Source organism: Ruegeria sp. BF6, from assembly GCF_056538665.1.
Genome location: NZ_JBQFTN010000006.1, coordinates 1 through 55,802 on the forward strand (window position 1 = coordinate 1; position 55,802 = coordinate 55,802).

The window sequence follows — 55,802 nt, forward strand, 5'->3', positions numbered from 1 at the left end:
CGCGATGGAAGACGGCCTGCGTTTCGCCATCCGCGAAGGCGGCCGCACCGTCGGCGCCGGCGTCGTGTCGAAAATCATCGAGTAAGACGCGTAAGCGAGTACTCTAAGAAAGGGCGTCCCTCGGGACGCCCTTTTTCAATGCGCGACCCTGCGGATTAATCCTGTCTTCATCATTTGGAAAAGAAGCGACCCCATTTATGCCTTGAGGCAAAGAGCGCGGGATCTGAACCACGCCATTTGTTCTCGTGTTGCAATCACATCCGCTTGAACGCATCAAGAACCCGACTGCGCTCGGGTTGATACGCCAAGGGGTCAGAAGATGGGGATAACCATGTTTGGGCTTCAGTTCGTACATTACGGCACACGCATCCTGCACAGCAAAGATCTGGATGACATGCAGACGGCTATATTGGATGAAGAGGGTGTCGAAGGCGGTGCAGGCGGATTACGTCCAGGCAAAAGGGTTAAGCTGACAGCCTGCTATTCAGAGCATTCGAACAAGCATGCACCCCAGCGGCGTTTGTATTCCAAGTAGACCTTCGCTTTTTCCGATACTTGACGCCCGGTTCGGGAGTTGCACAGAAACCTTCCATACCGGGAAACGGCGTGTCTAAACTCACCATGCTCCCTTAACAGCGTACCGCACTATGCGGTGCGCAAATTAGACGAGGCACGGTATGGTGGGTTTGGACCTGTTGGTGAATGCGGCGAATGTCTTTTACCTAATTTCCTATTCGGTCCGAGACATTTTCTGGTTGCGGGTGCTGACGGTGATCGGGGCGCTGATCCTGTTGCCGTACTACTATTTGCAAAGCACGCCGCTTTGGGCTCCGATCGGGTGGAACCTGTTCTTCACGGGCATCAACATCTTTTGGATCATACGCCTGTTGTTGGAACGTCGACCGGTGCCATTTACAGATACAGAACGGCACCTGTACGAAACCGCGTTGCGCAATTTCAGCGAACGTGACGCGTACAATCTGCTTAAGTCGGGCGTCTGGAAAACCGTCCCGGCCGGGACAAAGCTATTGACACAGGGCGCGCCCGTTCCGAGCCTGTCGCTGATCGTAGACGGAGAAGTCGGCGTCGAAGTGAATGGCAATCATGTCGACACGCTGGGTGAGGGGCGCTTCCTCGGCGGGACGGCGTTTCTGAGCGGAGATCAGGATTTTACGGCGCCGGTGACCGTGACGGCGCTTGGGCCGTCACGTGTCATAGATTGGGACATGCCCGATCTGAACGCTGAACTTCGGAAACAGCCAGACCTGGCGATTTCCATAGAAGCGAGCCTCGGGCTTGAAATCTCGCGCTTTCTGCAAACGGCGAGAGTGCAGATCCCTTAGAGCGCGGATTCAGCCGCGGCCCGAACGGCGCGGATGTTTTCACCGTAAACTTCGGGATTGGACACCGACCCGCCTTTGAAAACGGCCGACCCGGCGACCAGAACATCTGCACCTGCGGTCGCCACCAGAGGTGCGGTCTGCGGATCAACGCCGCCGTCGATCTCGATATGCACCGGGCGGTCGCCGATCATCTGGCGCAGCTTGCGCACCTTGTTAGTCATGTCGATGAACTTCTGGCCGCCGAAACCGGGGTTCACGGTCATGACGCAGACAAGGTCGGTCAGGTCCAGCAAATCCTCGACTGCCTCGGCCGGGGTGCCGGGGTTCAGCGCGACACCGGCCTTCATACCAGCGGCGCGGATGGCCTGCAGGGTGCGGTGGGTGTGCGGTCCGGCTTCGACATGGGCGGTCAGGATATCCGCACCCGCGTCCGCATATGCCTGAATATAGGGATCGACAGGCGTGATCATCAGGTGCACGTCCATCACTGTTTTCACATGCGGGCGGAACGCTTTAACAGCGGGCGGGCCGAAGGTCAGGTTGGGGACGAAATGGCCGTCCATCACGTCGACATGGACCCAATCGGCGCCTTGGGCTTCGATGGCCTGAATCTCTTGCCCGAAATTGGCGAAATCGGCGGACAGGATTGACGGGGCGATCTTGATGTTGCGGTCAAAGCTCATGGCGGCCTCGTAAAAGCTGGAGAGTCGCGGTCGCGTATACCTGTGCCGCGCTGCAAAGGGTAGCCCCCGCGACCTGCGCACAGTTACAAAACTTTCACCACTCTGACACACAGCCGTTGAATGGCTTCTGTAGCTGACCGCCAACACGAATTGGGGGTAGCACGTGCTGCGGATCGAGAAACTGACCAAACGGTTCGGCGACAATACTGCCGTGGATGCGGCGACGCTGGATGTGGACAAGCCTTGCATGATTGGGATCATCGGCCGGTCGGGTGCGGGCAAGTCCACCCTCTTGAGGATGATCAATCGCCTGACGGATTCCAGCGGAGGTCAGATCCTGTTCGAAGGGCGTGATATCACCCAATTGAAAGGTCGTGAAAAACGCGCCTGGCAGGCCGACTGCGCGATGATCTTCCAGCAGTTCAATCTTGTACCGCGTCTGGATGTGGTCTCGAACGTGCTGCACGGCACGCTGAACCGCCACTCGACGCTGGCGACCATGTTCAACCTTTTCCCGATGGATGAGATTCACTGCGCCATCGACATTCTGGACCGTCTGGGCATTGCCGAGCACGCCCCCAAGCGTGCTGAGGCGCTGTCAGGCGGTCAGCAGCAGCGTGTCGCCATTGCACGCGCCCTGATGCAGGACCCCAAGATCATTCTGGCGGATGAACCCATCGCCTCGCTGGACCCGATGAACGCGCAGGTAGTGATGCAGGCGCTGCGTCGCATCCACGAAGAGGACGGCCGCACCGTCATCGCCAACCTGCACACGCTGGACACCGCGCGCCGCTATTGCGACCGCGTGGTCGGCATGCGCGACGGGCGCATCGTCTTTGACGGTCTGCCCGAACAGCTGACCACCGGTGTTGCACGCGAGATTTATGGTGCCGATGCCAGCTTCTCGGAAGAGGCGACATCGACCGAGATCGAGACCCTGGACGCTACCCAGAAGGCCCTGATGGAAGCCGAAGCCACCATCTGAACCGCCCCCCTTTCATCAACCGGCCAGATGAAAGGCCGGCATATCAAACTGGAGAGAGACAGATGAAAAAACTCATTGCTGCCCTTGTTGCGACCACTGCATTGGCCGCGCCGTCCATGGCTCAGGAGATCAGTGAATTCCGCATCGGAATTCTGGGTGGCGAGAACGCCCAGGATCGACTGAACAACAACGAGTGTTTGCGCGTATACACCGAAGAAGCGCTGGGCGTTCCGGCCAAACTGTTCGCACCTGCCGACTATAACGGTGTGATCCAGGGCCTGCTGGGCGGTACCATCGACGTGGCCTGGCTGGGCGCGTCGGGTTACGCCAAAACCTACCTGTCTGACCCCGAAGCCGTTGAGCCGGTTCTGGTCAAGGTAAACACCGATGGCGGCTTTGGCTATTACTCGGTTGGGTTTGCCCGCAAGGATAGCGGCATCACCTCGCTGGAAGACATGAAGGGCAAGGCTTTTGGGTTTGGTGATCCGAACTCGACCTCGGGCTATCTGATCCCGTCGATCGAAATTCCTGCTGCAATTGATGCAACCATGGAATCGGGCGACTACTTCGGCGACGTGAAGTTCACCGGCGGTCACGAGCAGACCATCGTTGCGGTCAACAACGGCGACGTTGATGGCGGCGTGACCTGGGCCGACGGACTGGGAGAATGGGAAGACGGCTACCAGTCGGGCGCCCTGCGCCGTGCTGTGGATGCCGGTCTGGTCGATATGAACGACATGGTCGAGATCTGGAAATCCAAGCCGATCCCGGAAGGTCCTGTTGTGGTTCGCAAGGCACTGCCGGAAGATGTCAAAGCCAAGGTGACCGCACTGTGGGACACGCTGAGCGAGAAAGACCAGGATTGCTTCTACGGTGTGGCTGCAGGTGAGGCCAAGAGCTTTGATCCGATCACGCATGACGCCTACGAAGTCATCATCGAAGCACGCAAGCTGAAGTCCAACTAATCTTGCATATCCAATGATCGGGGTCCGGTGAAAAACCGGTCCCCGTTTCCACTCAGGAGCATTCCATGACAGACCTGACTGTTGGGTCCTCGACCGTCAATCAGATCCGCGACGACTACACCGCGATGGCGCGACGCAAGAGGGTCTATGGTGGTATCCTTCTGATCCTGTTCGTGGCCATGATGGCTGCTGGATTCCGCACGGCTGATGACCGCAACGCAGGCGGGTTCATCGACGGCTGGCATCGCATTCTGGACTATCCGGCCGAGGTTTTGTCGGAGGCATGGGAAATGATCGCGGAAATGCCATCGCATCTGGTCACGTTCTTCCCGGCGTTGGTCGAGACGCTCAATATCGCTGCCGCGGCGACATTGGTCGGAACGATTCTGGGAACGATTTTATCGCTGATGTCCACTCGGAGCATGGCCTATTGGCCGTCGCTGATCCCGCTGTTCCGCCGAATTTCAGATGTCTTTCGGGCAATCCCGGAAATCGTCATCGCGCTGGTCCTGATCTTCATCCTGGGCGGAGGTCCGGTGCCTGCGGTGATCGCAATTGCGATCCACACGGCGGGCGCCCTGGGTAAGCTGTTTTCCGAGGTTAACGAAAACGCTTCCCTGAAACCCGTTGAGGGGCTGCAATCGGTTGGCGCCAACTGGTCGCAGCGCATGTATCTGGGCGTGATCCCGCAGGTCGGGCCGAACTATGTCAGCTATGCCCTGTTGCGGTTCGAGATCAACATCCGCGCCTCGGCCATTCTGGGATTTGTCGGTGCCGGAGGTCTGGGTTATGAGCTTCGCAATGCGATGTCCTGGGGGCAGGGGCGCTATGACGAAGCGGCCGCCATTTTCATCCTTCTGTTCGTCACAATCGTCGTCGTGGATCAAATATCGGGCTATCTGCGCGACCGTCTGGCCCATGGGTCGGAAAAAGGAGCCACGGCATGAGCACCATCGCAACCAACCTGACCGTTGATGAGCTCAAGGCCGAGGCGGGTTGCATTTTCAACCGCAAACGGCTGGTGAATTTCGGCCTGCCTGCGCTGGTTCTGGCCTATCTGGTTTACGTATTCATTGTTTTTGACGTGCCGGGGCTGGCTGCGCGGGCGGATTGGGAAAACGGCAAGACGCTGGTGGCGGACAGCTACAGTTACAAAACTCATGTCGAACGAGACAACCGCTCCGGTGAAGTGTTTGCCGCCATCGAGGGCGAGCGCAAGGGCGCTTACCCCGAGGGGCAGGCCCCGGACTGGGTGACGTTGGGCGAGACAACTGTGATTGATCTGGAAAACGGTCACGTCGTGCGTTTTGGTCCCGAAACGGTCGAGTTTGACATTACCGGCTATGGCACCGTTCGGGCAACGCCTTCGCGCTCGGCAGGGGTGCAGGCGGAAATGCCCGCGGGTGACGTGCCAGAGTGGATCAGCGTGTCCAAGAACCGCTTGGCGGTAACCACGGATGCGGGCCGCCTGACCGTAACCCGAAACCGGTCCGAAGTGTTCCGCTATTTCACCGGGTGGGAGCTGTTTTGGTTCACGCTCGACAGTCCGTATTACGGCAAGCCCTTCCCTGAATTGGCTGGACGGGCCATGAACGGTGAATCCGGTGCCATTCTGAACGATTTCTGGACCAACAAGATGTGGCGGCATCAGGACGTGGCCTGGGCTATCTTTGAAACCATCCTGATGGCGTTTCTAGGCACCTTCGGTGCGGCCATGGTCGCCCTGCCGCTGGCCTTTCTGGCGACACGCAACTTCAATCCTGTGAAAGCCGTGCGTTTTACGACCCGCCGGGCGTTCGACTTTGTCCGTGGCGTGGATGCCCTGATCTGGACCGTGGTTCTGGCTCGCGCCTTCGGCCCCGGGCCGCTGACCGGAGCTTTGGCCATTCTCGTTACTGATACCGGCACCTTCGGTAAGATTTTCTCGGAAGCGCTGGAGAACGTGGATAACAAACAAATCGAAGGTGTGCAGTCCACCGGGGCCAACGCACCACAGCGCTATCGGTTTGGCGTCATCCCGCAAGTCACGCCGGTGCTGCTGAGCCAGCTGCTCTATTTCCTCGAATCCAACACCCGCAGCGCCACCGTTATCGGCGCGATCACCGGCGGTGGGATCGGTCTGCTGTTGACGCAGGCAATCATCACCCAGAAGGACTGGGAAGAGGTGGCTTATTACATCGTCCTGATCATTTTGATGGTGATGATGATGGACTGGTTCTCGGGCTGGCTGCGTCGACGTCTGATCCAGGGCGAGACGGAAAAAAAGCGCAAGCCGCGTGGCGTGAAAACAAAGCCACAGCGGTTGGCTTGACCCGCAACCAAGGACCACGACAATGCCGCGCCTGCGCCCGGACCAGCCGTTCATTCACCCCGAATGCCAGATAACGAACAGCAGCTTTGGAGAATATGTAGAGGTCGGCGCAGGCAGCCGCGTCGCGAACTCGGTCTTGGGGGATTACTCCTATTGCGACCGAACCTGCGATATTGCCAATGCCGAGATTGGAAAGTTCGCAAATATTGCCAGTTTCACGCGGATCGGAGCAACGGATCACCCGATGGAGAGGGCGTCTCAGCACCATTTCCTGTACCGGTCCGCAGATTACTGGGACGATGCCGAGAACGATCAGGACTGGCTCGCCTATCGTGCCAGCCGCCAGGCCGTGATCGGTCATGACACATGGATCGGCCACGCAGCGATCATCAAGCCGGAAGTGACAATCGGTCATGGCGCTGTGGTGGCGTCAGGCGCTGTGGTGACCAAGGATGTTCGTCCGTACACCATTGTCGGTGGTGTGACGGCCAAACCGATCCGCCGCCGGTTCCCAGAGGGTATTATCGACCGGATGCTGGCTTTGGCCTGGTGGGACTGGGACAATCAACTCCTGCGAACCGCATTGCTGGATTTCCGGTCACTTAGCGCTGAAGCCTTTTTTGAAAAATACGAATAAGCCTGTTGTGCCAGGGAACGGAATCGCACCCGTACCCGCAGGCGCATCGGCTGCGCCGATCCCCCTTGGCGGCTTTGGGCCCGGCGCCGCGCAAAACGCGGCGCTACGCCCAACGGGATGAGGCCTCCGCACGGAGGCCGAGGACGGGCGGGAGGGCTTCGTTTTCTAGTCGTCGTTCAACGTCAGTGTCACCCGTTCACCGGCAAAAGCAGTGCGCCCGTACTCAACGGGCACTCCTGATAAATCGGCATTCACTCCGGTCGAAAACAGCACCGGTGCGCCTTCGGGCAATTGCAGATGCAGGGCTTGCGTTGCTGTTGCCGCTCGCGCCGTCAGGCGGGTTGAAACGCGGGTGTAATCCGAGACTCCGCAGCGTTGAAGCGCTTTGGTCACGGATTGTGAATCTAGCAACGCCTCCAGAATGTCGGGTAAGCGGTCAGCTGGAAAGATGCTCTGAAACAGGGCAATGGGTTGACCGTCGGCCAGCGACAACCCGTCATACACATGCACTTTATCGCCCGCTTTCAGCTGCAACGCTTCGGCTTCGGTGTTATCCGCCGCTCGTGTCGTCAGTGAAAGGATCGTCTTGCCGGGTATCTTGCCGCTGGCCGAGACGCTCTTGTGGTATCTGACCCGTTTGCCAATCGGGTAATCGGTCGGGCGCGCCGCAATAAATACGCCTGCGCCGCGCCTTGGGTGCACCAGGCCTTGTTCTGCCATATCCGCCAACGCGCGTCGCACCGTGTGCCGGTTTACCCCGTGCTGCGCAGCCAGTTGCGCCTCGGTCGGCAGGCGGTCTCCGGTGTTGTAGCGCCCCTCGGCGATGTCCGAGGTCAGGCTCAACGCGATGCTTTTCCAGACCGGTGTTCTGCTCATGTCACCAAACTTTCACAGTATTGCGGATTGCGAGACTCACTTTCGGGATGTAATATTTGTCTAGTTGTATAGTTCAATTAGACAACCCGGCCAAGAGGATTCGATGGCGGAATACCAAGAAAAAGCGATTGCCGCGCGCAAGGACTGGATGGGCTTGCTGGCCCGTGCCCCCGAGCAAGCGTTGATGGAGTTGTGGGGTGAGGTTGGCACGCCTCCCAGCTTTGACTGGCTTCGCACCCCCGAGGTCGGCGGCGTCATGGTTCGAGGTCGGACGGGCGGCACGGGCGTACCGTTCAACCTTGGTGAAATGACTGTCACGCGGTGTTCGCTGGCGCTGAAAGACGGAACGGTTGGGCACGGCTATGTTCAGGGCCGGTCGAAGCGCAAGGTCGAGGTTGCAGCGCTGATCGACGCAATGATGCAGACCGGTGCAGCCGAGGATATTCGCGCCCGAGTGATCACACCACTTAGCCAACAGATGCAGGCCGCCAAGACCGCCCGGGCCGCGAAAGCGGCGGCGACGAAGGTCGAGTTCTTTACGCTGGTACGGGGAGAGGATTGATGAGCGCGCAGACCCAGTTCTCGGGCGGGTTCGAAAACGCACCGATCGATGCAGCCCACGCATTTCGTGCTGCGATGACAGTATTGGCGCGGCCGGGTGAGATCCGCTGGATTTCGGGTGCTAAGCCGCCAGCGCCTCTGTCCGCAGCGGCGGGGACTTTGCTGCTGACTTTATGCGACCCGGATACCCGGGTACATCTGGCGGGCGACTTGGACACGGACGCTGTGCGCCAATGGCTGACCTTCCACACCGGCGCGCCGGTTGCAGAGACGTCCGAGGCGGATTTCGCCGTTGGAACATGGCAGGCACTTGGAACACTGACCCAATATCGCATCGGAACACCAGATTATCCTGACAGGTCCGCAACACTGATCGTCGAATGTGACGACCTGCAACAGGAAGGCGCTGTACTGACCGGTCCGGGTATACGGGATACAGCGCAGCTGTCCTTACCGGGCGTGCCCGTGCTTCAGGCCAACGCAGCGCTTTATCCCTTGGGCTGCGACTTTTTCTTCACCTGCGATAACAGGCTTGCGGCTCTACCTCGCAGCACACAGATCAGGGCAGAGGATTAGGCGATGTACGTAGCAGTCAAAGGTGGTGAAAAGGCCATCGACAACGCTCATGCCTGGTTGGCCGAAGAGCGTCGCGGCTCGACCGACATTGCCGAACTGAGCGTCGCCCAAATCCGCGAACAATTGTCGCTTGCGGTGAACCGGGTGATGGCTGAGGGGTCTTTGTACGACCCAGACTTGGCAGCGCTCGCGATCAAACAGGCACGTGGTGATTTGATCGAGGCGATCTTTTTGATCCGTGCCTACCGCACTACCTTGCCCCGGTTCGGCTATTCCGACCCGGTGGAAACCGGAGAGATGAACTGCGACCGCCGCATCTCGGCCACGTTCAAGGATGCGCCGGGCGGGCAGATATTGGGGCCGACCTTCGACTACACGCACCGATTGCTGGATTTCAAACTGGCGGCCGAGGGTGAGGTTCCTGCCGCATCCGAAGCACAGCCGCGTGTGGAGCCGACGCCGCATATCACCGAGTTTCTCAAGGGTGAGGACATCATTCAGGATGAGCCGGTCAGCAGCGAAACCCCGGGCGATCTGACCCGCGAGCCGATGGAGTTTCCGGCTGGTCGCCCGCTGCGCCTGCAATCGCTGACCCGAGGGGACGAAGGGTTCGTGCTGGGTATGGCCTATTCAACCCAACGCGGCTACGCCCGCAACCACGCCTTTGTCGGTGAGCTGCGCATCGGCAAGGTCGCGGTCGAGATGGAAATCCCCGAACTGGGCTTCGCCATCGAGATCGGCGAGGTCGAGTTGACCGAATGCGAAACCGTCAACCAGTTCAAGGGCTCAAAAACCGAACCGCCCCAATTCACCCGTGGCTACGGGCTGGTCTTTGGCCAGTCGGAACGCAAATCCATCGCCATGGCTCTGGTTGACCGTGCGCTGCGCTGGGAAGAACTGGGCGAGGACAATGTGGGCGCCCCCGCGCAAGACGAGGAGTTTGTCCTGAGCCACGCCGACAACATTCAGGCCACCGGATTCCTCGAACATATCAAATTGCCGCACTATGTGGATTTCCAGTCCGAACTGGAGTTGGTCCGCAAGCTGCGCCGCGAGGCTGAGGAACGGATCACGCCGAGGGAGGCTGCAGAATGATGTCAGGGACCAGATCGTTCAACGCTGGTGTTTTCCGGAATTACACTTGCTTCCGCTTTTCGGGATCGGGCGCTGTTGCGATTGGAACACAGATGCGATGCGCCAACCGAACTCCAGATCCCTTTTCGGTCTCTCTGCTGCGCGCGGTGGCGATGTTTGGCGTGGCGATTATGTCTGAAGATATACGTCAATATGACCAGAGAGAGCGCGACAATAACAATTACGTCCATAAAAACACCAATTAAAAAGCGAAGTACAAAAATGAATGACTACAATTTCGCATATTTGGACGAGCAAACCAAGCGAATGATCCGCCGCGCCATCCTGAAAGGGTTGGCCGTGCCAGGATATCAGGTGCCCTTTGCCAGTCGCGAGATGCCGATGCCCTATGGTTGGGGCACCGGAGGGGTGCAGGTCATGGCCGCGACGCTGACGCCGGATGACAGGTTCAAGGTGATCGATCAGGGCGCGGATGACACCACCAACGCCGTCTCGATCCGCAAGTTCTTTGAGAACACCGCCGGGGTTGAAACGACTGAGGAAACCGAAAAGGCCACAGTCATCCAAACCCGTCACCGTATCCCCGAAGCAAAGTTGACCGAGGATCAGATTCTTGTCTACCAAGTACCGATTCCGGAACCGCTACGGTTTCTGGAGCCGCGCGAGACCGAGACGCGCAAGATGCACAGCCTGGAGGAATACGGGCTAATGCATGTGAAGCTGTACGAAGACATCAGCCAGCACGGGGCGATCTCGACCGCCTACGCTTATCCGGTGAAGGTCTCGGGGCGCTATGTGATGGACCCGTCGCCAATTCCGAAATTCGATAACCCCAAGCTTGAGATGGATGCGATCCAACTGTTTGGGGCCGGGCGCGAGCAGCGGATCTACGCGGTGCCGCCTCATACCAAAGTTGTCAGCCTCGATTTCGAGGATTACCCGTTCGAGGCAACCAAGGCCGATCACCCTTGCGACCTGTGCGGCGCCGAGGACAGCTATCTTGACGAGGTGATCATGGATGACGCGGGTAACCGGATGTTTGTCTGTTCCGACACGGATTACTGCCGGTCCCGCCGCGCGCAGGGCCACGAAGGCCGCTTGAGCAAGGAGAGCGCAGCATGACTCCGTTGTTGCAGGTCAAAGGCATCCAAAAACACTATGGCGCGCGGATCGGCTGCGCTGACGTCAGCTTCGACCTTTACCCCGGTGAGGTGATGGGCATCGTCGGCGAAAGCGGTTCGGGCAAATCGACCTTGCTGAACTGCCTTGCGGGACATCTGGAGCCTGACGCGGGGCAGGTAGTTTTTGATACGCGTACCGATGGCCCCGTGGATACTGTGACCATGTCGGAACCTGAACGCCGTATGCTGGGCCGTACCGACTGGGCCTTTGTTCACCAGAACGCTCGCGACGGGCTGCGTATGTCTGTGAGCGCTGGTGGCAATATCGGTGAGCGGCTGATGGCCGTTGGCGACCGTCACTATGGCCAGATCCGCGACCGCGCGATTGACTGGCTGGGAAGGGTCGAGATCGACGGCGCCCGCGTGGATGACCGCCCAACGGCGTTTTCCGGTGGGATGCAGCAACGTCTGCAAATTGCGCGTAACTTGGTGACGGGGCCTCGACTGGTGTTCATGGATGAACCGACGGGCGGGCTGGATGTCTCGGTTCAGGCGCGACTGTTGGACCTGCTGCGCGGGCTGGTGCGTGAAATGGGACTGAGCGCCATTATTGTCACGCATGATCTGGCTGTGGTGCGCCTGTTGGCGGACCGGCTGATGGTGATGAAGGATGGTCACGTGGTCGAGGCCGGTTTGACCGATCAGGTGCTGGACGATCCGCGACACGCCTATACGCAGCTGCTTGTGTCCAGCGTTCTGCAGGTTTGAAGGTGATGGCGATGATCGAACTTAAGGATGTCAGCAAGAGCTTCACTCTGCACAATCAGGGTGGTGCGGTGATCCCGGTGATGAAGAGGGCCTCGCTGAAGGTCGCGCCCGGTGAATGTGTGGCGCTGACCGGGGCGTCAGGGGCGGGCAAGTCCACCCTGATGCGGGTGATCTATGGGAATTATCTGGCCGGGTCCGGACAGGTTCTGGTCGATGGCCTGGATGTGGCTCAGGCCGAGCCACGTGAGGTTCTGGCGCTACGCCGCGAGACGCTGGGCTATGTCAGTCAGTTCCTGCGGGTGGTGCCACGGGTCCCGACGCTGGAGGTGGTGGCGGAACCTCTGTTGACCATTGGGTGTGACCGGCAGGCGGCGCTGGACAGGGCGGCAGCTTTGCTGGCTCGGTTGAACATTCCTGAGCGTCTTTGGGCGCTGAGCCCCACCACTTTTTCCGGTGGCGAACAACAGCGAGTGAATATCGCCCGGGGATTTGCGCATGACTATCCGGCGATGTTGCTGGACGAACCTACGGCCTCGCTGGATGTGCAGAACCGGGAAACGGTGTTGTCCTTGATCGAAGAAGCCAAGGCGCGTGGCGCTGCGATCGTGGGCATCTTCCATGATGTCGGCGCGCGCGACCGGGTCTGTGATCGTGAGATCAACGTCTCGGATTTCGAACCCAGTGTGGCTGCATGAGCCTTGCGCCTGTCATAGCGTTTGTCGGACCCTCCGGCGTTGGCAAAGACAGCGTGATGGAGGCGCTGGAGGCGCGCGTGCCGGGCATCGGCCGGGCCCGCCGGGTGATCACCCGCCCCGAAGGCGAAGAGGGGGAAGATTTCGACCGGGTGTCAGTTGAGGCCTTTCAGCAGATGGTGGCTGAAGGTGCGTTTGCGCTGCACTGGCCCGCGCATGGGTTGTTTTACGGGGTGCCCAAGGGAATTGATAATCTGAGGAATCACACGGACGCGGTGCTGGTGAACATGTCCCGCTCGGTGTTGCTGCAAGCGCAGGAGGTGTTTGGCGATCTGATCGTAATCTCACTGACCGCTGATCCCGAAGTTCTTGTGCAACGCCTGTCCTCGCGGGGCCGTGAATGCGCCGAGGAACAGGTGCGGCGGCTGGAACGGGCCAGCACCCGATTGCCGGATGGGTTGGTGCACGTCATCGAGATCGACAATTCAGGCCCGCTGGAGGCAACGATTGCCGCCATACTGCCCCAGCTTCAACCGGAAAGGGCGTAGCGATGGATCAGGTGAAAGCACCCGTCTTCGGCCTCGCCTACAAGGGCCAGTTCAGTGATCTGGAACGGTGCGGGCAGCAGGGGCGCAAGCTGCGATTGCAGTGCCTCCTGAACCGTTGTCAGCATAGGTTTGCTCAGTTTACCGCTGAGGGTAATGTGAAAGCGGAACGCTTCCATCACGTAAGGGTAACCCCATTGCACCAGATTGGCGTCCTGCTCAGGCGACAGTCCAGCCGCGCGGCGGCGCTCCAACTCGGCTTCGGACGCGGCTGCGCGAAAGTTGTCCAGATCTCGCACGCAGGCGGCGGCGAGTGTATTCAGCGCGCCCTCATCCCCCAACGGGCGCAGGGCCAGAAACCGGCCGAGGCGGGTGATTTTCAGCCCGTCCAGCGTGACCGGAGGTTGCGCCTGCGCAAGCCGTGCGCAAGCGTCATTCAGAGCCTCCACCGACTGCCCGTCATGCAGGCAGAAGGGTGGTTTCATCGTCGCGTGCAGACCGTATTTGCGCGGCACCTCGGTGACGGTGGCGACGTCCACGCCATCAATCACGGGATGCGCGATGGATTTGCCGGTTTCCATGTCCCATCCCAGCCAGTTAGTGGCGAAATTCGCCCATTCAGCCTCGGCTGGCGGCGCAAAGTAGATAGCGTATCGCGTGAATGTCACAGTGGCCTCCTATGCGTGGCCTTCCCAATAGCTCAGAACGTGTGAAGTTCAGATGACAGAAGAAATGATCCTTGCCAATGCCACGCTTGTTCTTCCGGATGAGACCGTTACGGGCAGCGTGCGGATCGTGGGTGACATCATTGCCGATGTTGCCACGGGTCGCGCCGTTCCAGCGGGGGCGGTCGATTGCGGCGGCGATTTTGTCAGCCCCGGACTGGTCGAGCTGCATACGGACAATCTTGAGCGTCACATCCAGCCGCGCCCCAGGGTCGACTGGCCTCATGCGGCGGCGATTCTGGCTCATGACGCCGAATTGGCCAGCACCGGGATCACGACGGTCTTCGATGCGATGCGCATCGGTTCAATCCCCAGCGGCAACCGTTACAGGAAATACGCCCGCGATCTATCCCGCGAGCTTTGGCAGCTGCGCGAACAGGACGCGCTGAAGATCAGCCACTTTCTGCATCTGCGGGCCGAAGTCTGTTCTGAAACATTGGTGGCTGAGCTGGACGAATTTGGCCCCGAAGATCGTGTGGGGCTGGTGTCACTGATGGACCACACGCCGGGGCAGCGGCAGTTTCGGAATATGTCGCAGCTTGAGGCCTATATGAAGGGCAAGCACGGCATGACAGACGACGATTTCCTGCAGCATGTCGCACAGCTCAAGGCACTGCGCGACCGGTATGGCGACCGGCACGAGGTTGAAACCGTCAAGGCAGCACAGCGTTTCGGCGCGATGCTGGCCAGCCATGACGACACCACGCAGGAACAAGTGGCGGTGTCCGCCAGTCACGGTATTCGTCTGGCCGAGTTCCCCACCACGGTCGAAGCTGCCCGTGCCTGCCACGATCACGGCATCAAGGTGATGATGGGAGCCCCCAACGTGATCCGGGGCGGATCGCATTCTGGTAATGTGGCCGCGCATGAGTTGGCCGATCTGGGTCATCTCGATATTCTATCGTCGGACTACGTTCCGGCAGCTCTGCTGTTGTCGGCGGCACGTCTGGGCGAGAGGTGGGGCGATATGGCGCGCGGTCTGCGGACCGTGACCAAGACCCCGGCGCGCGTTGTCGGGCTGGAAGACCGCGGAGAGTTGCGTCAAGGCGCGCGGGCAGACGTCATCCGCTTCCGTATGCGCGAAGGCGCGCCCGCGTTGAACGGTGTCTGGTCACGCGGACGTCGCGTGGCCTGATCAGGCGCGATAGAAAAGATACCGGTCCGGCGCTATAGTGTCCGGGCCACTGATCTGTTCGAAACCCACTAGGGGCTGACCCGAGATCAGCAACCCCCCGGGCCGCATCACCTGCGCGATCAAAGGGCTGAGGCGTGCGGCCTCGGCAACGTCCTCTTCCTTGATACCGCGCCCGAAGTCATAATGCGCCAACGCGATCTTGGCCCCGCCAGCGGCCAGTTTCTCCAGCATGGGTTCTGCTTCGCCCTGCAGGAAATTCTCGGCCGGAGGTGTACTGGAGGGGTGGCATTGCAACACCCGGTCCATCACCCAGATGCGCCGCTTTGGCAGAATTTCCCGCAGGTGATCATAAGTGCGGCCGTTGCCCAGCCCCATGTCCAGAACGTCACCCTCCATCTCGCTGATCTGAGCGACAGCCCAGTTCAGCCCGTCGCGTTGCGCAGTCAGGCGGCGCAGCATGGAATCCAGTCGGCTCATTCGGGGTCTCCGGTTGATGTGTTAGCAGGCAAGGTCCAGGCAAAACCGGGGCCGTCCAGAAGCCTGCGCAGCAAGTCTTCGGTAAAGGTCCAGATATCGGAGTCATGGACCAGATGATGGGTCAGTACACCGAAAGGTTCGGCGTTGTCAGTTCGTCCTTTGCGGCGGTCCCGCAAAAGGTCGACCGTTTGGGTGATCAATTTTTCCGGCGCAACCAGCCGCCGCGTTCCGCGCCAATCTATCGGGTCCAGATGGGTATTGATCTGCTCGAAACCGGGCGCGGGCATTCGTGCTTTGCGTGGTGTTGCAGTTGAGACAACGCGATAGCCCAGGGTCGGCAATTCATGAACCACCTCCGGTGCGATCCGGTTCCACGGAGGCACGAAGACCGGGCACAGCCTGTCTCCGACCAGCGCGTTCAGTCGTTCAAATCCTGCGCGCGCATCGGCAAGGATATCCGGCATAGGTCTGTGCAGCCGGAACTCGGATTTCTTTTCGTCTGGCGGTGCATGGTTTTGATGTGCCCAGCCATGCACAACCGGAACCAGCGTGTTGCGCTTCCGGACATATTCCACCAACCCCGCATCGGCATCGCGGGGGATGATCGCAAGGTGGACGGGCAGACCGAGCGACCGGGACAGTTCTGACAGTGTTCCAAGCTGCGGTGTTGCTGATACCGCGTCATCATCGCGCCACCACAGGGGCAGGGTCAGACCCTGCCCCTGCCAGACGTCCAACTCGGTTTCTAAAGGATGCCAGTCGATTATCATGCTTGCTCTTTCAAAGAACATGCGATCTCAACTGATCTGGCGGCTCCGTCAAAGCCCTCGGAAGGTATTGCGCGCGGGCCATCGGACATGACCGCCGCAACAGCCTGCGCCAAAGCCGTGCCATCCAGCTTCTTGCTGGGTAATACCTCGATGGCGGACAGGTCCGAGAGGCTCTGCCCGCGCAAGCTTTGCTCGACCTCTTTGCCATCGTCAAAGGGAATGAACACGGCAGGTGTTCCCGATTGCAGGATGTCCAGCGCGGTATTGTAGCCGCACATGGAGACTGAAGCCGCAGCAAGGGGCAGCATCTGCCGGAAATCGGGGCGCACCGGTTCAAGGGTAACCGGGGCATTGCCGACCACCTGTTGCAACTGCTCAATGCGTGCGGGTGCGTCCTGGCCGCCCACCAACAGGCGCCAGCGCCTGTTTGACATCTTTTGGGCGGCCTCGATGGATGCGCGAAAGATTGGCAGGCCAACTGATCCGCCACCCGCGCTGACCAGAACCTCGTTCTTGCCGCCCGCATCGGGGTGCGGCGCGGGGGCTTCGGGGGCGACAAAACCGGTATAGAACAACCGCTCGCGCAACCGCTCGGTCACGGGCCAACTGACCTCCAGCGGAACAAGGTTGGGATCGGAATGGACGAGGATGCCGTCAAAGTACCCGCACACAATTTCTTCCGCGCGTTCTGCTTTCGACGGTTTCGAAGGCGGTGCCAGAATGTCCCGGACTGATCCCAGAATGACCGGACGGCGTGGCAGGTTGTGTGCGGCCTCAAGCGCAGCGGTGAACTCGGAAGACAAGGATCGGCGGCCAAAAGGAAACAGCTCGGTGATCAGAATGTCCGGTGCAAAACTCCGCACGGCTTCGACCAGCGCGGTTTCGCGTGCCGCCAGATAGGCCCGGTCTGCCACGTTACCGCTCTGTGTCAGATGACGAGTGAAATCGGTACCATCTGAGCGGAGCGGCGGCAGCCCCAGCAGGGTCATGCCAGAACTGTCCAGCTGCGGTGCGGGCATCCCGCCCGAAACAACAAAAGTCTCGTGCCCCGTGCGTATAAAAGCCCGGCCCAGTGTCAGGGCACGGCTCAGATGCCCGGTGCCCAGCAGATGAGTGACAACAATCATGACCTTCATGAGGAGGCCTCGGGCCTGATCAGGCGGATGGGGTCGGGCAAAGGCGCCATATTTGACAAATCGACGATATACAGGCGGTTGCGCTTGATTTTAAAGGGGGCAGGACCGTCGAAATTCCAACCCCAGGCGCGGGCCAGAATGACTCGCATGATGCCGATATGGCAGACTGCAACTGTGTCGCCCGTCAACCCGTTCAACCAGGGCTGCAGTCGTTCCCAAACCTCGGCCGGGGTCTCACCACTTGGTGGGCAGTACTCCCATCCCCAGTCCTCGATGTGGCGGTAGCCACTGTTGGGGTCGGCAATCAAATCGATTCCGCGCAGACCTTCCCAATCGCCCCAGTTCATCTCGGTCAACGCATCCGAAGTCAGCGGATCGCGCCCGGCGACAAGGCGGGCGGTTTCACTGGCCCGCTGCAACGGGCTGGACCAGAGGGTTGCGCGGTGCCACGGGGCGGGTAGGTGTGTGGCGGCAAGTTCAGTCCGGGCGTCATCATCCAGCGGAATGTCACTACGCCCCTGAATGCGACCCGCGCGGTTCCAGTGCGTGTGTCCATGTCTCAGCAAGGCCAGCCGGGTCATCGAGTAGCCTCCACCAAGGGGCGGGCGGCCTGCCAGAACCGGTCGGTGGCTGCTGCCATCAGGTGGCGTTCGGCCATCCGTATGCGGGCGTCAGCCCCCAGCGTCAGACGGAGGCGCCGGTTGCTCAACAAAGCGTGAAGCCGCGCGGCCAGCCCCTTTGGCCCTGCATCCACGTTGGGGTAGTCTGATGGGACGAGCACGTCCCGCACGCCCGGTCGGTCCTGAGCGACAACCGGCACACCGCTGGCCTGTGCCTCAAGGTAGATCATGCCATAGGCTTCGTTGACACCGGGCCAGACCAGTAGGGAAGCCTTGGTGTAGAGAGCCTGCAGCGTGTCGCGGTCGCACTGGCCCAGAAACCGAACCTTTGCACCGAACGGGGCCATCAGCGCCTCAACCTCGGATCGGGCGGGGCCATCACCCGCGATATTCAGTGCCCAGTCCCCAGACAGAAGCGCGAGCGTTTGCGCAAGAAGGGAATAGGACGCCAGTTTGTCGCCGTGCCGCATCATGCCCACTGTCAGCATCGGACCATCGCAGGTTGAGGCTGGTGGCAGTTCCGACAAGGGTAGGAAAGGCGGCAGCTCTATAAGGCGCTGTGCCCCGTTTCGTTCCCGTTCCAGCGTGATCAGATCATTGGCGGTATGGTAGAAGATCACCTGTGCCGCATCGCAGGCGTCATGCGCGAATTGGGCAAACCCGGCCCAGGGGCCGTTCAGACGGCTGGTTGCGCGGGTGCTTTCCAGCTGTACATAGGGAATGTTCCGGGACTTGCAGATGCGCGGGCCCAGCAGGTCCGGCGCCTTGTAATAGTTATGGTAGGTCACCCAAAGCGCGGTGTCCGTGGGTAGGTCATCGATCAATCGCTGAACCTCGGTGTCGGCTTCTGCGCGCAACGCAGCCTGTATTTGCGTGTCCCCAACCTTGTCATAGACGCGCAACCGCGAGGCCAGTTCTACCGTGTCGCTTTGTGCTCCAATCGCCTGCATCAGGTTGCGCGCCATCTCACGATCCCCCGACGGCACCGGGCTGTCGGGCGCTTTCATTGGCGTGTAGAAGGCGATCCTTGCCATCAGACCGTGTCCGCACCCAGCGCGCGCAGCCGTTCTGACAGGCGGGCGATGCCGGGGTCCATGCGAAACTCGGCGATCAGGCGGTTATAGGCGGCGGTGGCCATCGCTGCGGTTTGCCCGGGCGTTGCGGCCATGTTGGTGATGGCCGTGGCCAGCGCGGCTGGGTCGTCGTCTGACAAGACGCCTTGGGTGCCCGTTTTGATAAACTCGGGAATGGCCGACACTGGCGTCGACAGGATCGGCAACAGTTGCGACGCCGCCTCCATCAGCACGTTGGGCAGCCCGTCGCGGTCTCCGTCATTGGCAATCCGGCTGGGCAGCACGAACAGGTCGGACGTGCGCATCGCCGCGATCACTTCGGGTTGGTCACAAGCTCCTTTCCACGTGATCCGATGCGATACCCCCGCAGCCTCGGCCCGGGCGCGCAGGGTGTCGCCGAGTGTACCGCCACCGATATGGGTCCAATGCCAGTCCAGCATGTCAGGCAGCATGGCAAAAGCGTCAATCAGGCGGTCGAACCCCTTCTTCTCGACCAGACGACCAACCGACAGCATATGAAACGGTGCCTCCGGACTGCGCTGGGCGCGGTCTGGCGGGGCGGGGAAACGGGCCAGGTCCAGCCCGTGATAGATCAGGTCAACCCGTGCCGGATCATCGGCCAAACTGCGCAGATGTTCAGCCCCGATGGCGGTGCATGTCGCGCCAAAGGCCGCGCCATGTGTCTGCGCCTGCAGTTTCTCGGTCTTTTCCCATTCGGGAGAGGTCCAGATGTCTTTGGCGTGGGCCGAAAAGCTCCACGGCAGGCCACGCATGATGGCGGCGTACCGCGCAACCGAGGACGGTGTGTGCATGAAATGCGCGTACATCACCTGCGTCGCTTCGGGCAATTCGGCGGCCAGAACGCAGGCCTGACCAAAGCGGCGGATCCGGTTATGGGTCGGATCACGGCGCAGATCGGCGCGCCAGACCCGGTAGGCCTCGGCATACCCGGGCAAAGTTTGTGCTGCACGGCGCGCAGCCCAGACGCGCTGGGGTTCTTCGTAAAGGTATTCGGGCAGGTAGCGCACCTGACCCCGGAACTGGTCATGCAGCGGATGCCGTTTCACATCGGTCGGGTGGCGCAGCGACCAGATGTCAAAGCTGTGCCCGGCTTCCTGCAGGGCGACAAGTTCCTGCGCGATGAACGTCTCGGACAGGCGCGGCCATCCCTTGACCAGCACCGCCAGTTTCGGCTGAGGTGTTGTCATCCGGTGGCCCGTTTCTGTTCCCGGCTCAGCAGGGTATCGACCCGGTCGATGACGTAATCCAACCCGTCCAGCAAACCGCCTTGGATGGCCTGCGATGGCAGAGGTTGATTTGGGAGGCTGCGGATCGCCTGTATCATTGCATCCGGGGTCAGACCGTCCCGGTTTTCGTCCAGCATCTGGACGAGGCCCAGACCTTCGGCCCGCGAAGCGCGAATCCACTGCTCCAGCCGCGGCGTTGTGCGGGGCACGATCACAGCACGTTTGTCAAAGGACAGAACCTCGCAGAACGTGTTGTAGCCGCCCATGCACACCACTCCGGCGGCCCCGGCAAACAGCGTTTCGATCTGGGATTCAAAGCCAACGGCGGTCACCCGCCCGTTCAGTGCGGCAACGCGGGTCTCAAAGTCTTCACGCAGCTCACCGGACAGGAAGGGGCCATAGACCAGCACTGCGCGCGGCGACAGGGTCGGGTCTTTTTCATAGGCGGAAAGGACAAGATTCACCATCGCCTTGCCGTCACCACCACCACCCGGCGTGATCAGGATATAGGGCTGTTCGGGCGGTTCGCCGACCGGGCCGAGATCGCGGCGAAGGTATCCCGTCCAGTGAATGCGCGACTGTGCCGCGTGGCTGAGCGGCAGGCCCTTTGTCGGGTCATATATAGAACGCAGCCCGTAGACCCAGATTTCGTCATAAAAACGCTCGGTTGCTGCCAGAGCCTCTTTCCGTTCCCATTCGGCGGCCAGAACTTCGGGCTCGTCAAGCACGTCGCGCAGACCCAGCACCAGTTTGGTGCGTTGCGAATGCAACAGGCTTTCCAGTGTTGGCAGCAGTTCGCCGCGAAAACCGGTGGGCTCTTTGTCGACGACCAGCATATCGGGCTCGAATTGTTGTACGGCGGTCTGGATCAGGCCTGCGCGCAGCTCGGTCACCTCTTCGATGCCCATGCCAATCGTTCGGGCCGCATAGGACCCGTCGGCGCGCTTGGTCACACCTGGCAGGCGCACATGGTCAACCCGGCGCGGAAAGGTGAACCGACCGGCCACCGGGGACCCGGTCAGGATCAGGGCTGACGCCTCGGGGTTGGCCTGCGTGATGGCCGCGGCCAGAGCGCGCGACCTGCGCAGATGCCCCAATCCGAACGTATCGTGGCTGTAGAAAAGGATGCGCGGCGCCCGGCCGGTGGTGTCGTTTTGTATTCCTAGGCTCATGCCTTCGCCTGTCGTGTTTCTCGGTGCAAATCCGCGCGTTTACACCCGTTACCGTATATTCTTTGCCGCCGCTTGCCAAAGGGGGTGACGTGATTGTGCAAATTCGACAAGCATTGCGAAATGGCAACATCCGGCGCTTTTGGAATTGCGGATGTATCCAAGCCCTGAAGTCGTCATTCCACCCAGTTTGCCGGATTGGTCATATTCAGTTTTTGCAAGGTTGCAAACACTGATGTCGCGAGCATTGCAGCAGGAACACGAATTGACACGATCTTGGGAAGTAAAAGGCTGAGTATTTGAATACACTTAGGCGCTTCGGTAATCTGTGGTGCATCACGCGGATTGGACGAAAAACTCGATGAAACTCAAATCTCTTGCTGGAATGGCCTTGTTGATCTTGGCAATTGCAGCGGCCTTTGTCACCGGAGCGGCGGCGCAGACGTCATTGATTCCGGGGTACGGTTCTGGTTCCAGTTCCGAGACTGACACAAGCACCGAGGGCGAACTGGCCGACGCCATTCGGGCCGCGACTGAGGCCGGCGCCAGCGTGATTGTCATCGACAGCGCGGGACAAATCGTGTCGTCGGGCGGTCAGACCAGCGCCACAGCGGATGAAACCCATGATCCGATGGCTGAAGGCTCGCAACTGATGAAAGCGCAGGAGCGGTTCTCGAAATTCCGCGAGTCCATGGAGTCGCGGCTGCAGGCCTTGCCCTATTCGATCTTCGAAGTGCAGTACATCCTGCGCCAGACCAGTCCCGATGGCCGCATTCAGACCTATGTCGAAGTCTTGTTCTGGAATGTCCTGTTCCTGCTGCTGGGGCGCTGGCTGTCTACTGAGATTTACGGCAAGCGCATGGCCAAAAAGCTGGTTGTGGCGCGATCCAAGGAAAACCCGCAAGGCTACCGGGAAAAGATGCCGTTTTTGGTGTTCCGGTTCTTCATGGGGATCGGCGGCACGGTCTTTGCTATGCTTATGGCCCTGATCGTGGGGTTTCTGTTCTTTGGTGAGGCCGAAGACATCTCGATCCAGTTCACGGTCACAGCAATTTTTACGGCGTTTTTCCTGTCGCGCACGGTATCCGACCTGTGGCGTATGGTGCTGTCGCCCTATTTGAGCCAATACAGACTGCCACCGTTTTCCGACCGGGATGCGAAGCGCTTGTATTTCTGGGCCTCGGCGCTTGCGACCTATGACATCTCGGTGGTTTTGTTTTCGACCTGGGTTGCGGATTTCGGGCTGAACTACAACGTCTATGCCATGGTTTACGGCGGCCTGACGATGTTCGGCGCGCTGGGCAATGTCTTGATGATCCTGTTCAACGCGCGGGCCATTTCCAACGCCATACGCGGTGGGCGGGCGCCGGATGAGGTGTCGTGGATCGTGCGCTTCATTTCCTTCGCATGGGCGCCTGTTCTGATCGTCTACATCGTGTTCAGCTGGTTCAAGCTGGCGGTCGATCTGGTGCTGGAAAACGAGAACTCGCTGCCGATCGTGGCCAGCAGCTATGCGATCTTCATGTCGGTGGTCGTGGCCTATGGGGCGATGAATTACCTGCTTGAGCGCTACTTCGACCGCAATCGCCAGATGGAGGAGATGAACGCTGAAGAAGAAGACCCGGAAGAGGTCGGCGAACCGGTGGAAACCATCGAGGCCGAGGTCCGCAAGCACAGTATGCTGACCTATGAGGATCTGGCCCGTCGCGTGGCTGGCATTCTGGCCTTTGTGGTAGGCCTCTATGCCCTTGTCGTAATCTGGAACCCCGAAGCCAGCTGGAGTGAGGATCTGCCGATCGGGCGGGCTTTGGACGTGATGGTCATCCTGTTCATCGGGTATATCCTGTTCCACTTTTTCCGCATCTGGATCGACACGAAAATCGCTGAGGAAATCGACGATGGGGGCGAAGAGGCGGAACTGGGCGATGAAGGTGGCGAAGGCGGGCAGAGCCGCTTGGCCACTCTGCTGCCGCTGTTCCGAGGCGCGATCCTTGCTGTGGTTGTTGTCACCATCGTGCTGATCGCGCTGATGGAACTGGGCATCAATGTCAGCCCGCTGTTTGCGGGCGCCGGTGTCGTGGGTCTGGCCGTAGGGTTTGGTTCACAGACGCTGGTGCGGGACATCTTTTCGGGCGCGTTCTTCCTGTTGGACGATGCGTTCCGTAAAGGGGAGTACATCGACATTGGCGACGTGAAAGGCACGGTCGAGAAGATTTCGGTCCGGTCGTTCCAACTGCGGCACCATCTGGGCGCGCTGAATACGATTCCGTTTGGCGAAATCAAGGTGCTGACCAATTACTCCCGCGACTGGGTGATCATGAAGCTGCCGTTGCGCGTGACCTATGACACGGATGTAGAGAAGGTGCGGAAACTGATCAAGAAGTTGGGTCAGGAACTGCTGAGCGACCCGGTGATTGGCGAGAACTTCATCCAGCCGCTGAAATCTCAGGGTGTGATCGAGATGCAGGATTCGGCGATGATCATCCGGGTCAAGTTCATGACCAAGCCGGGCGATCAATGGCTGGTGCGAAAGAAAGTGTATCAGGAAATCCGCGAACTGTTCGCGCGTGAAGGCATCAAGTTCGCCCATCGCGAGGTCACTGTTCGGTTGGCCGAGGGCAAAGACCCGGAAGACCTGTCGCCGAAACAGCGTGAAGCAGTGACCGGAGCGGTGCAGGCTGCGATTGACGAAGATTATCTGGATGACATCGGCCCTGGAGGGGATGACCGCTAAGGGCAGCTCCTGCCCCTTTGGATCGCGTCTCTGACGAGACACCACCCAAAGGGTTGGGCCAAGCCGCGCGTTCCGCGCGGCGGGTGTGTCAGGTTGAAAGCGACGGCCAGGTCGGTTGGAATGTGCCCAACTTCGCGGCGGAGAGGGACCAGGACATTTGCGCGGCACCAACAGCCAAAGCTGGTTTCAGCCGGTGGCCCGTTCCCCAGCCGGACTCTTCGGCATTTTGCGTATAGTCGGCAGGTGATGCATTCGTAATGTCGCCTTCGGCTTTGGATTTCGCCAGTGCGGCCAGCAACTCCGCCGTGCGAGCAAGTGACAGCTGGGCGAGCATGGTGGAGTTGCCGGAGGCCGCCTCGGCCAAGGCTGACAAGACGGCTGCGGCCATAAGGTAGCCCGTCGCATGGTCCAGCGCTTGCACGGGCAACGGCGTGGGGTTGTCGGCCTTGGCCCATGCGCGGCCGGCATCCGTGATCCCGGCGCTCATCTGGACAAGGCTGTCAAACCCACGTCTGGTAGACCAAGGGCCCTGCCAGCCATAGGCGTTCAAGGTGACCTCGACCCGGTTCGGGGCCAGTTCATCGCGTTTGACCTTAGTAAGTCCAAGCGCGTCCAGCGCGCCGGGGCGGTAGCCGTGGACGAAGACATCCGCCTGCGCAAGCAGGTCCTGCAGTTGTTTCAGGCCGCCGGGCGATTTCAGGTCCAGATAGGCGCAGCGTTTGCCCAAAGAGATATCCGGGATGACGCCGGGTTCGTCCCATCCGGGCGGGTCGATGCGCAGAACTTCAGCCCCAAAACCCGCCAGCGTTCGTGTTGAGACAGGGCCCGCCAGAACACGCGTCAGGTCCAGAACGCGCAGGCCCGCCAATGGGCGGTTGGCCGTGGCTTGGGGGCGGTCGCGCAGCGTGATGCGTCTGGGATTTTGCCAGCCGACCAGCGGGTCGCGGGACACAGCACGCCCCTGCGGATGCTCCAGCCATTCCGCGCGGCTGCGCATGGCAGCAGCAACGCCGCCCTCGGCCACAATTGCGGTTTCCAGATCAGAGTTCGACCACTCTTTCAACGCTTGTGCCACGGCGTCTCGATTGCCCGGGACCCCGAGAACCTTCAGCGCCGCCGCCTTGTGGCGGGGCAGGTTAGTGTGCAACCTGATCCAGCCGTCCGAGGCCGGGTAGTCTCCGGCCACGGCGTCCCAGAGGCTGGGCATCTCCCATCCCTCCGGCTTGAACGAAAACCCATACCATAGTGAGGCCAGTCGGTGATCGACCAAAACCTCGGGAGCTTTGGGCACAAGGTTCAACGCAGCCACAAGACGCGCAAGTTCCTGACCCACGGCGGCAAAACTTGCTGTGGCCAGTTCCGACACAGCAAATGCGCTGGGCCGCGCCCCTTTGCCGGTTTTCCTGTAGCTGTCAGCGGCGGGGAGGGCGGAGAACAGGCTCATTGCTGATAGGGGTCCAGACTGTCGCGCAGGCCATCACCGAGGAAGTTGAAGGCCAGTACCACGACGATGATCGGCAGCATCGGAATGGCCGTCCACGGGTAGATTTCGATTGAGGCCAGATTCTGCGCGTCGTTCAGCATTACACCCCAACTAACCGCCGGTGCCCGCAGGCCCAGACCCAGGAAGCTGAGCGCCGTTTCTCCGAGGATCATCGCCGGTATCGACAAGGTTGCCGACGCGATCAGGTGAGACATGAAGTTCGGCAACAGGTGTTTTCGGATCACCCGGCCTGAACTTGCGCCCATCATCTCGGCCGCGCGCACGTACTCCTCTTCGCGCAGCGAAAGGAACTTGGCGCGCACGGATCGGGCGAGGCCGGGCCAGTCGAGAATGCCGAGGATGATCGAAATGATGAAAAACACCGCGACCGGGCTCCAGTTAGACGGCACAGCGGCGGATAAGGCCAGCCACAGGGGCAGCTCCGGCAGCGAACGCAAGATCTCGATCACGCGGTTAATGACCCAGTCGATCTTGCCGCCGAAATACCCGGCTATCGAGCCGAAGAAGATGCCCAGAACGAAGGACACCGTGATACCGATCAGGCCCACAGTCAGCGACAGTTGCGCGCCAAAGAGGATGCGGCTGAATACATCCCGGCCTAGTCGATCCGAGCCCCACAGGAACAGCGTCGCACCTTCGGGCGCGCAGAAAAGGTGGGTGTCCGACCTGATCAGGCCGGCGAGTTTGTATTCGGCCCCTTCACAGAAGAACTTGATCGGGCGCGGGTCCTCAAGGTCGGGGACGAATTTCCATTGGAAGGTCTCAAGATCGGCCTCGGCCACGATCGGATAAACGTGGGGGCCGATGAACTCGCCCTCGTGAAACCAGCTTATGCTTTGCGGCGGGGCATAGAGGTGCTCTCCGTTCCGTTCATTCGGCCCATAGGGCGCGATGAAGCCGGCAAAGGGCAGCATCAGGTAGCACAACAGCAGGAAAATGCCCGAGACCAGGCCCAGTTTGTGGGTCTTGAACTTGCGCCAGACCAACACCCAGTTGGGCGCGTCCAGATCGGCACGCTCAAGCTGTTGCAGAGCGACATCCGGGTCATAGGGGGCGTCGTCGACATAGCGACCGTCAGGGTGTTGGGTCATGCTTCACGCCCCTCATACCGGATGCGCGGGTCCAGCATGACCAGCAGGATGTCGGATATCATGGTGCCGATCAGGGTCAGCAGCGCCACGAACATCAGGATGAAGGCGGACAAGAACTGATCCTGCGTTTTCAGCGCCGTCAGCAGGGTCGGGCCAATGGTCTGCAGGCCCAGCACGACCGAGACAAGGACCGAGCCGGACACCATCGACGGCAGCAGGTTGCCGATATCGGCTACGAATGGGTTGAAGGCCACGCGCAGCGGATATTTCGTCAGCATCCGCGATGGGGCCATGCCCTTGGCGATGGCGGTTTCCACGTAGGGTTTGCCCAACTCATCCAGCATATTGGCGCGCAGACGCTGCATCATCGCCGAGGCACCGGATGTGCCGATCACGAAAGTCGGGACAATCAGGTGGACGAGGATGGATTTCATCTTCTCCCAGCTCATTGGCAAACCTTCGAAAGACGGATCCATAAGACCGCCAATGGGCAGGTTGAAATAGCGGTGGCCGTAATAGAACAGGATCAGCGCCAGCAGAAAGTTCGGCGTGGCCAGGCCAAGATAGCCAACAAAGGCCGAGGTGTAGTCGATCCAGGTCCGCGACTTTGCCGCAGCAAGAACGCCCAGCGGCAGAGCGACGGCATAAACGAACAGGATAGCCGCCAGGTTGACTACAACGGTCAGCCACAAGGTATCTCCCACGATCTCGGCGACTGGGCGGTCGAACTCGAAAGACCAGCCATAGTTGCCCTGTAGCAGACCTTCAAACCCGTGCGGGCCGGGCCAGAAGCCCATCCAGATCAGGTATTGTTCCCATATGGGGCGGTCCAACGCATATTCCGCACGCAGGAACTCGGCCTTTGCCACACCGGCAGATTGTCCGGAGGCCTGCAATTCCGCAATCTGGTTGCTGAGGTAGTCGCCGGGCGGTAGGTTGATGATAACAAAGATCAGCACCGACACCACCAGCAGCGTCAGCAGCATCGTGAAAAAGCGATAGACTGCATAGCGCAGCATTACCATTTAGCTGCTCCTGATCAGTCGGCGAAGAAAAACTCGTCCGGCCGGTGAATACCGAAATGCGCGCCGGGCTCCCAAGCCCACATGGCCTGTTCGGGCACATTGCGCAGGCGGTTCGAGACCACGACCGGCTGAGGGGCGCCGTTCAGGATACCGATGGCAAAAAGCTGGTCGGCGTGGATGTTCAGCATCTCGGTCCAGATCGCCTCGCGCTCTTCATCGGTGGTGGCCACTTCCCAGTCGTGGGCCAATTGCATCAGCCGTTCAGCCTCGGGCATATCGGGTGCTTCGCCCACATCGCCACCGGTTTGGTAATACTGACCCCATTTGGGCCAAGCCAGAAACACCTGATCCGTAGGTGCAAGATAGGCAGGAGAAGTATGGGTCTGCGGGATACCATCATCCCAGCCGAACCAGACCGAGGCCATGGTGTTGCCCGCGAACACGCGATTGCGCAGGATGTCCCGGTCCAGCGGGCGCATCACCAGATCCACACCGATCTCGCGCCACGTATCTGTAACGATCTGCAGTGCGTTTTCGACCTCTTGCCGTTCACCGGCGGTTTCGATGATCAATTCCATCGGGCGGCCATCGGGTAGCAGACGGATGCCGTTCTTGTTACGCTCGGTCAGACCGGCCTCATCCAGCATGGCGTTGGCCTGTTCGATGTCAAACTGGGCCCATGCCTGTGCATTTTCCTCGCTATAGAACGGGGACGCGGGCAAAACCGACATCGCACCGGGTTGCGCCAGCTTGAAATAAAGCGCTTGATTGATCGTCTTGCGGTCAATTGCCAGCGACAGGGCACGGCGCACGCGCACATCGCGCAGAACCTCGCGCCAGCCGTCATCGGCAAAGTTCAGGTTCGGGTAGATCGCGATCTGCGAGGCGACACCGGTCTTCCACAGCCGTGTTTTGTAATTTCCGGCCTCTTCGCCCTTTTTCAGGATGGATGCATCGCGGAATGCCAGGCCACGCCCTTGCAGGTCGGTTTCACCGGCATTGGCCTTAGCCGCGACCAGGCCGGGAGCGACGATTTCCATTTCGACCACATCGATATAGGGCAGTTGCACGCCATTGCTGTCGATGCGGTGGTAATAGGGGTTTCGGACAAAGTTGTGTCGGATCTTCTTGCCCGAGCTGGCATTCAGCCAGGGCTGCAGCGTGGGCAGTTCGTGATTGTCGAACTTGTAGAGGTTGTCCAGCTTGTTGTGCAGCGCTGCCCAGCTTTTGACGCGGGCGTCGCTGACCTGAAAGGCTAGTTCTTCGGTATCTGCGTATTGCTCGTGATACTTCTTCAGAAAGGCAGAGGGCCGGTAAATGAACGGCGGACGCGCCTGAGCCAGCGATTGCAGGAAGTCGGGGTTCGGGTCTTCCCACTCATAAACGACGGTGGTCTCATCCGGGAAAGATACGGTGGGCAGCTTTCCCTCGACGATCAGAAAATCCGGTGGGCCCGAGGGGCTGAGAAGTTCGTTATTCGCCACATCCTCCCACCAATAGCGGAAATCCTCGGAGGTGAAGGGCGAACCGTCCGACCATTTGTGTCTTTCGCGCAGATGCAGCGTGAATTTACGATTGCCTTCACTTTCGTAGGAGTCCAGCAGGTCGGGCACCAGTTCGTAGTTTTCGTTGAACCCCACCAGCCGGGCATATCCATAGACCACCATCTGGCGGATGTCCTTGGACCGGGTGACCATGGTGCGCAGCGTGCCGCCGGGGGTTCCGAACTCGCGCCCTTTGGCGGCCAGATCGACGACCAGAGGTTCGTCGGGAAGACGTTCGGCCACGGGGGGCAGATTGCCTGCGTTTACCTCGGTTGCCCAGAATTCTCCTTCCAGTGGGGTGGGGGTGTCTGCCGTGGCGGGCAGCATCCATGCAGCGGCCAGCGTGGCGGCCAGAAACAGAGGGCGAGTGGTCTTAAACATGGCATCGTACCTTATGGCCGGGTTCCATCTCTACCAGTGAAGGTATCACGGAGTCGGTAAATCGGAAGGCGTCATCCCAACTGTCTGGCGAACCTGCGCCCAAAGCAACCAGTTTCAGGTCAATGGGGCGGTTGATGTCAGGTTCTGGCTGAGCGGCAATAAGCGCCTTGGTATAGGGGTGGCGGGGATTGTAGAAGAGCGTCTCGGGCGGGGCTTGTTCGATAACCAGCCCCCGGCGCATCACGGCGACCTCGTCGGCGATACGCGCCACAACCGCAAGGTCGTGGGAGATGAAGAAATAGGACAGGTTCAGACTGTCCTGCAGGTTTTCCAGCAGCGTAAGGATCTGTTCCTGAACCGAGACATCCAGCGCCGAGGTCGGCTCGTCGCAGACAATCAGTTGCGGGTCCAGCATCATGGCGCGCGCGATCGACAGGCGCTGACGCTGACCGCCTGAAAAGGCATGCGGGTAGCGCTTCAGCATGTCAGCGTTCAGACCGACCCGTTGCAACATCTCGCCCGCCTTGTCACGCTGTTCTGACACCGTGCCGATACTGTGGATCTCCAGCGGCTCGGTCATCGCGTCCTGAATGCGCATCCGGGGGCTGAGCGAACTGTAGGGGTCCTGAAACACCATTTGCGCCTTGCGCTGAAAGGCAGTGCGTTGAGCGCGGGTCATGTGATGCACGGTGATCGGGTCTGCGTCCGATGAGGTCCGAAACAGCACCTCGCCGCCGGGATCTGGCGGTTCGGCCCCCAACGCGATACGGGCCGCCGTGGTTTTACCCGATCCGCTTTCGCCGACGATGGCCAGCGTCTTGCCGCGTGCCAGTTTCAGGTCGACGCCACGGCAGGCATGGATCAGTTTGTCCCCCTGCCAGCCCTTGCTGGAGCGCATGGTGTAGGTTTTTGACACGCTCTTCATCTGCAGGATCAGGTCCTCGTCTGGCATTGGGATGCCAACGGATTCTTCGTCCGGAATCTCGGGCGCTGCGTTGAACAACTGCTGCGTATAGGGGTGCGCAGGCGCGGTCAGAATGGGGGCGGCTGCGCCAGCCTCCATCACGCGGCCCTTGTGCATGACGACGACCTGTTCTGCCATGTTGGCAACCACACCCAGATCGTGTGTGACTAGGATCAGCGCCATCCCGGTCTCGCGCTGCAATTCCTTGATCAGGCCCAGCACCTGCGCCTGTGTCGTCACGTCAAGTGCGGTGGTCGGCTCATCCGCGATCAGCAGTTCCGGCTTGGACACCATTGCCATCGCAATCATTGCGCGCTGACGCATGCCGCCGGACAATTCAAACGGGTAAGAATCATAAGCCCGCTGCGGATCGGGAAAGCCTACGCGCTCGAACTGGGTCAGCACCTCTTTGCGGGCCTGCGCTTCGGACGCGCCACGGTGCAGCCAAAGCACCTCGCTGACCTGATTGCCGATCTTGTGCAGGGGCGACAGGGATCGCATCGGCTCCTGAAAGATCATTGAAATCCGGTTGCCGCGAATCCCGCGCATCTGCTTTTCGCTGATCCGCGTCAGGTCTTCGGTGCCCTTGGAATCGTTCAGCGTAATCGTGCCGCTGCGTATCTGGGCGGTACGCGGCAATATCCTTAACGCCGCTCGGCATGAGATCGTTTTGCCCGATCCGGATTCGCCTACCAAAGCCAGCGTTTGCCCGGCCTCGACATCGAAATTGACGCCTTTGACAACGGGCTCACCCGCGCCAAATCCGATGCTCAATTCGCGGACGGACAACAACGCCGTCATGCGGGTATTCCACCCGTTGGGCCGTAGGTCGGCATTCGCTTGATCAACTCCCCGTGTTTTTTGTCGCAGTTTCGCGCGGTTGGTGCGGGCTAGTCAAACCCGTTCTTGGGGTGAAATGTCGCGGAATTGTGAAACTTACGCCAATTTGCCTACACAAAGTCTTGAGGATTTGTCATCAAACAACCTGTCGGCCCCATCTGACAAGTCGACTGATATCAAGGAGAGATTTCCCCGTGTCCGACGATCAAAGCCGACTGGATCTGTTCATTGACCGTATGGTGTCGCAACGTGCCTGCCTGGATTTCGCCATTGCCGAGACGCGCGGAATGTCGGGTCCCGTGTTCGAACTTGGGCTGGGCAATGGGCGCACCTATCATCACATGGCGCAATACGTGAAGAACCGCCCGGTCTATGTGTTCGAACGTGCGGTGGCGTCTCACCCGGATTCGACACCTCCTGAAGATCGCGTGATCCTGGGTGATGTGCGCGAGACATTGCCTGCTGCGCTGGATCGTTTTGGTGCGACCGCCAGCCTGATCCACGCTGACCTTGGCGGACATAACCGAAAAAAAAACGACGCCTTCGCCCGGTTCGTCTCACCCCTGATAGAGCCGCTGCTGGCCGAGGGCGGGCTGATGGTGTCCAGCGACCGGATGTATTTCGACACGCTGACCGAACTGCCTTTGCCGATAAATGCCGTTGACGGACGGTGTTTCATCTATCGCCGCTGACCCAAAGGGTTTCCCCATGCTGTTTTATGATTGCTCCACTGCCCCGAACCCGCGCCGTGCCCGCATGTTCATCGCGGAAAAAGGGCTGCAGATCGAAACCCGCGACATCTCGATAGCCAAAGGGGAACAGCTGGGCGACGCGTTCAGGGCGATCAACCCAAGCGCAACCCTTCCGGTTCTGGTTACTGATGAAGGCACGGTACTGGCCGAGAACCTTGGTATCGCCGCGTATCTTGAGGCGCGGTTTCCCGAGCCGCCGCTGATGGGACGCACCCCGGACGAGCAGGGTCTGGTCTTGATGTGGAACAGCATCGTCGAACAACAGGGAGGTATGCCCATTGCTGAGACGCTGCGCAACGCCCATCCCGCATTCGCCGACCGGGCGATTCCAGGCCCCGAGAATCACGTTCAGATCCCCGAGCTGGCGCAAAGGGGCGCGGCACGGGTCGGGTATTTCTTCGATCTGTTGGAAAGGCGACTGGCGGACAGCCCCTATATCGCTGGGGCAGAATTCACTCTGGCCGATATCACCGCCTTTGTATTTGTCGACTTCGCTCGCGTGATCAAAAGACGGATTCCACAGGAAAACTCGGCAACACTGGCGTGGTTCGAAAGGGTCTCATCACGGCCCAGCGCACAGCTTTAAAGCGTTGAAATCCGAATGTCGGCTGCGCGCGACCAGGACTGTACATAAATGTCTAGACAGAAGTGAATAGTGCGTCTAGCGTCCACAGCGTGTCATGCAGGAGAGGGCAGGATGAAATCTCAGTATCGCGTTGTGGTCATCGGGGGCGGCGTTGTGGGCGCCTCGGTTCTGTATCACCTGGCCAAGTTCGGCTGGTCGGATGTGGTGATGCTAGAGCGGCGGCGGTTGGCGTCGGGTTCGTCATGGCATGCAGCTGGCGGGATTCACGCGTTGAACGCGGATCCGAACATGGCCTCTCTGCAGGCCTATACCATCGACCTGCTGAGCGAGATCGAAAAAGAATCCGGTCAGAATATCGGACTGCACATGACTGGTGGCCTGACCTTGGCCGGCACGCCCGAACGCTGGGAATGGCTGCAGGCGAACTATCGCATCTTCCAATCCATCGGCATTGATGACTGTGAGTTGCTGTCTCCGGAAGAGGCGCAACGGCGCTGCCCGATCATGTCCACCGACGGCGTTCTGGGTGCCATGTGGGCGGACCGTGAGGGTTATATCGACACAACCGGCACGGTGCAGGCCTATGCGACGGCGGCTAAAAAACGTGGCGCGGAATACTATGAAGAAACCAAGGTTGAGGAGCTGATCCAGACCGCGGATGGCTGGCAGGTGGTGACCGATCGGGGCACAATCACGTGTGAACATGTGGTCAACGCCGCGGGGCTTTGGGCCAAGCAGGTGGGCCGTATGGCGGGGATTGAGCTGCCGGTCTCACCGCTGAAACACCACTATCTGATTACCGACACGGTGCCCGAGGTGGCTGAGGCCGATTTCGAGATGCCGATGACCGTGGACCTCGAAGGATTCACCTATATGCGACAGGATCAGAAGGGCGTTCTGGTAGGCATATACGAAGTCGACCACGAACACTGGGCCATGGACGGCGCGCCGTGGAACTATGGCGAAGAGCTGTTTCAGGAACAGCTGGATCGGATCGAAAATGAACTGACGCTGGGCTTTGAACGCTATCCGTCGATCCAGAATGTCGGCATCAAGACATGGGTAAACGGCGCATTTACCTTCTCGCCCGATGGTAACCCGCTGGTTGGCCCGGTACCGGGCAAGCCAGGTTATTGGTCGGCCTGTGCGGTGATGGCGGGTTTCCTGCAGGGCGGCGGCGTTGGCAAGACGCTGGCCGAGTGGATGATCCATGGCGAACCCGAAGCCGACGCATGGCCGATGGATGTGGCGCGCTATGGCGATTTTGCCCAGAACAAACGCTATATCCGCGAAACCACCGGTCAGTTCTATTCCCGCCGTTTCGTGATGACTTACCCGAACGAGCAATTGCCCGCCGGACGTCCGCTGAAAATGGCCCCGGCCCATGACGCGATGACCGACGCCGGATGCAAGTGGGGTGTCAGCTGGGATCTGGAGGTGCCGCTGTACTTCGCGCCGAAGGGGTTCGAGGAAACACCGACGCTCAAGCGTTCGAACGCGCATGACATCGTGGCCCAGGAATGCAAGGTGATCCGCGAGGGCGTAGGCCTGCTGGATATCTCGGGCTTTTCGCGGTTCGAAATCAGTGGCCCAAATGCAGAGGTCTGGCTGGACAAAGTGATGGCCTCGAAACTGCCTGCACCGGGCCGTGCCAAGCTGGCCCCGATGCTGGGTGAGAACGGGCGGCTCAAGGGCGATCTGACTGTTCTCAACTGGGGCGATGGCACGTGGTGGATCATGGGCAGCTACTACCTGCGCGCCTGGCACATGCGGTGGTTCGATGATCACATGATCGACGGCGTCGATATTCGCGATCTGGGCGAGGAATACTGCGGTTTCGCCGTCGTCGGTCCAAGATCGCAGACCGTGGTCGAGAAACTGGCAGAACAGGATATCTCGGGGCTGAAATTCATGGGCTGCGGTGATTTCGACATCGGTCTGGTCCGCGCTCGCGTCGCGCGCATGTCGGTGACCGGCGAAAAGGGCTATGAGATCAACTGCCGCTATGGTGATCACATCAAGCTGCGCCGGATGCTATTGGAGGCGGGCGCTGACGAGGGCATCCGCGAGTGCGGTTTCAACGCGATGCTCTCGACGCGGTTGGAAAAGAGCTTTGGTATCTGGTCGGCAGAATTCACTCAGCTCTATACGCCCGGGATGACCGGGATGGACCGTTGGATCGATTGGGATAAGGATTTCGTCGGCAAGGATGCCGCCGTGGCTGAACGAGAGGGCAACGGCCCCGCGCAGGTTCAGGTGACGCTTGAGGTGGATGCGCTGGACGCGGATGCCAGCGGGTATGAGCCGATTTGGTCGGGCGAAGATCGGATAGGCTTTGTAACCTCTGGTGGCTATGGGCACTATACCGGCAAGTCGCTGGCAATGGCGCTGGTCAACCGCGACAAGGCCGAACCGGGCACGGAATTGACCGTGCATGTGGTTGGCGTCGAACGCTCCGCGAGGGTGGTTGCACCGTCCCCATACGACCCGCAGGGCAAGGCGATGAGGGGCTGATGGTGATTTCGCAGACATCCGAACGCGGTCGGCGACGGCGCGGGCGCGGTGTTGACGCCGCGCCGCCGCCCAGTCGCAATGTGAACTACCGCCAACTGACGAACCCGTTCCCGCCGATGGAGGTGTTTTCGGCGGACCAGATTGCGGACATGCACGAAACGGCCCTGCGGACGCTTGAGGAACTGGGGGTCAAGGTTCTGCTGCCCGAAGCCCGACGGATTTTTGCTGCGGGTGGCGCACGCGTGGATGAAGGCTCTGAAATGGTCTTCGTCGGGCGCGATATTGTCGAGGCCGCCGTCGCCTCGGCCCCCAACTCGATCGCCTGCCACGCGGGCGCGCGCCGCCGCGATTTCACACTGGAACTGGGAAGTCTGGTGTTCCAGCCGGGGGCAGGGGCACCTAATGCCACCGATCTGGAACGGGGCCGCCGCCCTGCGACCGGGCAGGACTATCTTGAGTTTCTGAAACTCACGCATCATTTCGACGTGTTCCAGATGATCTCGCCTCAGGTCGAGCCGCAGGACGTGCCGACACATCTGCGCCACTACTTCACGACGCAGGCGCAGATGGAGCTGACGGACAAGTTCCCGTTCTTCTTCTCGCGCGGGACGCCGCAGGTTATGGACTGCTTCGAGATGCTCTCCACCGCACGGGGCCTGTCAGATGAAGATTTCCGCGGCAACGCGCATTGCTACACGATCATCAATACCAACAGCCCGCGGACGCTGGACATCCCTATGGCGCAGGGGCTGATCGACTTTGCCCGCCATGGGCAGATGTCGATCATTACACCTTTTACCTTGATGGGGGCGATGGCACCTATCACGGTGGCAGGAGCAATCACGCTTTCCCATGCCGAAGCCTTGGCGGCGCTGACGCTGACCCAACTGACCAACCCAGGCGCGCCGGTGTGCTATGGGACCTTCACCAGCAATGTAGACATGAAATCGGGTGCGCCTGCGTTCGGGACGCCTTCGCATTTTCAGGCGTCACTGGCGGCCGGGCAATTGGCGCGGCATCTGGGGCTGCCTTGGCGATCTGCTGCCGGGTCAGCATCGAACATCAATGACGTACAGGCCGCGAATGAAAATCAGTTCGGCCTCTGGGGGTGCCTGATGGCTGGGGCGACAGTGATCATCCACTCGGCCGGGTGGCTCGAGGGCGGGCTGTCAGTGTCGTTCGAAAAGCTGGTCTGCGACGCCGAGGTGCTGAACATGGTCGCCGAACTTTGTGCCGGGGCGCAGGCGGGGGCCGCCGAGATCGGCTTTGACACCGCCCTGCGCGAGGTCGAACCAAGCGGACACTTCTTTGCAACCAGCCAGACGATGGAACGCTACAACACTGAATTCTACCAGCCCCACGTGCACGACTATGCCAATTTCGGCACGTGGACCGAGCGCGGATCGGTTGACGCCAATCATCGGGCAACGGGTGTATGGAAGGCCATTCTTGAAGATTTCAAAGCTCCTGCCGGCGATAGCGACCGGCTTGGTGCCTTGCAGGATTTCATCGCGCGCCGTACCGCCGAAGGCGGCGCGCCACCGGAGAGTTGAATGAACACCAAACCGATCCTGCACCGCGACGACCCCAAGGCCGAGCCCTTGGTCGGCAACATCAAGGTCACGCGTGACGACTGGCTTAACGTGGCGATGGATGTGCTGATTTCGGACGGGGTGGACCAGATCAAGGTGCTGAGCTTGGCCGAGCGGATGGCGGTCTCGCGATCTTCCTTCTACTGGTATTTCAAATCACGTCAGGAACTGCTCGACGCTTTGCTGTCCCGCTGGCAGGCCACGAACACGGTGGGTCTGATTGCACAGGCTGAGGCTCCGGCGGAAACCATCACGGCGGCGGTCTGCAATGTGCATCGCTGCGTGGTGAACACCGATCTGTTCGATACGGCGCTGGACTTTGCCGTACGGGATTGGGCGCGCAAATCGGGCAAGGTACGCCGTGCATTGGATCAATCGGACACCCGACGGTTGGAAGCTCTGCACGCCATGTTCGTGCGTTTTGGCTATTCTGCGGTTGAGGCCGAAACCCGTGCCCGTGTGCTGTACTACATGCAGATTGGATACGATCTCGCCCAGCTGAATGAGCCGATGGAAACCCGACTGCAGATGGTACCGCACTACCTTTACGTTTTCACCGGAGTCGAGCCACGACCCGAGGAAGTCGAAGAATTCAGCGCCTATTCAAAGCGCTATTGGGAAGGAGACAGAGAATGAGCCAACCAGACGCAATCATCATCGGTACCGGAGTCATAGGGGCAGCTATCGCGTTCGAAATGGCCAAGGCCGGTTGGAAAACCCTGTCGCTGGACCGCAATTCTCAGGTCGGCCATGGCTCAACTGCGGGGTCTTGCGCGATCATTCGGATGCATTACTCGACCTTCGACGGCACCGCTTTTGCGTGGGAAGGCTATCACTATTGGCGCGATTGGGCTGATTACTTGGGACTGCCCACGAAGGCCAATCTGGCACAGTTCCGCGAGACGGGATGTCTGGTGATGAAAACCGACGCCAACGGGATGTTGGAAAAACACATGAAGAACAGTGCCGATCTGGATTGCCCGTTCGAAGAGTGGTCGGCTGCGAAAATCACTGAACGCCTGCCGGTTTACTCGCTGGACAGTTTCGCGCCGGCGCGTCGCATGGATGACCCGGAATTCGGTCAGCCGAACGGGCGCAAGATGCAAGGCGGGGTATATTGGCCTCAGGCTGGCTATGTCACCGATCCGGCCCTGTCGGCGCAAAACCTGATGGATGCCGCGAAACGGCACGGGGCTGAGGTGCGCACCGGGGCTGAAGTGGTCGAGATCCTGACCGAAGGCGGGCGCGTGTGCGGGGTCAAGTTGGCCTCGGGCGAAGAACTCAGCGCCAAGGTGGTGGTGAATGTGGCCGGACCGGGCTCGGCGATCATCAACAAGATGGCAGGCGTTTTGGATGACATGACCATCGAAACACGTCCCCTGCGGCAGGAAGTAGTACACGTTCCTGCGCCCGAGGGGTTCGATTTCGAAAACGATGGCACGATCGTGTCGGACAGTGATATAGCCTGCTATTGCCGTCCCGAGCACGGCAACCACATCCTGGTCGGCTCGGAAGACCCGGAATGTGACCCGCATCAGTGGTGCGAGGACGACGTCCACTATAACCACGACTTTACCGATCAATGGACGACGCAGGCCATGCGCTATGCGCAGCGGGTGCCCAGCCTAGGCATCCCTTCCAAGACACGTGGAGTTGTAGACCTGTACGACGCTTCTACCGACTGGATTCCGATCTATGACAAATCCAGCCTTCCGGGGTTTTACATGGCCTGTGGCACCAGCGGGAACCAGTACAAGAATGCGCCGATCGCAGGAAAGATGATGACGGCCCTGATCGACTATTGCGAAGGTGGGGCGGATCACGATGCCCAGCCGCTGCAGTTCGAGTTGCCTTATATCAAGCGGACGATCGACGTGGGTTTCTATTCCCGCAAGCGCCCGATCAACGAAGAAAGCAGTTTTTCGGTTCTGGGCTAGCCGGTACGAGAGAACGCACTAGCTATCTGGGGACCGCATGGAACGGGGCCCAGCATGGCCGAGCCGACGAACCGAGTTCTGATACTGGGCAGCGCCCCGGGCGCAGTGGCCGCGCAGCAGTGGCCGCGCGCGACATTTACGCACATCGTTGCCATCAACAATGCCTGGCGTATCCGGCCGGATTGGGACGTGTTGATCCATCCTGAGGATTTCCCGGCCCAACGACGACCAGACAGGATCCGTGACCATCAGCGGGTTGTGACGGCCAGGGATTACGTTCCTGTTCAGAACGGCTTCGGCGGTTTCGTCTATGCCGGTGGTACGATGGCGTTCACTGCGGGGTATTGGGCGCTTGCGGTGACTCGCCCTGCGGTTCTGGCCTATTTCGGTTGTGACATGATCTATCCTGGAACCGGTAATACGCATTTCTACGGGACCGGTACGGCTGATCCGTTGCGTGCGGATGTCACCCTGCGGTCGCTCGAGGCGAAGTCAGCGCGTCTGGCGATGTTCGGCGCGGCACAGGGGTGCCGGGTCGTCAGGCTATCGCATGGGGACAGTCGGTTACTGTTCCCGTCTGTGGGATTGGGCAACCTGACAGACGCCGGTTTGCCCGCTACCGATGCGATGGAAGGGGTTCTGAATGCGGAACAGGAGCTGGGATATATCGTCCCGTCGGGCCGGTATTGGGAGGTTGCGGAAAGATTCGATACCACGGAACTTGATGCGTTGGATCAGCTTTGGTTAGAGGCTTACCGTCATTCCACTCGGGAAATCATGGGGGATCAGGTGGCGAAACTCACCCAAGCCCAGACCATCGCAATATAGGTCAGGTTGTGCATACACTGGTCCAGCCCTGCTGCACGCCAGAACGCTGCCTGCGTTGGTGACAGCTGTTTCTTGTCCGAATAGCTGGCTTTGGCAAAGTCGATATTGAAATGCACGATCCATTCCAGTGCGGCAATGATCAGGATGAAAGACCACGGCGCCCCGAACAGTAGAAAAACAATAACGGATCCGACAACATGCACGCCAGCATGCTGCGCACGGCCCCAGTGTAAATACACACCGCGACCGGACAACATTTTCGGAGTCTGGAGGAAATAGTCCGCAAACATATGTTTGATCTGCAATAAGCAGAGCATCAATAACACTGCGCCTATGCTGGCATTCAAATTGCTCCTCCCGATATCGTCCTGAAGCGAATCTTAGGGGCTAAACCGTTGCGGTGCAAATGAACTTGTTCACACATGGCGGAGATATGACCAAACTGGAAACCATTTGCGTCACGGGCCACGATTGCTGTAAATTCAGAGTGTTTGATTTGCGGTACTTTCTTCAGGATCGGTTCAATGATTCAGAATAGGGGCGGGTTCCATAGAACGTTCGATTTTCCGGTTTATTTGGAAGTATTCCAAACGCGATCAGCTTGTCCTGCTGGCCGTGACCTCTACGCTGTTTCCGTTGTTGTACCTGACGCTGGAACTGCCCAAACGCATCATCAACGATGCGATCGGTGCGGCCAGCCCTGTGGTGAATGTTCTTGGTTATGACCTGCCGCAGACCACGTTCCTGATCATCCTGTGCGGGGCGTTCTTGCTGGCTGTGCTGTGCCACGGCGTAATGAAGATGCGCATCAACACTATGAAAGGGGTGCTCAGCGAACGGATGCTGCGCCGCTTCCGGTATCAGTTGATCAATCGAGCCCTGCGCTTTCCTCAACCCTATTTCGAGCGGGTTAGCCAGGGCGAGATGGTTTCGATGATCACTGCGGAAAGCGAGCCGATGGGCGGGCTGATGGGCGATGCGATCAGCCAACCGGTGCTGCAGGCCGGTCAGATGATCACGATCCTGTCTTTCCTGTTTCTGCAAAGCGTCTGGTTCGGCCTGGCGGCCGTGTCGTTGATTCCGTTGCAGGCCTGGCTGATCCCCAAGCTGCAGCGGCAGATCAATCTGCTGAACAAGAAGCGCATTCAGGAAGTCCGTGTTCTGGCCGCACAGATCGGTGAGAACGCCGCCGGGGCCTCGACTCTGCGGGGCAATGGTGGTTGGCGCTATCGTCGGGCGATGATCTCGGAGCAGCTGGGGCGACTGTTCGGTATTCGGTTCGAGATCTACCAGAAAAAATTCTTCATGAAGTTCATCAACAACTTCATCTCACAGCTGACGCCCTTCATGTTCTACTTGGTTGGCGGCCTTCTGGTGTTGCAGGGCTCAGTCTCGCTGGGGGCGCTGGTGGCTGCGCTGGCGGCGTACAAAGACCTGAGCTCGCCGTGGAAGGAGCTGCTGACGTATTACAACCAGACGCAGGACATGTCGCTGCGTTGGGATGTGGTGATCGAACGGTTTGCTCCGCCCGGGATGCCCGATGAAAAGCTGTTTGAGGGCGAGTCCGAATCCCGTCCGCGCCTAAAGGGCGATATCGTGCTGGATCGTGTTTCGGTTCGGGATATGGATGGCAATCAGGTGCTGGATGATCTGAACCTCACCTTTGCGGGTCAGCAAACAATCGGCATTGCCGCCCCCAGCGAAGAAGACAGGCGCGCAGTGGCCGAATTGCTGACACGGGAAATCCTGCCCAGCTCGGGGCGGGTTGAAGTGGGCGGCGAAAACCTGGCGACCCTGCACCAAAGCGTCGTGGCCGCACGCATTGGCTATGCCTCGTCGCGCCCGGTCTTGTTTCAGGGCACGTTGGGGGACAACGTCATGATGCCGATGCGTCAGAGGCCGCTGACGACCCAATTCGATGACCCCGACTTTGCCGAGACACAGCGCGCAGGTAACAGCGCCGACCCTTTCCGGTCAGACTGGCTGGATCCATCCTTGGCCGGATTGGACAGTCCCGAGGCGTTGCGGGACTGGTGGCTGCATCTGATCGACGGGCTGGGGTCGGGGGCCGCTTTGTTCCAGCGCGGGTCGGATCAGGTATTCGACGCCGCTGAACACCCGGAGCTGGCGCAGAAACTGGTCGAGCTGCGCCCGCTCGTGCAACAGGCCGTGCAGGCAGCCGGGTTGGATCAACAGGCGCTGGTCTTCGACTGGTGCACGTATAATTCAGCATTGCCGGTCGCGGAAAATCTGCTGTTCGCTACCCCGAGGGTTCCGGTTACGCAGGACCTGCTGGCCCGCCAGACCGTTTTCCTTGGCCAACTGCGCGATTTGGGGCTGGACAAAACGCTGGTCAGACTGACCCAGGACGTGATCGAGATGCTGCGCCAGATTTTTGGTCTGGATGGAACGGATCATCCGTTGTTCCGCAAACTTGGTCTGGAAGCCAAGACTTATGAGACTGCGCTTGAGCTCGTCGAGAAAACCCGTAGCGAGGGTGTGTCGGGGCTGGATGACGAAAAGCTGGCGAACCTTTTGGCGGTACCGTTCGTGATCTCGGCCGAGCAAATCGGGCCCGCCTTTACGGATGAGCTAAAAAACCGCATCCTGGAACTGCGCCATAGTCATTCTGAAAAGCTGTTGGAGCGGTTGCAGGATGTCTTTTTACCACTGCACAAAGACGCTTTTGCCCCCGGTTTGACGGTGATGGAGAATGCCCTGTTCGGCAAAGTCAGCCAGATTGGCGGCGGACGCTCGGACGAGGCGCGCAAGCTGATTGTCGATGTGCTGGACGAAAACGGTGCGCGCCCGCTGGTGGTGGAACTGATCTATGACGTGCCGGTTGCGATCGGCGGCCAGAACCTGCCCGCTGTTTTTGCCGAGCCGCTGGCCTTTACCCGTGCGACGATCAAGAAACCCGACATTCTGATCCTGGAAAACGCACTGGCCAGCTATGACATGGCGACCCAGGTCGCCGTTTACAAGAACCTGCGCGAGTTGCTGCCGGATACAACCGTAATCTATCTGAACGACCATTTTGAGAACCCGGACAAGTTCGACATGTATGTCGAAATCCGTCAGGGTCGGGTGGTGACGGATGAAGGGGATGCCATGGTGGAAGAGGATAGTGCCGCCTCGGCCGATCTTGCACGCAAGCTGCGCGCGTTGGAGCAGACACCGCTGTTTTCCGGTCTCGACCGCAGACAGCTGCGCCTGCTGGCCTTTGGTGCGCGCTGGTACAATGCCAAACCGGGTGAGGTTGTGTTCCTGAAGGACGACCAGCCCACTGACGGCGCCTATGTGGTGCTTGAGGGTGAGGCTGGGCTGTACCTGCCGCAGATGGAAGGCCCTGATCAACTGATTACCAAGGTCGGGCCGGGGGCGCTGGTGGGTGAACTGGGGCTTATTCGAAAGGAACCCCGCGCCCTGAGCATGATTGCCGAGACCGAGCTGTCCTGTTTGCGGATCGGTGAGGAAGAATTCCTGGCCGTGGTCGAAAATGACGCCGCGACCGCCTTCAAACTGTTGCAGGTGATTGCAGGTTATATCTCGAACTAACCATTCGGCTTACAGAACAGGTCGTAGAGCAACCTGATGACCCGCACCGTGTCACCGTCCTGGAGCGAGTAATAGATTGTCTTGCCATCCCTGCGGGTAGAGACCAGCCGTTCCTGACGCAGACGGGCCAGCATCTGGCTGACGGCGGCCTGCCGGATTTGCAATAGGTCCTCAAGCTCACCGACAGATTTTTCGCCCTCGCCCAGGTGACACAGGATCATCAGCCGCCCCTCATGGGCCAGTGTTTTTAGAAAAGCCGCAGCCCGCGCGGCGTTTTCCTGCATGTCCTCGAGGGTTTCGGGGTGAGCGCTTGTGGTATCGTGGGCTTTGATGGTCACGCGCGGCCTGTTTGGATTTTGGGTGCTGGCAATATGCCCCAAATCGGGTTTGCTTGTCACCCCTCGGTCGCTGGTGCACCGCCCTGAAAGTCGTTTCCGTTGACATAATCGCAAGGCTCTTCCTGCATTTGCAGATGCAGGCCATCGCCGGTGTAGGGATGCGCGCGCGCGAGGTCCTCATCCACCTCGATTCCAAGACCGGGCGCGGTTGGGGCAGTCACAAAGCCCTCATCCACGCGCAGCGTACCGTTGATCAATTGATCGTGGAACGGGGTTTCGATGGTTTCCAGCAGCAGAAGGTTCGGGATCGATGCAGCGAGATGGATATTGGCGGCCCATTCGACCGGCCCTGCGTAAAGATGCGGGGCCATCTGAGCGTTGAACACCTCGGCCATGGCGGCGACTTTCTTCATCTCCCATATGCCTCCGGCACGGCCCAACGCGGGTTGCAGGATTTCCGCGGCCCCTGCGCGCAGGACGGCCCCGAACTCGGCTTTGGTGGTCATGCGTTCTCCGGTCGCGACGGGGATGCGAACGTTGCGGGCAACGCGGGCCATGTCTTCGATCATGTCGGGCGGGGTGGGTTCCTCGAACCACAGCGGAGAGTACGGCTCCAACGCCTGACCCAACCGGATGGCGCCCGCTGTGTTGAACTGGCCGTGCGTGCCGAACAGCAGGTCGGCCTTGTCGCCCACAGCCTCTCGGATCGCTTTGCAGAATGCCACCGACAATGAGATATCGGACATCGCAGGCATATGCCCGCCACGGAGAGTGTATGGACCCGCAGGGTCGAATTTGACCGCCGTGAATCCGCGCCGCACCATCTCTGCCGCGCAATCCCCAGCCTGTTTGGGCGAGGTCCAGAAATCGGTCAGGTTATGCTGCGGCAGGGGATAGAGGTAGGTGTAGGCGCGGATACGCTCGTTCATCAACCCGCCCAGCAGGGCGTAGACCGGGCGGTCGCGATCTTTGCCCAGAATGTCCCAGCAGGCGATTTCGAGCCCCGAGAATGCTCCCATCACGGTCAGGTCCGGGCGCTGGGTAAAGCCGCTGGAATAGGTGCGGCGGAACATCAGCTCGATGTTTTCGGGGTTTTCGCCCAGCATGTGCCGTTCGAACACGTCGCGGATCACGTGCTGCATCGCCTCGGGGCCGACCGAGGACGCATAACACTCACCCCAACCGGTGATCCCGGTATCGGTGGTAACTTTTACCAGTATCCAATAGCGCCCGCCCCAGCCCGGTGCGGGTGGCGCAGTGACGATGATGTCTAGGTCTTGCAGTTTCATCCGCCTCTACTCCATATCGAACAGGATCACGTTACGCTTGGCCGATCCGGTCTTGGTGTCCTCGATCGCCTCGTTGATCTGGTCCAGAGCCCAGCGGCCCGAAATCAACTCGTCCAGTTTCAGCCGCCCCTGTTCGTACAGATCGATCATCCACGGGATATCGCGCTGTATGACCACATCGCCCATTTTCGAGCCGACAAGCCCCTGACCCAGCGCTGCCAGAACAACGGGTTCATAGCTGGACATTTCGCCGGAATGAGGCATTCCAATCATGATCGCTTTGCCGCCAGGGCCCAGGTAACGCGGGGCCTGATCGTAGGCCGGGATCGCACCAACGGTAATCAGAACCGCATCCGCACCACGCCCGCCCAACGCCTTGTGGGCGGCTTTCCACGGCTGTTCTTGGCTGGCCAGAACACCATGTGTCGCGCCGAATTCCTTGGCGATCTCAAGCTTTTCTTCGGTCATATCGACGGCCACGATCCGTCGTGCCCCGGCGATATGCGCGCCCTGAATCGCATTCAGTCCGACACCGCCCGCACCGATGACAACCACATCCTGACCGGGGCGGAGCTTGGCTGCGTTCACCGCAGCACCGACGCCGGTGATTACCCCGCAAGACAACAGGCTGGCCGCGTCTTTTGGCATTGCGTCGGGGATCTTCACGATCTGCCGATGGCTGATCACCACTTTCTCGGCAAATGCACCGCAGGCCATTGCCTGATCCAAGGTGCCGCCTTCTGCCGTGCTCAGCGGACCGTTGACCGAGTCATAAGGTGTTTCGCATATCGTCGGTTGACCTCCCGCGCAGGACGGGCAGGACCCGCAGGCCCGGATCAGCGTGACAACGACCGCATCACCCACCTGAAACCCACCGGCCGCGTCACCGGTTGCAGTGATCACGCCCGCGGCTTCGTGCCCGTAGACGGCCGGCAGGTGCCCGCCCCACGCCCCGCTGGCGTAAGTAATGTCCGAATGGCAGATCGCCACCGCATCCAGGGTCACCTCGACCTCTCCGGTGCCGGGCGGCGCGATCTGGATGTCTTCGATGACCAAAGGCTTGTTGAACGCCCGGCAGACGGCGGCTTTGATGGTTTGCATTCTTGTCCCTCACTCCCTTTGGTCCACGGTGGCGCGGGAAAATGACCGCTGCAAGACGGAAACCGTCATTCAGGTGTCGTTGTTACGCTGTGACAGGGCGCGCGCGCAGAAAAAGCGCGAACCCGAAGATCATCAACAGCATCGCCAAAAGGAATGGTGCCCCAGGCAGATAAAGTGCCGCATCGGCCTGCGCGAACTGCGCGAACACGCTGGTCATCACCAAAGGTGAGATCACCATCGACAGCGCGTTCAGAGAAGAAAGCACCCCCTGCAGCTCACCCTGCTGAGAGTCCGGCGTGGCACGGGATGTCAGGGCCTGAAGGGCGGGGGTGACAACCGCCCCAAGCGCGGTGACTGGGATCAGCATCAACGCGATAAACCCGTTGGTCAGGAAAGCCAGCAGCAGGAAACTGGCGATCTCGAACCCCATACCGTAGATGATCGTGACCCGCTCACCCAGATATCGGGTTGCGGGGCGGATCAGGCCGCCCTGAACGGCTGCCATCCCTATCCCGTAGACACCCAGTGACAGGCCGATCATCTGCGGTGACCAGCCGAAGCGTTCTGTTGTGAAATAGGCCCAGATCGCGGGATAGACGTAGATCGACACCGAATAGAGGAAGTAAACCCACAGCATCGGGCGGATGCCCGGCAGCGAGGCGATTGCCCGCAAGGAGTTCACCGGATTGGCGCGGCGCAGGCTGAAGGCCCTGCGGGTATTGTTGGTGACCGTTTCGGGCATCACCAGCAAACCTGTCAAAAAGGTTAGGGCCGATAGGCCGGCAGCGGCCCAGAAGGGTGCGCGCGTGCCATATTCGCTCAACAGTCCTCCGATCACCGGGCCGAGTACGAACCCGATGCCAAATGCTGCGCCCAGCAGGCCGAAATTCGCAGCTTTTTCATGGGGTTTTGACACATCAGCCATGAAGGCTGCAGCCGTAGCATGAGTCGCGGCCGTAATGCCCCCAATGATGCGCCCGGCCAATAACAGCCAGATGCTGCCCGCAATCGCCATCACCACGTAGTCCAGCGACATGATGAACAAAGATACCAACAGCACCGCGCGTCGCCCATATGCGTCGGACAGATTGCCCAGAATCGGCCCGAACAGGAACTGCATAGCGGCGAAAGCGGTGCTGAGGATCCCACCCCAAATCGCTGCATCGGCCAGGGTGCCGCCCTGAACCTCGACTATCAGGTCTGGCATGATCGGCAACACCAGACCGATGCCCATGGCGTCGATCATGACCGTACCGAGAACGAAGAGAAAAGGCAGACGCATGGCACCCATTCGCGAGTTTCACCCGGACCCTATCACGCTTGGTTAACCTGTGAAGTGCCTGTTACGCTTGGTTATGTTGCAGGCAGCTTCTGTTCTAGATCGTCCAGAATTTCGGCCAGATGGCGGGGATGCGAGAAGAACGGAGAATGAGAGCTTTCAATCGTCGCGCGCAGCTCCTCGGGGGCGATGTGGCCCATCACTTCTTCATATTCCGTCGGGATTGTATGGTCGTCCGTGGCGCGAATATAGGCCTTGGGGACGCGTGCGAAATTCTCGGACAACGACAGCCGGGTTTCTTGCGGTGCAATCGCCTGCGGGCACAGACGCGCGAATGCAAACGGTACGATCTCTGGCGGGCAATCGTGGTATAAAAGGTCGTGCACTTTTTCTGGTCTGACCGTGTAGGACAGGCCGTCGGTGGATTTCTCAACCGCATCGACGATCAATTGACGTGGGGCCCGGCGGCGCATTTCAACCATGGAAAGACCATCCTGCGGGACATAGGCGCACAGATAGATCAGAGCACGCATGGCCTTGGGGTCGGCTTCGGCAGCTGCGCTGATCGGATAACCGCCCCAGGAATGGCCGACGATCACCGTCTGCGGGGTCGAGGCCGACAGCACCGCATCCCTGCAGCCATCCAGCGTGACATCGGAAATCGGCGTCGGGTCTGAGCCGTGGCTGGGCATGTCGATGGCGCGTGCCGAATGGCCCAGAGCCTCAAGCGCGGGGATCAGATCACGCCAGCACCAAGCGCCGTGACAGGACCCATGGACCAACAGAAAATCCGCCATTGTCACGCTCCTTCAAATATGTCCGATATCTGCCAGGAAGTCTCGCAGCAGGGCCGCGTATTCCGCCGGTTGTTCGACGCAGGGCAGATGGCCGGCCCGGCGCATCAGTTCGAATCTGGAGCCGGGGATCAATTCGATCGTCTCGCGGACCAGATCCGGCGGTGTAGAACCATCCTCGCTGCCCGCAATCCCCAGTGTGGGCAGGCGCAGGCCGCCGGTGGGGGTGTAGAAATCCGTGCCTGAAATCGCGGCGCAACAGCCCAGATACCCGTCGACCGGCTGCCGCACCATCATGTTTCGCCACAGCAGATGATCGGGCGAGGCGCGGAATTTCTTCGAAAACCATCGCTCCATCGTTGCATCGGCCAGCGCTTCGATACCGCCCTGACGCACCGCATCCATCCGATCCTGCCAGATCGAGGGGATGCCGATCTTGGCGGCGGTGTTTGACAGCACCAGTGCGCGGATCTGATCTAACCGCTTCACCGCCAAGCCCTGAGCGATCAGCCCGCCGACGGAGAGGCCGACGAAAACGCAATCCCGCACATTCAGATGATCCAACAGCGCCTCGGCATCGCGTATCAGTGCACCCATGGAATAGGGGGCCGGGGGCTGCGACGACAGCCCGTGCCCGCGCTTGTCATAGCGGATGATCCGCAGGCCCTCAGGCAGGTGGGGCAGTACGGCGTCCCAAAGGCGCAGATCGGTGCCCAGTGAGTTGGCAAAAACGATCGGCGCACCCTCCGGGTCACCATCGACCCGGTAGTGCAACTGCACTTCGCCAATATCCAAGATTTGCATGACACAATCCCCGCCGTCATACGTTAAGACATTACTGTGACCCAATCATTGATCCATGTCAGGTCAGGAATTCCAGTGCTTTTCCAAATACTTCGGGGTCCACATTTCCCCCTGATGCCACAACGATCACCGCATCGCCATCGATTTCATCACGGCGAAACAGGGCCGAAGCTAACGACACCGCACCGCCCGGTTCCAGCACCAGCTTCAGACGCAGGAATGCCTGCGCCATGGCCCGCATCGCTTCTTCTTCGGTGACCGACAGGCCCGGCCCGCACAGGCGGTTCAGGATCGGGAATGTGATCTGCCCCGGCTGCGGCGTCAGGATCGCGTCACAGATATTCCCCGAAGCGGCGTTGTTGTTCTGAATTTGTCCTGTCGCCAGCGAACGTTTGACGTCATCAAAACCCTCGGGCTCACAGGGGCGGGCGCGCAGGCCGGGCGCGTGCCCCTCCAGCGCCAAAGCGATCCCCGAGGTCAATCCGCCGCCTCCGCAGCAGACCAGCACGTCGGCTTGTTCAACACCCATCTCTGCGGCTTGTCGGGCAAGCTCCAGGCCGGTGGTGCCCTGACCTGCAATCACCTGCGGCTCATCATAGGGGCGGATCAGGGTCAGGCCGCGCTCTGCGGCCAGTGCTTCACCAATTTCTTCGCGGCTCTCGTTGGCGCGGTCGTACAGAACCACCTCAGCCCCCAGCGCGCGGGTGTTGTTGATCTTCAGCAGTGGCGCGTCTGAGGGCATGATGATTACCGACGAAATCCCATGCTGTGCGGCGGCATAGGCCACGCCCTGCGCATGGTTGCCCGAGGAATAGGCGATCACGCCGCGCTGCCGGTCGGTTTCATCCAACGCCGAGATCGCGGACCACGCGCCGCGAAACTTGAAGCTGCCTGTATGTTGCAGGCATTCGGGCTTCACCAGCACCCGGCGCCCGGCCAATTCGTCCAGAAAGGGCGAACTCAGAAGGGGTGTTTCCCGGACGTGGCCCTTCAGCCGCGCGGCGGCGGCCTCGATCATTTGCAGCGTGCTCATGCGGCGTCCACTACCTTGCGGATTAGGTCGAGTGATTGCGGTTCATCCAGAAACGGAACATGCCCGCGATCCGGAACTTCTACTGAGATAAGACCGGGATGGCGTTTGTGCATTTCGGTCAGCGTGTCTTTGCCGAGAACATCTGAATTCGAGCCTCGAATGACTCCGGTCGGGATGTCGTGCAGCGCCTCGAAGAACATCCACATATCCGGGATGGCTCCGGCAGCGGCCTGATCCAGCAAGGCTTTCCGCAATGCGGGATCATAGCGCAGAGTCAGGCCGTCCGCAGTCTGCTCATATTGAATCTCGGCCTGCTGTCGCCACCGGTCGAGCGGGACGCCGGGGAACTGCGGCTCCATCACCTGCTGCAGGGTTTGAGCGGCTTCGTCATAGGTTTTCGCCATCGGCTGTCGGCCGACATAATCCATTATCTTGGCCATGCCCGAGGTCTCGATCACGGGGCCCACATCCGTCAGAACAACAGCAGCCAAGCGTTCAGGATGGCTGGCCGCCAGAGCCATCGCGATCAGGCCTCCACGTGACGTGCCCAGTACCGCTACCCGGTCCAGCTCCAAATGATCCAGCAACTCGATCGCGTCATGGGACTCGCGCAGAACATTGTAGTTCATGAAGTCCGGGTCGAACGCCGACTGCCCGCGCCCTCGGTAATCCATCGTGATCATGCGCAGATCGGTGATATGCGGCGCGAGGAACGAGAAATCCCGGCTGTTGCGGGTCAGCCCGGCTAGGCACAATACCGGGGTCCCTGACCCGGTGTCGGTATAGTAGAGGCGCCTGTCATCGGAAGTTGTGAAGAAAGCCATTAAAGTCCAGCCAGTTGAGGGATCGCCGTCAGGTCGGACAGTACATGCGTTGGTGTCCATGGCAAGCGGTCCATTGGTTCTTTTGCCCGATTGACCCAGGCGGTCACGAAACCATAGCCACTGGCACCCGCAGCGTCCCAACCGTTCGAGCTGACAAACAGCACCTCATCGTGTTCACCGCCAAATTTTTGCTGCACCAGATCATAGACACTGGAATGGGGTTTGAAGACACCAACGCTTTCGACCGACAGTACGTCGTCCAGCACATCGCCAATCCCAGCCGATTGAACCGCGCCATCCAGCATGGGCAGCGACCCGTTGGACAGGATCGCGGTGTTCAGCCCTCCAACTTTCAGATCTGCGAGCATTTGGGGAACCTCAGGGTAGGCCTGCAATTCCCAATACAGGTCCAACAGACGCTGACGCAGAGTTGGGTCTCCGTCCAGCGCCGTGACCTCGAGCGCCCAGTCCAGCCCGTCTTGCGTCACATCCCAAAAATCGGCGTGGGCGTCAGTGATCGCGCGCAACCAGGTGTATTGCAATTGTTTCAGCCGCCAGTGATTGGCCAGCTCGGGCCATTTCTGCTGCAATTTTTCGAACCCGGGTTCAGCGGCGGCCTGGCGTGCTGCGGCGGCGACGTCGAACAGCGTTCCATAGGCGTCAAATACGCATGTGGTGATTGGCATCAGTACCCCTCCCTCAGTCGCGCGCAGGTTGGCACAAGAGTTGCAAACACAAAAGGGGGGAAGGGTTTACAATGACGTGTCACACCCTAGGCTTGACCGCTTATTCCCATAACGGCCGGAGGCCACCAATGACCGAGATCAAGCAAGGCGACACGGTTCGCATCCATTACACAGGTACACTGTTGGACGGCAACGTCTTCGACAGTTCCGAAGGGCGCGATCCGCTGGAGTTCGTGGTAGGGTCAGACCAGATCATTCCCGGGCTGGACACGGCGATGCCCGGTCTGACCGTGGGTGAGAAAAAGCGGGTCGAGATCGCTTGCGTGGATGCCTATGGCCCGATCAATCCTGCAGCGCGCCAGCAAATCCCGCGCGAAGGCATCCCGGACGATATCCCGCTGGAACCCGGCACCCAGCTGCAAATGCAAACGCCCGATGGGCAGGCCGTGCCAGTGACGGTGGTGGATTCTGACGAGGCAACCGTAACGCTGGACGCAAACCACCCGCTGGCCGGTCAGGACCTGATATTCGATATTGAAGTCGTCTCAATCAACTGACCGCAGCGGGTCAGTGCGTTGGATCAGCCTGAAATCAGGCTGGTCCAGGATGTAAATGCTGCGCGTACATCTGCTTGTGTAAAGAACACAAACAGCATCAGCAGCATGGTTAGGGCCAGCAACGCGATACGACCGCGTTGTCCCAGAAACCCCTGTTTGCGCCGGGATGCCCGAGTGGTGTTCGAGAGGATATGTTCTGCTTTGCTCATGTCGCTATCCGTGCCCGCAAAAGATGGTGAAATCTTGGCGCGGGCAGGGAAAGATCGGGTCACATGTGATCGGGCTGCGGCATACCCAGAACGTGGAAGCCTCCGTCGACGCGAATGACCTCGCCCGACGTGCAGGCACCAGCATCAGAAGCCAGGTAAACGGCGGTGCCGCCGACGGCCTCCAGGGTAGCGTTCGAGCGCATCGGTGCGTTCTGGTCACAGAACTTGTAGGTCTTGCGTGCGCCGCCGATGGCTGCGCCCGCCAGCGTTTTCATCGGGCCGGGCGAGATGGCGTTGACGCGGATACCTTCGGGGCCAAGGTCGTTTGCCAGATAGCGTGTAGCCGATTCCAGCGCAGCCTTCGCCACACCCATGACGTTGTAGTTCGGAACAACCCGGTTCGACCCCTGGTAGGTCAGCGTCAGCAGCGTGCCGCCATTGTCCTTCATCAGCGGATAGGCGCGGCGCGCAACCTCGATAAAGGAATAGGCCGAGACATCCATCGAGTGTTTGAAGTTCGCCCGAGAGGTGTTCAGGAACCGGCCGGTCAGTTCGGACTTGTCCGAAAAGGCGATGGCATGGACCACGAAGTCAATCGTCGGCCAGCGCGCGCCCAATTCGCTGAACGCGCGGTCCAGCGACTCGTCATCGGTGACATCGGCATCCACCATGAAGTCGCTGCCAAGGCTCTGGGCCAGCGGCTCCAGCCGTTTGCCGAATGCCTCACCCTGATAGGTGAAAGCCAGTTCCGCGCCGGCTTCGTGCATGGCTTTGGCAATTCCCCACGCGATCGAGCGGTCATTGGCCACGCCCATAATCAGGCCGCGTTTGCCCTTGAGAAGTTCCGACATCATGTTCACCCGTTATACTTTGACAGAACCATGGACCCGTTTGTGCCGCCAAAGCCGAAGCTGTTGGTCATGACACTGTCCAGACCTGCGTTTTCAACCACTTGAGTTGCGATTTCACCGGGCAGGATGCCTTCGGCAAGTGTGTCGACATTGATCGACGGAGTAATAAAGTCATTGTCCAGCATCAGCAGACAAAAGATGGCTTCGAGCGCGCCGGCTGCGCCCTGCGCGTGGCCAGTCATCGACTTGGTCGAAGAAATCGGCGGCACGTTGCCTTCACCGAAGATGCGGCGCACAGCTTCGACCTCGCCAACGTCTCCGACCGGGGTCGAGGTGCCGTGGGCGTTGATGTAATCGACCTTGCGGCCTTCGGGTACGGTTGCCAGCGCCAGACGCATCGCACGCTCGCCGCCTTCTCCCGAGGGGGCCACCATGTCGTGTCCGTCCGAGGTGGCGGCATAGCCGGTGACCTCGGCATAGATTTTGGCGCCGCGCGCCAGCGCGTGGTCCAGATCCTCCAGCACGACGATACCGCCGCCGCCCGAGATCACGAACCCGTCGCGATCCTGATCAAACGCGCGCGAGGCTTTTTCCGGCGCGTCGTTGTATTTCGAGGACATCGCGCCCATCGCGTCGAACAGGCAGGACAGGGTCCAGTCCAGTTCCTCGCCGCCGCCGGCAAACATTACGTCCTGCTTGCCCAGCATGATCTGCTCTGCCGCATTGCCGATACAGTGCAGCGAGGTCGAGCAGGCCGAGGTGATCGAGTAGTTGATGCCCTTGATCTTGAACGCGGTCGCCAGGTTCGCGGAAATCGTCGAGCACATGCATTTCGGAACCGCAAATGGCCCGATCCGTTTGGTCGCGCCGGTTTTCAGCACAGTCTGATGCGCCGTCAGCATCGCACTGGTCGACGGACCACCAGACCCGGCAACCAGACCGGTGCGCGGGTTCACGACCTGCTCTTCGGTTAGGCCAGAATCGGCGATGGCCTGGCTCATCGCGATATGGGCATAGGCGGCACCGGGCCCCATGAAGCGCAGGGTACGCTTGTCCACATGCTGGGACACATCAATCTTGAGCGATCCCGCGATCTGACTGCGAAAGCCATGTTCGACCATCTGTTCATTGGCCTCGATGCCGGACTTGCCGGCCTTCAACGAGGCCAGAACCTCTTCGGCATTGTTCCCGATAGAGGAGACAACCCCCAGACCGGTGACAACTACTCGACGCATGTGCGTGCTCCTTATTTAAGGCCGGTCCGGCTTAGGCTTCGGACAGAACGACTTTCATGTCTTTGACGTCGTAAATCATTTCGCCGTCCGCTTCGACGATACCATCCGCCACACCCATGGTCAGGCGGCGGGTCTGGATCGCCTTTTTGAAATCGATTTTATAAGTCAGCATCTTGCGGTCCGGGCGCACCATGCCGGTCAGCTTTACTTCACCCACGCCCACGGCCATGCCGCGACCCTGCCAGCCGCGCCAGCCCAGGTTGAAGCCGGTCAGCTGCCACAGACCGTCCAGTCCAAGACAACCGGGCATGATCGGGTTGCCGGGGAAATGGCAGTCAAAGAACCACAGGTCCGGGGTGATATCGAACTCGGCCAGAACGTGACCTTTTCCATGCGCGCCGCCATCGGCCGAGATATCGGTGATCCGATCCATCATCAGCATCGGCGGGGCAGGCAATTGCGCATTGCCGGGGCCGAATAATTCGCCTCGGGCGCATTTCAGCAGATCGTCCTTGTCAAAGCTGCTCGGGAATTGGGCCATTCTGCCGCCTCTCCTGCCAGGGGTCCGTTTCTTTAATCTGGCCTCACCTAGCACCCGTATGCAAGGTCCTGCAAGAGCGGTCGCCCACATCATGTTGTGTTCAGGACATTCTTTGCGAATGAATTTCATTTGAAATTACCTGACCTGAGCACTTATATATATGTCAGCAACAAACGGGTTTCGGATTCATGACACCTCAAAGCCAGAGCAGAGCCACGAATTGGTTGGTCGACGCGGGATTGCGTCCGACACGTCAGCGCATGGCTCTGGCCGAACTTTTGGTCGGCGACGGCCGTCATCGCCACGTCACGGCGGAAAGCCTGTTTGAATCTGCAAAAATGAACGGTGATGCCGTATCCCTTGCGACTGTCTACAACACCCTGCGCGCGTTTTGCGAGGCTGGTGTCTTGCAGGAAATCACGGTGGACGGGTCGAAAAGCTATTTCGACACAAACACTCACGATCATCCCCATTTCTACTGGGAAGACGAGAGCCGCCTGAGCGATGCGCCCTCAGACCAGCTGGTAATTCAGCGCCTGCCCGAGGCCCCCGAAGGCGTTGAGATCGCCTCGGTCGATGTCGTGATCCGTCTGCGAAAAAAGTAACCTCACGTCACGATTTCATTTAACGCACGCTCCGCTATCGCAACTGGCGCGTCGGTGGGTCCTGTGCCATGTCGGGCCAGCACCACGGGTTCGGCTGCGAACGGATCCGAGACAGGCAGGCTCAGCAGCGGCATTCCGTCATAGCTGATGTCAGCGGGTGGATTGGCATAGCTGATCGCGACTCCTTCGCCATGTGCCGCAAGGCTGCGCTGAATCTCCAAGGAGGCCGCGCGGTGTGCCACCATTGGGCTTTCTCCGATCTGACGAAACAGTCCCAGCACATGCTGGGCGGACAA

General features: G+C 60.0%; 57 protein-coding genes (1 of these 57 running past the window's edge). 27 read left to right on the top strand and 30 right to left on the bottom strand.

All coding sequences use genetic code 11. The features are described from left to right. The 3 genes from ACR0IM_RS14690 to ACR0IM_RS14700 all read left to right on the top strand — a co-directional run. Positions 1–85 (top strand): EF-Tu C-terminal domain-related protein (locus ACR0IM_RS14690; RefSeq protein ID WP_199709399.1); only part of this gene is annotated, 85 nt, incomplete at its 5' end. A 234-nt stretch (positions 86–319) separates the two neighbouring features. After that, positions 320–535 (top strand): hypothetical protein, encoded by a 216-nt coding sequence (locus ACR0IM_RS14695; protein ID WP_480593795.1) that lies wholly within the window; start codon positions 320–322, stop codon positions 533–535. Between the two features lie 142 nt (positions 536–677). After that, positions 678–1,343: a Crp/Fnr family transcriptional regulator gene (locus ACR0IM_RS14700; protein ID WP_480642440.1), complete on the top strand. Its 666-nt coding sequence runs from the start codon at positions 678–680 to the stop codon at positions 1,341–1,343. Here ACR0IM_RS14700 and rpe read toward each other — a convergent pair. Continuing rightward, positions 1,340–2,026: a ribulose-phosphate 3-epimerase gene (rpe, locus tag ACR0IM_RS14705; protein ID WP_480593793.1), complete on the bottom strand. Its 687-nt coding sequence runs from the start codon at positions 2,024–2,026 to the stop codon at positions 1,340–1,342. The two genes, ACR0IM_RS14700 and rpe, sit on opposite strands and share 4 nt — an antisense overlap. A gap of 163 nt (positions 2,027–2,189) precedes the next feature. On the opposite strand from rpe, the gene phnC reads away from it, so the two are divergent. The 5 genes from phnC (at position 2,190) to ACR0IM_RS14730 (ending at position 6,924) form a co-directional block, all read left to right on the top strand. Beyond that, positions 2,190–3,011, top strand: a complete 822-nt coding sequence (gene phnC, locus ACR0IM_RS14710; protein ID WP_480642438.1) for a phosphonate ABC transporter ATP-binding protein — start codon at positions 2,190–2,192, stop codon at positions 3,009–3,011. A gap of 62 nt (positions 3,012–3,073) precedes the next feature. Further along, entirely contained in the window at positions 3,074–3,976 is a 903-nt protein-coding gene (gene phnD, locus ACR0IM_RS14715) for a phosphonate ABC transporter substrate-binding protein (RefSeq protein WP_480682380.1), read from the top strand. Positions 3,977–4,041: 65 nt separating this feature from the next. Continuing rightward, entirely contained in the window at positions 4,042–4,923 is an 882-nt protein-coding gene (phnE, locus tag ACR0IM_RS14720; RefSeq protein WP_480682382.1) for a phosphonate ABC transporter, permease protein PhnE, read from the top strand. Beyond that, positions 4,920–6,287, top strand: coding sequence for a phosphonate ABC transporter, permease protein PhnE (phnE, locus tag ACR0IM_RS14725; RefSeq protein ID WP_480682384.1), 1,368 nt, complete (start codon positions 4,920–4,922; stop codon positions 6,285–6,287). The genes phnE (ACR0IM_RS14720) and phnE (ACR0IM_RS14725) overlap by 4 nt, the downstream gene beginning before the upstream one ends. Before the next feature lie 22 nt (positions 6,288–6,309). Beyond that, positions 6,310–6,924, top strand: coding sequence for an LbetaH domain-containing protein (locus tag ACR0IM_RS14730; RefSeq protein WP_480682385.1), 615 nt, complete (start codon positions 6,310–6,312; stop codon positions 6,922–6,924). Between the two features lie 165 nt (positions 6,925–7,089). On the opposite strand, the gene phnF is transcribed toward ACR0IM_RS14730, so the two are convergent. After that, positions 7,090–7,800: a phosphonate metabolism transcriptional regulator PhnF gene (gene phnF, locus ACR0IM_RS14735; RefSeq protein ID WP_480593787.1), complete on the bottom strand. Its 711-nt coding sequence runs from the start codon at positions 7,798–7,800 to the stop codon at positions 7,090–7,092. Positions 7,801–7,903: 103 nt separating this feature from the next. On the opposite strand from phnF, the gene phnG reads away from it, so the two are divergent. The 7 genes from phnG (at position 7,904) to ACR0IM_RS14770 (ending at position 13,161) form a co-directional block, all read left to right on the top strand. Then, positions 7,904–8,362, top strand: coding sequence for a phosphonate C-P lyase system protein PhnG (gene phnG, locus ACR0IM_RS14740; protein WP_480682386.1), 459 nt, complete (start codon positions 7,904–7,906; stop codon positions 8,360–8,362). Further along, on the top strand, positions 8,362–8,937 hold the full coding sequence (gene phnH / locus ACR0IM_RS14745) for a phosphonate C-P lyase system protein PhnH (protein ID WP_480682387.1): 576 nt from the start codon (positions 8,362–8,364) through the stop codon (positions 8,935–8,937). The genes phnG and phnH overlap by 1 nt, the downstream gene beginning before the upstream one ends. Before the next feature lie 3 nt (positions 8,938–8,940). Further along, on the top strand, positions 8,941–10,032 hold the full coding sequence (locus ACR0IM_RS14750; protein ID WP_480682388.1) for a carbon-phosphorus lyase complex subunit: 1,092 nt from the start codon (positions 8,941–8,943) through the stop codon (positions 10,030–10,032). Between the two features lie 261 nt (positions 10,033–10,293). Next, a complete protein-coding gene (locus ACR0IM_RS14755; RefSeq protein ID WP_480682389.1) occupies positions 10,294–11,154 on the top strand; it encodes an alpha-D-ribose 1-methylphosphonate 5-phosphate C-P-lyase PhnJ in 861 nt (286 codons plus the stop codon). After that, positions 11,151–11,921, top strand: coding sequence for a phosphonate C-P lyase system protein PhnK (gene phnK, locus ACR0IM_RS14760; protein ID WP_480682390.1), 771 nt, complete (start codon positions 11,151–11,153; stop codon positions 11,919–11,921). The genes ACR0IM_RS14755 and phnK overlap by 4 nt, the downstream gene beginning before the upstream one ends. An 11-nt stretch (positions 11,922–11,932) precedes the next feature. Beyond that, positions 11,933–12,616, top strand: a complete 684-nt coding sequence (phnL, locus tag ACR0IM_RS14765; RefSeq protein WP_480682391.1) for a phosphonate C-P lyase system protein PhnL — start codon at positions 11,933–11,935, stop codon at positions 12,614–12,616. Next, on the top strand, positions 12,613–13,161 hold the full coding sequence (locus tag ACR0IM_RS14770; protein WP_480682392.1) for an AAA family ATPase: 549 nt from the start codon (positions 12,613–12,615) through the stop codon (positions 13,159–13,161). Before phnL ends, ACR0IM_RS14770 begins: the two co-directional genes overlap by 4 nt. On the opposite strand, the gene ACR0IM_RS14775 is transcribed toward ACR0IM_RS14770, so the two are convergent. Continuing rightward, positions 13,143–13,826 (bottom strand): DUF1045 domain-containing protein, encoded by a 684-nt coding sequence (locus ACR0IM_RS14775; RefSeq protein ID WP_480682393.1) that lies wholly within the window; start codon positions 13,824–13,826, stop codon positions 13,143–13,145. The genes ACR0IM_RS14770 and ACR0IM_RS14775 overlap by 19 nt on opposite strands. Before the next feature lie 52 nt (positions 13,827–13,878). On the opposite strand from ACR0IM_RS14775, the gene ACR0IM_RS14780 reads away from it, so the two are divergent. Next, complete coding sequence (locus ACR0IM_RS14780) at positions 13,879–15,018, top strand: alpha-D-ribose 1-methylphosphonate 5-triphosphate diphosphatase (protein ID WP_480682394.1); 1,140 nt, start codon at positions 13,879–13,881, stop codon at positions 15,016–15,018. Here ACR0IM_RS14780 and ACR0IM_RS14785 read toward each other — a convergent pair whose 3' ends face one another. Genes ACR0IM_RS14785 through ACR0IM_RS14815 form a run of 7 tightly spaced genes read right to left on the bottom strand, consistent with a single transcriptional unit; the run spans position 15,019 to position 21,513 of the window. Beyond that, on the bottom strand, positions 15,019–15,495 hold the full coding sequence (locus ACR0IM_RS14785) for a class I SAM-dependent methyltransferase (RefSeq protein WP_480642425.1): 477 nt from the start codon (positions 15,493–15,495) through the stop codon (positions 15,019–15,021). It abuts the gene before it with no gap. After that, the gene (locus tag ACR0IM_RS14790) at positions 15,492–16,265 is read right to left on the bottom strand and encodes a polysaccharide deacetylase family protein (protein ID WP_480682395.1); all 774 of its coding nucleotides are present in this window, start codon (positions 16,263–16,265) and stop codon (positions 15,492–15,494) included. The genes ACR0IM_RS14785 and ACR0IM_RS14790 overlap by 4 nt, the downstream gene beginning before the upstream one ends. Continuing rightward, positions 16,262–17,401, bottom strand: a complete 1,140-nt coding sequence (locus ACR0IM_RS14795; protein ID WP_480682396.1) for a glycosyltransferase family protein — start codon at positions 17,399–17,401, stop codon at positions 16,262–16,264. The genes ACR0IM_RS14790 and ACR0IM_RS14795 overlap by 4 nt, the downstream gene beginning before the upstream one ends. After that, the gene (locus tag ACR0IM_RS14800; RefSeq protein WP_480642422.1) at positions 17,398–17,982 is read right to left on the bottom strand and encodes a histidine phosphatase family protein; all 585 of its coding nucleotides are present in this window, start codon (positions 17,980–17,982) and stop codon (positions 17,398–17,400) included. Before ACR0IM_RS14800 ends, ACR0IM_RS14795 begins: the two co-directional genes overlap by 4 nt. Next, the gene (locus ACR0IM_RS14805) at positions 17,979–19,055 is read right to left on the bottom strand and encodes a glycosyltransferase family 4 protein (RefSeq protein ID WP_480682397.1); all 1,077 of its coding nucleotides are present in this window, start codon (positions 19,053–19,055) and stop codon (positions 17,979–17,981) included. Before ACR0IM_RS14805 ends, ACR0IM_RS14800 begins: the two co-directional genes overlap by 4 nt. Next, positions 19,055–20,302: a glycosyltransferase family 4 protein gene (locus ACR0IM_RS14810; RefSeq protein WP_480682398.1), complete on the bottom strand. Its 1,248-nt coding sequence runs from the start codon at positions 20,300–20,302 to the stop codon at positions 19,055–19,057. Before ACR0IM_RS14810 ends, ACR0IM_RS14805 begins: the two co-directional genes overlap by 1 nt. Further along, positions 20,299–21,513, bottom strand: coding sequence for a glycosyltransferase family protein (locus tag ACR0IM_RS14815; protein ID WP_480642418.1), 1,215 nt, complete (start codon positions 21,511–21,513; stop codon positions 20,299–20,301). The genes ACR0IM_RS14810 and ACR0IM_RS14815 overlap by 4 nt, the downstream gene beginning before the upstream one ends. A 358-nt stretch (positions 21,514–21,871) precedes the next feature. On the opposite strand from ACR0IM_RS14815, the gene ACR0IM_RS14820 reads away from it, so the two are divergent. Continuing rightward, positions 21,872–24,244, top strand: coding sequence for a mechanosensitive ion channel domain-containing protein (locus ACR0IM_RS14820; protein WP_480682399.1), 2,373 nt, complete (start codon positions 21,872–21,874; stop codon positions 24,242–24,244). An 88-nt stretch (positions 24,245–24,332) separates the two neighbouring features. Here the strand turns inward: ACR0IM_RS14820 and ACR0IM_RS14825 are convergent, their stop codons facing one another. Genes ACR0IM_RS14825 through ACR0IM_RS14845 form a run of 5 tightly spaced genes read right to left on the bottom strand, consistent with a single transcriptional unit; the run spans position 24,333 to position 31,554 of the window. Beyond that, the gene (locus ACR0IM_RS14825; protein WP_480682400.1) at positions 24,333–25,688 is read right to left on the bottom strand and encodes a CoA transferase; all 1,356 of its coding nucleotides are present in this window, start codon (positions 25,686–25,688) and stop codon (positions 24,333–24,335) included. Beyond that, positions 25,685–26,839, bottom strand: a complete 1,155-nt coding sequence (locus ACR0IM_RS14830) for an ABC transporter permease (RefSeq protein ID WP_480593768.1) — start codon at positions 26,837–26,839, stop codon at positions 25,685–25,687. Before ACR0IM_RS14830 ends, ACR0IM_RS14825 begins: the two co-directional genes overlap by 4 nt. After that, on the bottom strand, positions 26,836–27,864 hold the full coding sequence (locus ACR0IM_RS14835) for an ABC transporter permease (protein WP_480593767.1): 1,029 nt from the start codon (positions 27,862–27,864) through the stop codon (positions 26,836–26,838). The genes ACR0IM_RS14830 and ACR0IM_RS14835 overlap by 4 nt, the downstream gene beginning before the upstream one ends. Positions 27,865–27,878: 14 nt before the next feature. Next, complete coding sequence (locus ACR0IM_RS14840; RefSeq protein ID WP_480682401.1) at positions 27,879–29,789, bottom strand: ABC transporter substrate-binding protein; 1,911 nt, start codon at positions 29,787–29,789, stop codon at positions 27,879–27,881. Beyond that, positions 29,782–31,554 carry an ABC transporter ATP-binding protein gene (locus tag ACR0IM_RS14845; protein WP_480682402.1) on the bottom strand — a complete coding sequence of 591 codons (1,773 nt, stop codon included), beginning with the start codon at positions 31,552–31,554 and terminating at the stop codon, positions 29,782–29,784. The genes ACR0IM_RS14840 and ACR0IM_RS14845 overlap by 8 nt, the downstream gene beginning before the upstream one ends. A 233-nt stretch (positions 31,555–31,787) precedes the next feature. On the opposite strand from ACR0IM_RS14845, the gene ACR0IM_RS14850 reads away from it, so the two are divergent. From ACR0IM_RS14850 to ACR0IM_RS14880, 7 genes are all read left to right on the top strand, one after another. Next, complete coding sequence (locus tag ACR0IM_RS14850) at positions 31,788–32,285, top strand: class I SAM-dependent methyltransferase (RefSeq protein WP_480593764.1); 498 nt, start codon at positions 31,788–31,790, stop codon at positions 32,283–32,285. Positions 32,286–32,301: 16 nt separating this feature from the next. Beyond that, a complete protein-coding gene (locus ACR0IM_RS14855) occupies positions 32,302–32,931 on the top strand; it encodes a glutathione S-transferase family protein (RefSeq protein WP_480682403.1) in 630 nt (209 codons plus the stop codon). Between the two features lie 111 nt (positions 32,932–33,042). Beyond that, on the top strand, positions 33,043–35,445 hold the full coding sequence (locus tag ACR0IM_RS14860; RefSeq protein ID WP_480593762.1) for a GcvT family protein: 2,403 nt from the start codon (positions 33,043–33,045) through the stop codon (positions 35,443–35,445). Then, the gene (locus tag ACR0IM_RS14865) at positions 35,445–36,998 is read left to right on the top strand and encodes a trimethylamine methyltransferase family protein (protein WP_480682404.1); all 1,554 of its coding nucleotides are present in this window, start codon (positions 35,445–35,447) and stop codon (positions 36,996–36,998) included. The genes ACR0IM_RS14860 and ACR0IM_RS14865 overlap by 1 nt, the downstream gene beginning before the upstream one ends. Beyond that, complete coding sequence (locus tag ACR0IM_RS14870) at positions 36,999–37,673, top strand: TetR/AcrR family transcriptional regulator (protein WP_480682405.1); 675 nt, start codon at positions 36,999–37,001, stop codon at positions 37,671–37,673. Beyond that, a complete protein-coding gene (locus tag ACR0IM_RS14875; RefSeq protein WP_480682406.1) occupies positions 37,670–38,974 on the top strand; it encodes an NAD(P)/FAD-dependent oxidoreductase in 1,305 nt (434 codons plus the stop codon). The genes ACR0IM_RS14870 and ACR0IM_RS14875 overlap by 4 nt, the downstream gene beginning before the upstream one ends. Positions 38,975–39,028: 54 nt before the next feature. After that, positions 39,029–39,802 (top strand): hypothetical protein, encoded by a 774-nt coding sequence (locus tag ACR0IM_RS14880; protein WP_480593758.1) that lies wholly within the window; start codon positions 39,029–39,031, stop codon positions 39,800–39,802. Here the strand turns inward: ACR0IM_RS14880 and ACR0IM_RS14885 are convergent. Beyond that, positions 39,760–40,092: a DUF3307 domain-containing protein gene (locus ACR0IM_RS14885; RefSeq protein WP_480642405.1), complete on the bottom strand. Its 333-nt coding sequence runs from the start codon at positions 40,090–40,092 to the stop codon at positions 39,760–39,762. The genes ACR0IM_RS14880 and ACR0IM_RS14885 overlap by 43 nt on opposite strands. 244 nt (positions 40,093–40,336) lie before the next feature. Here ACR0IM_RS14885 and ACR0IM_RS14890 point away from each other — a divergent pair, with 244 nt between their 5' ends. Continuing rightward, complete coding sequence (locus ACR0IM_RS14890; protein WP_480642443.1) at positions 40,337–43,360, top strand: ABC transporter transmembrane domain-containing protein; 3,024 nt, start codon at positions 40,337–40,339, stop codon at positions 43,358–43,360. On the opposite strand, the gene ACR0IM_RS14895 is transcribed toward ACR0IM_RS14890, so the two are convergent. The 9 genes from ACR0IM_RS14895 to ACR0IM_RS14935 form a co-directional block, all read right to left on the bottom strand. After that, the gene (locus ACR0IM_RS14895) at positions 43,357–43,644 is read right to left on the bottom strand and encodes an ArsR/SmtB family transcription factor (RefSeq protein ID WP_480682465.1); all 288 of its coding nucleotides are present in this window, start codon (positions 43,642–43,644) and stop codon (positions 43,357–43,359) included. The genes ACR0IM_RS14890 and ACR0IM_RS14895 overlap by 4 nt on opposite strands. A gap of 110 nt (positions 43,645–43,754) precedes the next feature. Continuing rightward, positions 43,755–44,987: a mandelate racemase/muconate lactonizing enzyme family protein gene (locus tag ACR0IM_RS14900; protein ID WP_480682407.1), complete on the bottom strand. Its 1,233-nt coding sequence runs from the start codon at positions 44,985–44,987 to the stop codon at positions 43,755–43,757. Between the two features lie 6 nt (positions 44,988–44,993). After that, a complete protein-coding gene (locus ACR0IM_RS14905; protein ID WP_480682408.1) occupies positions 44,994–46,088 on the bottom strand; it encodes a Zn-dependent alcohol dehydrogenase in 1,095 nt (364 codons plus the stop codon). An 82-nt stretch (positions 46,089–46,170) separates the two neighbouring features. Continuing rightward, on the bottom strand, positions 46,171–47,370 hold the full coding sequence (locus ACR0IM_RS14910) for a TCR/Tet family MFS transporter (protein WP_480682409.1): 1,200 nt from the start codon (positions 47,368–47,370) through the stop codon (positions 46,171–46,173). Positions 47,371–47,441: 71 nt separating this feature from the next. Further along, on the bottom strand, positions 47,442–48,164 hold the full coding sequence (locus ACR0IM_RS14915; RefSeq protein ID WP_480593750.1) for an alpha/beta fold hydrolase: 723 nt from the start codon (positions 48,162–48,164) through the stop codon (positions 47,442–47,444). A 12-nt stretch (positions 48,165–48,176) separates the two neighbouring features. Continuing rightward, a complete protein-coding gene (gene pcaD / locus ACR0IM_RS14920; protein ID WP_480682410.1) occupies positions 48,177–48,965 on the bottom strand; it encodes a 3-oxoadipate enol-lactonase in 789 nt (262 codons plus the stop codon). Between the two features lie 58 nt (positions 48,966–49,023). Then, positions 49,024–49,998, bottom strand: a complete 975-nt coding sequence (locus tag ACR0IM_RS14925; protein ID WP_480682411.1) for a threonine ammonia-lyase — start codon at positions 49,996–49,998, stop codon at positions 49,024–49,026. After that, a complete protein-coding gene (locus ACR0IM_RS14930) occupies positions 49,995–50,822 on the bottom strand; it encodes an alpha/beta fold hydrolase (protein WP_480682412.1) in 828 nt (275 codons plus the stop codon). Before ACR0IM_RS14930 ends, ACR0IM_RS14925 begins: the two co-directional genes overlap by 4 nt. Further along, a complete protein-coding gene (locus ACR0IM_RS14935) occupies positions 50,822–51,508 on the bottom strand; it encodes a haloacid dehalogenase type II (protein ID WP_480682413.1) in 687 nt (228 codons plus the stop codon). The genes ACR0IM_RS14930 and ACR0IM_RS14935 overlap by 1 nt, the downstream gene beginning before the upstream one ends. A gap of 128 nt (positions 51,509–51,636) precedes the next feature. Between ACR0IM_RS14935 and ACR0IM_RS14940 the strand changes: the two genes are divergently transcribed. Further along, positions 51,637–52,065, top strand: coding sequence for an FKBP-type peptidyl-prolyl cis-trans isomerase (locus ACR0IM_RS14940; RefSeq protein WP_480593738.1), 429 nt, complete (start codon positions 51,637–51,639; stop codon positions 52,063–52,065). Positions 52,066–52,088: 23 nt separating this feature from the next. Here the strand turns inward: ACR0IM_RS14940 and ACR0IM_RS14945 are convergent, their stop codons facing one another. The 4 genes from ACR0IM_RS14945 to fabA are packed head-to-tail and all read right to left on the bottom strand — an operon-like array spanning position 52,089 to position 54,901. Further along, the gene (locus ACR0IM_RS14945) at positions 52,089–52,274 is read right to left on the bottom strand and encodes a hypothetical protein (RefSeq protein WP_480593736.1); all 186 of its coding nucleotides are present in this window, start codon (positions 52,272–52,274) and stop codon (positions 52,089–52,091) included. Between the two features lie 59 nt (positions 52,275–52,333). Then, positions 52,334–53,125 (bottom strand): enoyl-ACP reductase FabI, encoded by a 792-nt coding sequence (locus ACR0IM_RS14950; protein ID WP_480593734.1) that lies wholly within the window; start codon positions 53,123–53,125, stop codon positions 52,334–52,336. A gap of 5 nt (positions 53,126–53,130) precedes the next feature. Next, positions 53,131–54,360, bottom strand: coding sequence for a beta-ketoacyl-ACP synthase I (fabB, locus tag ACR0IM_RS14955; RefSeq protein ID WP_480593732.1), 1,230 nt, complete (start codon positions 54,358–54,360; stop codon positions 53,131–53,133). Between the two features lie 31 nt (positions 54,361–54,391). Then, positions 54,392–54,901, bottom strand: a complete 510-nt coding sequence (gene fabA / locus ACR0IM_RS14960) for a bifunctional 3-hydroxydecanoyl-ACP dehydratase/trans-2-decenoyl-ACP isomerase (protein WP_170326986.1) — start codon at positions 54,899–54,901, stop codon at positions 54,392–54,394. 188 nt (positions 54,902–55,089) lie between these two features. Here fabA and irrA point away from each other — a divergent pair, with 188 nt between their 5' ends. Further along, positions 55,090–55,506: an iron response transcriptional regulator IrrA gene (irrA, locus tag ACR0IM_RS14965; RefSeq protein ID WP_480642395.1), complete on the top strand. Its 417-nt coding sequence runs from the start codon at positions 55,090–55,092 to the stop codon at positions 55,504–55,506. A gap of 2 nt (positions 55,507–55,508) precedes the next feature. Here the strand turns inward: irrA and ACR0IM_RS14970 are convergent, their stop codons facing one another. After that, positions 55,509–55,802, bottom strand: partial view of a LysR family transcriptional regulator gene (locus ACR0IM_RS14970; RefSeq protein ID WP_480642393.1) — the 3' portion only. Its footprint extends 597 nt past the window's final position; the window shows 294 of its 891 coding nt (coding positions 598–891); its start codon lies off the right edge, out of view; the stop codon is at positions 55,509–55,511.

Bases quoted from the DNA above. Each gene is read 5' to 3' on its own strand.
- ACR0IM_RS14810 (WP_480682398.1), bottom strand. From the start codon at position 20,302: ATGACAACACCTCAGCCGAAACTGGCGGTGCTGGTCAAGGGATGGCCG.
- ACR0IM_RS14730 (WP_480682385.1), top strand. From the start codon at position 6,310: ATGCCGCGCCTGCGCCCGGACCAGCCGTTCATTCACCCCGAATGCCAG.
- ACR0IM_RS14780 (WP_480682394.1), top strand. From the start codon at position 13,879: ATGACAGAAGAAATGATCCTTGCCAATGCCACGCTTGTTCTTCCGGAT.
- ACR0IM_RS14880 (WP_480593758.1), top strand. From the start codon at position 39,029: ATGGCCGAGCCGACGAACCGAGTTCTGATACTGGGCAGCGCCCCGGGC.
- ACR0IM_RS14825 (WP_480682400.1), bottom strand. From the start codon at position 25,688: ATGAGCCTGTTCTCCGCCCTCCCCGCCGCTGACAGCTACAGGAAAACC.
- phnG (WP_480682386.1), top strand. From the start codon at position 7,904: ATGGCGGAATACCAAGAAAAAGCGATTGCCGCGCGCAAGGACTGGATG.
- ACR0IM_RS14820 (WP_480682399.1), top strand. From the start codon at position 21,872: ATGAAACTCAAATCTCTTGCTGGAATGGCCTTGTTGATCTTGGCAATT.
- ACR0IM_RS14910 (WP_480682409.1), bottom strand. From the start codon at position 47,370: ATGCGTCTGCCTTTTCTCTTCGTTCTCGGTACGGTCATGATCGACGCC.
- rpe (WP_480593793.1), bottom strand. From the start codon at position 2,026: ATGAGCTTTGACCGCAACATCAAGATCGCCCCGTCAATCCTGTCCGCC.
- ACR0IM_RS14885 (WP_480642405.1), bottom strand. From the start codon at position 40,092: ATGTTTGCGGACTATTTCCTCCAGACTCCGAAAATGTTGTCCGGTCGC.
- ACR0IM_RS14700 (WP_480642440.1), top strand. From the start codon at position 678: ATGGTGGGTTTGGACCTGTTGGTGAATGCGGCGAATGTCTTTTACCTA.
- phnE (WP_480682384.1), top strand. From the start codon at position 4,920: ATGAGCACCATCGCAACCAACCTGACCGTTGATGAGCTCAAGGCCGAG.
- ACR0IM_RS14865 (WP_480682404.1), top strand. From the start codon at position 35,445: ATGGTGATTTCGCAGACATCCGAACGCGGTCGGCGACGGCGCGGGCGC.
- ACR0IM_RS14860 (WP_480593762.1), top strand. From the start codon at position 33,043: ATGAAATCTCAGTATCGCGTTGTGGTCATCGGGGGCGGCGTTGTGGGC.
- ACR0IM_RS14835 (WP_480593767.1), bottom strand. From the start codon at position 27,864: ATGGTAATGCTGCGCTATGCAGTCTATCGCTTTTTCACGATGCTGCTG.
- ACR0IM_RS14845 (WP_480682402.1), bottom strand. From the start codon at position 31,554: ATGACGGCGTTGTTGTCCGTCCGCGAATTGAGCATCGGATTTGGCGCG.
- ACR0IM_RS14785 (WP_480642425.1), bottom strand. From the start codon at position 15,495: ATGAGCCGACTGGATTCCATGCTGCGCCGCCTGACTGCGCAACGCGAC.
- pcaD (WP_480682410.1), bottom strand. From the start codon at position 48,965: ATGCAAATCTTGGATATTGGCGAAGTGCAGTTGCACTACCGGGTCGAT.
- irrA (WP_480642395.1), top strand. From the start codon at position 55,090: ATGACACCTCAAAGCCAGAGCAGAGCCACGAATTGGTTGGTCGACGCG.
- ACR0IM_RS14940 (WP_480593738.1), top strand. From the start codon at position 51,637: ATGACCGAGATCAAGCAAGGCGACACGGTTCGCATCCATTACACAGGT.
- ACR0IM_RS14750 (WP_480682388.1), top strand. From the start codon at position 8,941: ATGTACGTAGCAGTCAAAGGTGGTGAAAAGGCCATCGACAACGCTCAT.
- ACR0IM_RS14805 (WP_480682397.1), bottom strand. From the start codon at position 19,055: ATGGCAAGGATCGCCTTCTACACGCCAATGAAAGCGCCCGACAGCCCG.
- phnL (WP_480682391.1), top strand. From the start codon at position 11,933: ATGATCGAACTTAAGGATGTCAGCAAGAGCTTCACTCTGCACAATCAG.
- ACR0IM_RS14950 (WP_480593734.1), bottom strand. From the start codon at position 53,125: ATGTCGGAACTTCTCAAGGGCAAACGCGGCCTGATTATGGGCGTGGCC.
- ACR0IM_RS14855 (WP_480682403.1), top strand. From the start codon at position 32,302: ATGCTGTTTTATGATTGCTCCACTGCCCCGAACCCGCGCCGTGCCCGC.
- ACR0IM_RS14795 (WP_480682396.1), bottom strand. From the start codon at position 17,401: ATGAAGGTCATGATTGTTGTCACTCATCTGCTGGGCACCGGGCATCTG.
- ACR0IM_RS14840 (WP_480682401.1), bottom strand. From the start codon at position 29,789: ATGTTTAAGACCACTCGCCCTCTGTTTCTGGCCGCCACGCTGGCCGCT.
- phnH (WP_480682387.1), top strand. From the start codon at position 8,362: ATGAGCGCGCAGACCCAGTTCTCGGGCGGGTTCGAAAACGCACCGATC.
- ACR0IM_RS14895 (WP_480682465.1), bottom strand. From the start codon at position 43,644: ATGCAGGAAAACGCCGCGCGGGCTGCGGCTTTTCTAAAAACACTGGCC.
- ACR0IM_RS14930 (WP_480682412.1), bottom strand. From the start codon at position 50,822: ATGGCTTTCTTCACAACTTCCGATGACAGGCGCCTCTACTATACCGAC.
- ACR0IM_RS14755 (WP_480682389.1), top strand. From the start codon at position 10,294: ATGAATGACTACAATTTCGCATATTTGGACGAGCAAACCAAGCGAATG.
- ACR0IM_RS14945 (WP_480593736.1), bottom strand. From the start codon at position 52,274: ATGAGCAAAGCAGAACATATCCTCTCGAACACCACTCGGGCATCCCGG.
- ACR0IM_RS14790 (WP_480682395.1), bottom strand. From the start codon at position 16,265: ATGATAATCGACTGGCATCCTTTAGAAACCGAGTTGGACGTCTGGCAG.
- ACR0IM_RS14695 (WP_480593795.1), top strand. From the start codon at position 320: ATGGGGATAACCATGTTTGGGCTTCAGTTCGTACATTACGGCACACGC.
- ACR0IM_RS14870 (WP_480682405.1), top strand. From the start codon at position 36,999: ATGAACACCAAACCGATCCTGCACCGCGACGACCCCAAGGCCGAGCCC.
- phnE (WP_480682382.1), top strand. From the start codon at position 4,042: ATGACAGACCTGACTGTTGGGTCCTCGACCGTCAATCAGATCCGCGAC.
- ACR0IM_RS14770 (WP_480682392.1), top strand. From the start codon at position 12,613: ATGAGCCTTGCGCCTGTCATAGCGTTTGTCGGACCCTCCGGCGTTGGC.
- ACR0IM_RS14935 (WP_480682413.1), bottom strand. From the start codon at position 51,508: ATGCCAATCACCACATGCGTATTTGACGCCTATGGAACGCTGTTCGAC.
- phnK (WP_480682390.1), top strand. From the start codon at position 11,151: ATGACTCCGTTGTTGCAGGTCAAAGGCATCCAAAAACACTATGGCGCG.
- fabB (WP_480593732.1), bottom strand. From the start codon at position 54,360: ATGCGTCGAGTAGTTGTCACCGGTCTGGGGGTTGTCTCCTCTATCGGG.
- ACR0IM_RS14875 (WP_480682406.1), top strand. From the start codon at position 37,670: ATGAGCCAACCAGACGCAATCATCATCGGTACCGGAGTCATAGGGGCA.
- ACR0IM_RS14800 (WP_480642422.1), bottom strand. From the start codon at position 17,982: ATGACCCGGCTGGCCTTGCTGAGACATGGACACACGCACTGGAACCGC.
- ACR0IM_RS14815 (WP_480642418.1), bottom strand. From the start codon at position 21,513: ATGAGCCTAGGAATACAAAACGACACCACCGGCCGGGCGCCGCGCATC.
- phnD (WP_480682380.1), top strand. From the start codon at position 3,074: ATGAAAAAACTCATTGCTGCCCTTGTTGCGACCACTGCATTGGCCGCG.
- ACR0IM_RS14900 (WP_480682407.1), bottom strand. From the start codon at position 44,987: ATGAAACTGCAAGACCTAGACATCATCGTCACTGCGCCACCCGCACCG.
- phnF (WP_480593787.1), bottom strand. From the start codon at position 7,800: ATGAGCAGAACACCGGTCTGGAAAAGCATCGCGTTGAGCCTGACCTCG.
- ACR0IM_RS14830 (WP_480593768.1), bottom strand. From the start codon at position 26,839: ATGACCCAACACCCTGACGGTCGCTATGTCGACGACGCCCCCTATGAC.
- ACR0IM_RS14905 (WP_480682408.1), bottom strand. From the start codon at position 46,088: ATGCAAACCATCAAAGCCGCCGTCTGCCGGGCGTTCAACAAGCCTTTG.
- ACR0IM_RS14915 (WP_480593750.1), bottom strand. From the start codon at position 48,164: ATGGCGGATTTTCTGTTGGTCCATGGGTCCTGTCACGGCGCTTGGTGC.
- ACR0IM_RS14925 (WP_480682411.1), bottom strand. From the start codon at position 49,998: ATGAGCACGCTGCAAATGATCGAGGCCGCCGCCGCGCGGCTGAAGGGC.
- fabA (WP_170326986.1), bottom strand. From the start codon at position 54,901: ATGGCCCAATTCCCGAGCAGCTTTGACAAGGACGATCTGCTGAAATGC.